The 57,671-nt window shown below is 44.1% G+C and carries 56 protein-coding genes and 1 pseudogene (2 of these 57 cut by a window edge); 32 read left to right on the top strand and 25 right to left on the bottom strand.

Translation table 11 applies throughout. From position 1 onward, the window contains the following. Both TV75_RS16230 and TV75_RS16225 read right to left on the bottom strand, forming a co-directional pair. Positions 1 to 351: the start of a DUF1648 domain-containing protein gene (locus TV75_RS16230; protein WP_044339838.1), read on the bottom strand. 753 nt of this gene lie to the left of the window's left edge; the window shows 351 of its 1,104 coding nt (coding positions 1-351); the start codon lies at positions 349 to 351; the stop codon falls past the left edge of the window. Positions 352 to 355: 4 nt separating this feature from the next. Beyond that, entirely contained in the window at positions 356 to 739 is a 384-nt protein-coding gene (locus tag TV75_RS16225; protein ID WP_044339837.1) for a GntR family transcriptional regulator, read from the bottom strand. A gap of 251 nt (positions 740 to 990) precedes the next feature. On the opposite strand from TV75_RS16225, the gene TV75_RS16220 reads away from it, so the two are divergent. Next, positions 991 to 1,491, top strand: a complete 501-nt coding sequence (locus TV75_RS16220; protein ID WP_437176717.1) for a GNAT family N-acetyltransferase — start codon at positions 991 to 993, stop codon at positions 1,489 to 1,491. 97 nt (positions 1,492 to 1,588) lie between these two features. Here the strand turns inward: TV75_RS16220 and TV75_RS16215 are convergent, their stop codons facing one another. Then, positions 1,589 to 1,945, bottom strand: coding sequence for a DUF488 domain-containing protein (locus TV75_RS16215; RefSeq protein ID WP_044339836.1), 357 nt, complete (start codon positions 1,943 to 1,945; stop codon positions 1,589 to 1,591). A 202-nt stretch (positions 1,946 to 2,147) separates the two neighbouring features. On the opposite strand from TV75_RS16215, the gene TV75_RS16210 reads away from it, so the two are divergent. The 3 genes from TV75_RS16210 to TV75_RS16195 all read left to right on the top strand — a co-directional run bounded on the left by TV75_RS16210 (position 2,148) and on the right by TV75_RS16195 (position 8,188). After that, entirely contained in the window at positions 2,148 to 2,840 is a 693-nt protein-coding gene (locus TV75_RS16210; RefSeq protein ID WP_044339835.1) for an ABC transporter ATP-binding protein, read from the top strand. After that, the gene (locus TV75_RS16205; protein WP_052504588.1) at positions 2,837 to 7,384 is read left to right on the top strand and encodes an FtsX-like permease family protein; all 4,548 of its coding nucleotides are present in this window, start codon (positions 2,837 to 2,839) and stop codon (positions 7,382 to 7,384) included. Before TV75_RS16210 ends, TV75_RS16205 begins: the two co-directional genes overlap by 4 nt. 186 nt (positions 7,385 to 7,570) lie before the next feature. After that, positions 7,571 to 8,188, top strand: a complete 618-nt coding sequence (locus TV75_RS16195; protein ID WP_044339834.1) for a LysE family translocator — start codon at positions 7,571 to 7,573, stop codon at positions 8,186 to 8,188. A gap of 84 nt (positions 8,189 to 8,272) precedes the next feature. Here TV75_RS16195 and TV75_RS16190 read toward each other — a convergent pair whose 3' ends face one another. Further along, positions 8,273 to 8,605, bottom strand: coding sequence for a winged helix-turn-helix transcriptional regulator (locus TV75_RS16190; RefSeq protein WP_044339833.1), 333 nt, complete (start codon positions 8,603 to 8,605; stop codon positions 8,273 to 8,275). Between the two features lie 132 nt (positions 8,606 to 8,737). Between TV75_RS16190 and TV75_RS16185 the strand changes: the two genes are divergently transcribed. Both TV75_RS16185 and TV75_RS16180 read left to right on the top strand, forming a co-directional pair. Next, positions 8,738 to 9,232, top strand: a complete 495-nt coding sequence (locus tag TV75_RS16185) for a lactoylglutathione lyase family protein (protein WP_044339832.1) — start codon at positions 8,738 to 8,740, stop codon at positions 9,230 to 9,232. Positions 9,233 to 9,384: 152 nt separating this feature from the next. After that, positions 9,385 to 9,849: a GNAT family N-acetyltransferase gene (locus TV75_RS16180; protein ID WP_044339831.1), complete on the top strand. Its 465-nt coding sequence runs from the start codon at positions 9,385 to 9,387 to the stop codon at positions 9,847 to 9,849. A gap of 160 nt (positions 9,850 to 10,009) precedes the next feature. Here TV75_RS16180 and brnQ read toward each other — a convergent pair whose 3' ends face one another. Then, positions 10,010 to 11,311: a branched-chain amino acid transport system II carrier protein gene (gene brnQ, locus TV75_RS16175; protein WP_044339830.1), complete on the bottom strand. Its 1,302-nt coding sequence runs from the start codon at positions 11,309 to 11,311 to the stop codon at positions 10,010 to 10,012. A 303-nt stretch (positions 11,312 to 11,614) separates the two neighbouring features. On the opposite strand from brnQ, the gene TV75_RS16170 reads away from it, so the two are divergent. After that, a complete protein-coding gene (locus TV75_RS16170) occupies positions 11,615 to 11,899 on the top strand; it encodes a hypothetical protein (protein WP_044339829.1) in 285 nt (94 codons plus the stop codon). 171 nt (positions 11,900 to 12,070) lie between these two features. Next, positions 12,071 to 12,868, top strand: a complete 798-nt coding sequence (locus TV75_RS16165) for a Gmad2 immunoglobulin-like domain-containing protein (RefSeq protein WP_044339828.1) — start codon at positions 12,071 to 12,073, stop codon at positions 12,866 to 12,868. A 54-nt stretch (positions 12,869 to 12,922) separates the two neighbouring features. Here TV75_RS16165 and TV75_RS16160 read toward each other — a convergent pair whose 3' ends face one another. The 4 genes from TV75_RS16160 to TV75_RS16145 form a co-directional block, all read right to left on the bottom strand. Next, positions 12,923 to 14,341, bottom strand: coding sequence for an NAD-dependent succinate-semialdehyde dehydrogenase (locus TV75_RS16160; protein WP_044339827.1), 1,419 nt, complete (start codon positions 14,339 to 14,341; stop codon positions 12,923 to 12,925). 21 nt (positions 14,342 to 14,362) lie between these two features. Beyond that, positions 14,363 to 15,751, bottom strand: coding sequence for a hypothetical protein (locus tag TV75_RS16155; RefSeq protein ID WP_044339826.1), 1,389 nt, complete (start codon positions 15,749 to 15,751; stop codon positions 14,363 to 14,365). Between the two features lie 51 nt (positions 15,752 to 15,802). Beyond that, on the bottom strand, positions 15,803 to 16,951 hold the full coding sequence (locus TV75_RS16150; protein ID WP_044339825.1) for an iron-containing alcohol dehydrogenase: 1,149 nt from the start codon (positions 16,949 to 16,951) through the stop codon (positions 15,803 to 15,805). Between the two features lie 162 nt (positions 16,952 to 17,113). After that, positions 17,114 to 18,715, bottom strand: a complete 1,602-nt coding sequence (locus TV75_RS16145) for a sigma 54-interacting transcriptional regulator (RefSeq protein ID WP_044339824.1) — start codon at positions 18,713 to 18,715, stop codon at positions 17,114 to 17,116. Between the two features lie 163 nt (positions 18,716 to 18,878). On the opposite strand from TV75_RS16145, the gene TV75_RS16140 reads away from it, so the two are divergent. Then, positions 18,879 to 19,814, top strand: a complete 936-nt coding sequence (locus TV75_RS16140) for an NADP-dependent oxidoreductase (RefSeq protein ID WP_044339823.1) — start codon at positions 18,879 to 18,881, stop codon at positions 19,812 to 19,814. A 50-nt stretch (positions 19,815 to 19,864) separates the two neighbouring features. Here TV75_RS16140 and TV75_RS16135 read toward each other — a convergent pair whose 3' ends face one another. The 3 genes and pseudogenes from TV75_RS16135 to TV75_RS16125 form a co-directional block, all read right to left on the bottom strand. Continuing rightward, a complete protein-coding gene (locus TV75_RS16135) occupies positions 19,865 to 20,842 on the bottom strand; it encodes a DUF4003 family protein (RefSeq protein ID WP_044339822.1) in 978 nt (325 codons plus the stop codon). A gap of 153 nt (positions 20,843 to 20,995) precedes the next feature. Then, complete coding sequence (locus tag TV75_RS16130) at positions 20,996 to 21,352, bottom strand: ArsR/SmtB family transcription factor (protein ID WP_044339821.1); 357 nt, start codon at positions 21,350 to 21,352, stop codon at positions 20,996 to 20,998. After that, positions 21,353 to 21,779, bottom strand: a pseudogene (locus tag TV75_RS16125) (SRPBCC family protein). 380 nt (positions 21,780 to 22,159) lie between these two features. Here TV75_RS16125 and TV75_RS16120 point away from each other — a divergent pair. From TV75_RS16120 to TV75_RS16085, 8 genes are all read left to right on the top strand, one after another. Further along, positions 22,160 to 23,017, top strand: a complete 858-nt coding sequence (locus TV75_RS16120) for an AraC family transcriptional regulator (protein ID WP_044339820.1) — start codon at positions 22,160 to 22,162, stop codon at positions 23,015 to 23,017. 363 nt (positions 23,018 to 23,380) lie between these two features. Beyond that, positions 23,381 to 24,100, top strand: coding sequence for a FadR/GntR family transcriptional regulator (locus TV75_RS16115; RefSeq protein WP_044339819.1), 720 nt, complete (start codon positions 23,381 to 23,383; stop codon positions 24,098 to 24,100). Positions 24,101 to 24,323: 223 nt separating this feature from the next. Then, positions 24,324 to 26,108, top strand: a complete 1,785-nt coding sequence (locus TV75_RS16110) for an L-lactate permease (protein ID WP_044339818.1) — start codon at positions 24,324 to 24,326, stop codon at positions 26,106 to 26,108. 373 nt (positions 26,109 to 26,481) lie between these two features. Continuing rightward, entirely contained in the window at positions 26,482 to 27,198 is a 717-nt protein-coding gene (locus TV75_RS16105; RefSeq protein WP_044339817.1) for a (Fe-S)-binding protein, read from the top strand. A gap of 16 nt (positions 27,199 to 27,214) precedes the next feature. Further along, entirely contained in the window at positions 27,215 to 28,654 is a 1,440-nt protein-coding gene (locus TV75_RS16100) for a LutB/LldF family L-lactate oxidation iron-sulfur protein (RefSeq protein ID WP_044339816.1), read from the top strand. Beyond that, a complete protein-coding gene (locus TV75_RS16095; protein ID WP_044339815.1) occupies positions 28,641 to 29,345 on the top strand; it encodes a LutC/YkgG family protein in 705 nt (234 codons plus the stop codon). Before TV75_RS16100 ends, TV75_RS16095 begins: the two co-directional genes overlap by 14 nt. Positions 29,346 to 29,546: 201 nt before the next feature. Continuing rightward, the gene (locus TV75_RS16090; RefSeq protein WP_044339814.1) at positions 29,547 to 30,323 is read left to right on the top strand and encodes an SRPBCC domain-containing protein; all 777 of its coding nucleotides are present in this window, start codon (positions 29,547 to 29,549) and stop codon (positions 30,321 to 30,323) included. A gap of 33 nt (positions 30,324 to 30,356) precedes the next feature. Then, positions 30,357 to 30,791, top strand: a complete 435-nt coding sequence (locus tag TV75_RS16085; RefSeq protein WP_044339813.1) for an SRPBCC family protein — start codon at positions 30,357 to 30,359, stop codon at positions 30,789 to 30,791. Between the two features lie 147 nt (positions 30,792 to 30,938). Here TV75_RS16085 and TV75_RS16080 read toward each other — a convergent pair whose 3' ends face one another. Further along, positions 30,939 to 32,474 (bottom strand): multicopper oxidase family protein, encoded by a 1,536-nt coding sequence (locus TV75_RS16080; protein WP_044339812.1) that lies wholly within the window; start codon positions 32,472 to 32,474, stop codon positions 30,939 to 30,941. Positions 32,475 to 32,715: 241 nt separating this feature from the next. On the opposite strand from TV75_RS16080, the gene TV75_RS16075 reads away from it, so the two are divergent. From TV75_RS16075 to TV75_RS16065, 4 genes are all read left to right on the top strand, one after another. Next, positions 32,716 to 33,582, top strand: coding sequence for a DMT family transporter (locus TV75_RS16075; protein ID WP_044339811.1), 867 nt, complete (start codon positions 32,716 to 32,718; stop codon positions 33,580 to 33,582). A 399-nt stretch (positions 33,583 to 33,981) separates the two neighbouring features. Continuing rightward, positions 33,982 to 35,073, top strand: a complete 1,092-nt coding sequence (locus tag TV75_RS16070; RefSeq protein WP_044339810.1) for a serine hydrolase — start codon at positions 33,982 to 33,984, stop codon at positions 35,071 to 35,073. A gap of 39 nt (positions 35,074 to 35,112) precedes the next feature. After that, positions 35,113 to 35,277 carry a hypothetical protein gene (locus tag TV75_RS21905; protein ID WP_156142481.1) on the top strand — a complete coding sequence of 55 codons (165 nt, stop codon included), beginning with the start codon at positions 35,113 to 35,115 and terminating at the stop codon, positions 35,275 to 35,277. After that, a complete protein-coding gene (locus tag TV75_RS16065; protein ID WP_156142479.1) occupies positions 35,271 to 35,813 on the top strand; it encodes a hypothetical protein in 543 nt (180 codons plus the stop codon). Before TV75_RS21905 ends, TV75_RS16065 begins: the two co-directional genes overlap by 7 nt. Before the next feature lie 39 nt (positions 35,814 to 35,852). Here TV75_RS16065 and TV75_RS16060 read toward each other — a convergent pair whose 3' ends face one another. From TV75_RS16060 to TV75_RS16045, 4 genes are read right to left on the bottom strand one after another with little or no spacing between them, the layout of a single operon-like run. Then, positions 35,853 to 36,506 carry an ABC transporter ATP-binding protein gene (locus tag TV75_RS16060; protein WP_044339809.1) on the bottom strand — a complete coding sequence of 218 codons (654 nt, stop codon included), beginning with the start codon at positions 36,504 to 36,506 and terminating at the stop codon, positions 35,853 to 35,855. A 1-nt stretch (position 36,507) separates the two neighbouring features. Beyond that, positions 36,508 to 37,566: an ABC transporter permease gene (locus TV75_RS16055; protein ID WP_052504586.1), complete on the bottom strand. Its 1,059-nt coding sequence runs from the start codon at positions 37,564 to 37,566 to the stop codon at positions 36,508 to 36,510. 51 nt (positions 37,567 to 37,617) lie between these two features. Next, a complete protein-coding gene (locus TV75_RS16050; protein ID WP_044339808.1) occupies positions 37,618 to 38,988 on the bottom strand; it encodes a sensor histidine kinase in 1,371 nt (456 codons plus the stop codon). 1 nt (position 38,989) lies between these two features. Further along, positions 38,990 to 39,658: a response regulator transcription factor gene (locus tag TV75_RS16045; protein ID WP_044339807.1), complete on the bottom strand. Its 669-nt coding sequence runs from the start codon at positions 39,656 to 39,658 to the stop codon at positions 38,990 to 38,992. Between the two features lie 183 nt (positions 39,659 to 39,841). Between TV75_RS16045 and TV75_RS16040 the strand changes: the two genes are divergently transcribed. The 6 genes from TV75_RS16040 (at position 39,842) to TV75_RS16015 (ending at position 45,080) form a co-directional block, all read left to right on the top strand. Further along, on the top strand, positions 39,842 to 40,525 hold the full coding sequence (locus TV75_RS16040) for a sigma factor-like helix-turn-helix DNA-binding protein (RefSeq protein ID WP_052504585.1): 684 nt from the start codon (positions 39,842 to 39,844) through the stop codon (positions 40,523 to 40,525). 3 nt (positions 40,526 to 40,528) lie between these two features. Further along, on the top strand, positions 40,529 to 41,128 hold the full coding sequence (gene clpP, locus TV75_RS16035; protein ID WP_301280436.1) for an ATP-dependent Clp endopeptidase proteolytic subunit ClpP: 600 nt from the start codon (positions 40,529 to 40,531) through the stop codon (positions 41,126 to 41,128). Between the two features lie 216 nt (positions 41,129 to 41,344). Next, on the top strand, positions 41,345 to 41,863 hold the full coding sequence (locus TV75_RS16030) for a hypothetical protein (protein WP_052504584.1): 519 nt from the start codon (positions 41,345 to 41,347) through the stop codon (positions 41,861 to 41,863). Positions 41,864 to 41,941: 78 nt separating this feature from the next. Then, complete coding sequence (locus tag TV75_RS16025; RefSeq protein WP_044339805.1) at positions 41,942 to 43,000, top strand: C45 family autoproteolytic acyltransferase/hydolase; 1,059 nt, start codon at positions 41,942 to 41,944, stop codon at positions 42,998 to 43,000. A gap of 222 nt (positions 43,001 to 43,222) precedes the next feature. Continuing rightward, positions 43,223 to 43,792 (top strand): helix-turn-helix domain-containing protein, encoded by a 570-nt coding sequence (locus TV75_RS16020; protein ID WP_437176716.1) that lies wholly within the window; start codon positions 43,223 to 43,225, stop codon positions 43,790 to 43,792. Between the two features lie 40 nt (positions 43,793 to 43,832). Next, positions 43,833 to 45,080, top strand: a complete 1,248-nt coding sequence (locus TV75_RS16015; protein WP_044339803.1) for an ATP-binding protein — start codon at positions 43,833 to 43,835, stop codon at positions 45,078 to 45,080. A gap of 47 nt (positions 45,081 to 45,127) precedes the next feature. On the opposite strand, the gene TV75_RS16010 is transcribed toward TV75_RS16015, so the two are convergent. Both TV75_RS16010 and TV75_RS16005 read right to left on the bottom strand, forming a co-directional pair. Continuing rightward, positions 45,128 to 45,802, bottom strand: coding sequence for an NAD(P)H-dependent oxidoreductase (locus tag TV75_RS16010; RefSeq protein ID WP_044339802.1), 675 nt, complete (start codon positions 45,800 to 45,802; stop codon positions 45,128 to 45,130). Positions 45,803 to 46,030: 228 nt separating this feature from the next. Next, positions 46,031 to 46,990 carry a sodium:calcium antiporter gene (locus TV75_RS16005; protein WP_044339801.1) on the bottom strand — a complete coding sequence of 320 codons (960 nt, stop codon included), beginning with the start codon at positions 46,988 to 46,990 and terminating at the stop codon, positions 46,031 to 46,033. 301 nt (positions 46,991 to 47,291) lie between these two features. On the opposite strand from TV75_RS16005, the gene TV75_RS16000 reads away from it, so the two are divergent. Together TV75_RS16000 and TV75_RS15995 are read left to right on the top strand one after the other, a co-directional pair. Then, on the top strand, positions 47,292 to 47,900 hold the full coding sequence (locus tag TV75_RS16000; RefSeq protein ID WP_044339800.1) for a methyltransferase: 609 nt from the start codon (positions 47,292 to 47,294) through the stop codon (positions 47,898 to 47,900). Positions 47,901 to 48,019: 119 nt separating this feature from the next. Further along, entirely contained in the window at positions 48,020 to 48,937 is a 918-nt protein-coding gene (locus TV75_RS15995) for a ketopantoate reductase family protein (protein WP_044339799.1), read from the top strand. A 175-nt stretch (positions 48,938 to 49,112) separates the two neighbouring features. Here the strand turns inward: TV75_RS15995 and TV75_RS15990 are convergent, their stop codons facing one another. Then, positions 49,113 to 49,691, bottom strand: a complete 579-nt coding sequence (locus TV75_RS15990) for a biotin transporter BioY (protein ID WP_044339798.1) — start codon at positions 49,689 to 49,691, stop codon at positions 49,113 to 49,115. 89 nt (positions 49,692 to 49,780) lie between these two features. Here TV75_RS15990 and bioD point away from each other — a divergent pair, with 89 nt between their 5' ends. From bioD to TV75_RS21900, 3 genes are all read left to right on the top strand, one after another. After that, complete coding sequence (gene bioD / locus TV75_RS15985) at positions 49,781 to 50,503, top strand: dethiobiotin synthase (RefSeq protein WP_052504583.1); 723 nt, start codon at positions 49,781 to 49,783, stop codon at positions 50,501 to 50,503. A 16-nt stretch (positions 50,504 to 50,519) separates the two neighbouring features. Next, positions 50,520 to 51,839, top strand: coding sequence for an adenosylmethionine--8-amino-7-oxononanoate transaminase (gene bioA, locus TV75_RS15980; RefSeq protein ID WP_044339863.1), 1,320 nt, complete (start codon positions 50,520 to 50,522; stop codon positions 51,837 to 51,839). Between the two features lie 294 nt (positions 51,840 to 52,133). Continuing rightward, entirely contained in the window at positions 52,134 to 52,292 is a 159-nt protein-coding gene (locus TV75_RS21900; protein ID WP_156142475.1) for a hypothetical protein, read from the top strand. A gap of 88 nt (positions 52,293 to 52,380) precedes the next feature. Here the strand turns inward: TV75_RS21900 and TV75_RS15975 are convergent, their stop codons facing one another. The 5 genes from TV75_RS15975 to TV75_RS15955 all read right to left on the bottom strand — a co-directional run. After that, the gene (locus TV75_RS15975) at positions 52,381 to 53,700 is read right to left on the bottom strand and encodes a (Fe-S)-binding protein (RefSeq protein ID WP_044339796.1); all 1,320 of its coding nucleotides are present in this window, start codon (positions 53,698 to 53,700) and stop codon (positions 52,381 to 52,383) included. Beyond that, positions 53,697 to 55,109: a glycolate oxidase subunit GlcD gene (gene glcD / locus TV75_RS15970; RefSeq protein WP_044339795.1), complete on the bottom strand. Its 1,413-nt coding sequence runs from the start codon at positions 55,107 to 55,109 to the stop codon at positions 53,697 to 53,699. Before glcD ends, TV75_RS15975 begins: the two co-directional genes overlap by 4 nt. 99 nt (positions 55,110 to 55,208) lie before the next feature. Beyond that, positions 55,209 to 56,108, bottom strand: a complete 900-nt coding sequence (gene murQ, locus TV75_RS15965) for an N-acetylmuramic acid 6-phosphate etherase (protein WP_044339794.1) — start codon at positions 56,106 to 56,108, stop codon at positions 55,209 to 55,211. 19 nt (positions 56,109 to 56,127) lie between these two features. Then, positions 56,128 to 57,294, bottom strand: a complete 1,167-nt coding sequence (gene anmK / locus TV75_RS15960; RefSeq protein WP_044339793.1) for an anhydro-N-acetylmuramic acid kinase AnmK — start codon at positions 57,292 to 57,294, stop codon at positions 56,128 to 56,130. Further along, positions 57,287 to 57,671, bottom strand: partial view of a BadF/BadG/BcrA/BcrD ATPase family protein gene (locus TV75_RS15955; protein ID WP_044339792.1) — the 3' end only. Its footprint extends 530 nt past the window's final position; the window shows 385 of its 915 coding nt (coding positions 531-915); the start codon falls outside the window, past its right edge; it ends in the stop codon at positions 57,287 to 57,289. The genes anmK and TV75_RS15955 overlap by 8 nt, the downstream gene beginning before the upstream one ends.

Raw genomic sequence — 57,671 nt, 5'->3', positions numbered from 1 at the left:
TTTGAACCACTGTTCCCGCTGTTTAAGCCCTGTTACTTTTACATGAAAATAAAAATACAGTGATAAGGATATGAAAAGGATCAAGAATGGAAGAATTAGCCCTGCAAAGATGAGGTGATGATCTGTAGGTGTATTGCTCGTTGCCCATGCAAAATATAGAGATACTATCAGAATTGAAATGAGAAATGTTGATACAGCATAGATTTTTTTGTATCGGAGTAATTGCCCGTTTCGTATTTCGTCAACAGGGATCGTTACACCGAAGACCACCGTCCGTTTAACGATAAAAGGAATGGCCATTTGCATCACCATTAGAAACCCGACCGTGACAATTAAAAGTGTCATTTCCATAAACTTATTCCCCCTTAACGTTTGAAATAATCGATTTTACTAACGTTTGAATATCACCTTCTGTCATTCCCAACACAATGGATTCCACCAAAATCGGTCGCAGTTCACCTGAAATCTGATCAATTCTTGAAGAAGCAATCCCATCCACAGAAGGTGGACAAATAACAGCCCCTGACTTAGGAACAATCCGAATCACACCCTTGCTCTCCAATTCATGATAGCTTTTATTCACCGTATGCATATTCACACCGAGGTCAGCGGCAAGGGCACGGACGGATGGAAGCACGTCGCCAGGCAATAACTCGCCACGAACAATCCCCTCCATAATGCCATTTCTCACTTGAGCATAGATCGGTACGTCTGATTGAGGTTCAATTTGGATAAACAAGGTTTCACCTCCTATTTGTTATATGTTTAGTATAACAGAATTGTTCTATATATAATATAACAAAAGTACATATTTTCCAAAATAAGTTAGATTTAAGATGGGATTCTCGTTATAATTTGATTATATTATCTGAAGGCTATGCTGCTGAGAAAAGTTTGTCACATAACCTGACAATCCGGTTGCAGCAGTTGGATTTTTTAATGAAATATAGAAGTGTAACTATGTACATTCGTGAGGTGATAATGTTGGTTATGAATCAAGCAATTGAAGAACTGACAATGATTGAAAGTCATTTAGGTGAACTTTCCGAGCTTTTAATAAGTGTAGTGGATGATGGGGCGTCGATTGGTTTCTTATCACCGCTTGACCGATCAACAGCGATGGACTACTGGCAAAATGCACTCGATCAAACCATCATTCTATTAGTATCAAAAATGGAAAATCAAATTGTAGGAACGGTACAAATCCATCTATGTGCGAAGCAGAACGGGAAAAATAGAGCGGAAATCGCTAAGATGATGGTACACCCTCAATTCCGTCAAAAGGGGATTGCCCGCAGGCTCATGCAAAAGGCGGAAGAAAGAGCGAAAGAGGAGGGACGGACCTTGCTTGTACTTGATACGGTAGAGGGAGCATCCTCAAATCACTTATATACTTCCCTCGGATTTCTTCAGGGTGGACGGATTCCTGACTACGCAGCGTCACCTTTCGGGGAATTAGAAGCAACGATCATTTACTATAAACAGATTTAGGATGCAGTGAGGGACGGACCTCTAAACGTTCAAATAGCCATTTAAATGGTGTTTTAAACGTGTAGAGGTCCGTCCCTCAAAGATTGTCCCTCACAGATTAAAAATCCTCTAACATCTCTTTTAAAACAACGGCATGATTATGACGCTCATCTTTTGCACCGTAGAGAAGGACTAAGCGTTCATTTGTCGCCATTTCTTTTAGTTCTTGCAACTTACTTTGTTTTTTATCGTCTTGCTTGATTTCATCTTTGTAGGCTTGTTTAAACTCCTCGAACTTTTCGGGATCATGATTGAACCATTTTCTCAGAGACGGACTTGGCGTAATCTCCTTCATCCAAGCGTCCAGATCGGCATCCTCTTTTGATATTCCACGGGGCCAGACACGGTCGATCAAGATTCGGTGACCTCCTAATCGGGGAGGTTCATCATAGATTCTTTTCAAAATGATAGACATCGTAAACCCTCCTTCTATTCTCAGGATAAATGGGGATGGGGGAAGAAGCAACGATTAGAAATCTAGGAATACTCATCCATATTTATAGCCCCTTCATCCAAACAAAAAAGGTCCGTCCCTTATATGTCTTCAAATATTTGTCATGCATTTGTACTATTTCTGTTATAATTGTTAAAAAATTCAAAAACATGGGGGCTTTTGGATGGTTATTGGGGTCAAGGTTGATGGGGTATCTAAGATATATATAGGTGAAGGTGTGGAGACGAACGCTTTATTGAATGTAACGGCAGAGTTTCAACAAGGGGAATTTGTCTCAGTGGTAGGGTCATCAGGTTCTGGAAAGTCAACGCTATTGAGTGTGATCGGGACGTTGGACCGTCCGACAGGAGGAAATATCTTATTTGAGTCAAAGGATGTCACTGAATTCAGTCAGAGGGAGATGGCGGATTTCAGGTTTGAGAACATCGGTTTCATCTTTCAACAATTCCATTTGATCCCTACGATGACAGCAATGGAAAATGTGATGGCACCTCTTTTCTCAAGGAAAGTTCCGTATGATAAAAAACAGCGGGCGAGAGAATTACTGGAATCCGTAGGGCTTGGTGATAAGCTGCATTCCCTTCCTTCACAACTGTCTGGAGGACAGCAGCAGAGGGTCGCGATTGCGCGGGCATTGGTACACGAACCTAAGTGGCTGTTGGCCGATGAACCGACAGGCAACCTGGATACGGAAACAGGGGATATTATCTTTCAAATCATTAAGTCACTCAATAAGGAAAAAGGCTGTGGTGTCATCTTTGTCACACATGACGCTGAACTTGCTCTGAAAGCCGACCGAATCATTGAGATGAAGGATGGCAGGGTTATATCTGATCGGATGGTGGGAGCCCTGTGATCCGCTTTATATGGAATACGTGGTGGCGTAACAAGCAGCGGTTCATTCTGTTGATCATAGGAGTCCTTCTTTTAAGTGTCGGACTGAGTTATCTCGTCGGGATGACCCAGACGAATAATGGAACAATTGTGAATGAGTTGCAGAAAAGATGGAAATCTTCCTATCACATGGTTGTGAGGCCGCCTGACTCAAGAAGTGTCACGGAAGATATGAATCTATTGGAACCGAACTATTTGAGTGGGCTCGACGGAGGCATCACTCTTGAACAATACGAAGTGATCAAGGGAATGGACGATGTAAATATTGCAGCGCCCATCTCTATGTTGGGGTATGTATTCAACGACGTTCAAATGGGAGAGGTAAACATAACAGAGCCGGGTATTTACCGGTTGAAGCAAATAGAAACGGTTCAGACCGGGGCGAAAGCGGAGGTCAACGACGGGAACTATTATTTTACAGTCGGGGGCGGACAGTATTCGATGGACCCGGCATATGGGGTTGGTGAGTCACTAGGTGAATTATCCTACGGTACACAGGTCCTCGTTGCAGGGATCGATCCCGAACAGGAAGCGAAGCTTGTCGGACTCGACAATGCTATGGTTGCTGGAAAAGGGAGCCGGTATTTTTCAGAGAATGATGAAGTCATGGACATACCTATTGGAGATAGCTTGACTGATACGTCTATACCGGTCATTTTAAGCAACCGTGAATTCGTTGATGGGAAAATCCGCTATACAGTGGAAAAACTCGATATGCCATTTGATCCCGACAATCAGGATGCAACGATGGAAAAAGTAAAGAAAAATGGCGGGGAGAAATATTTAGAGGAGCAAACAGGGAGTGTCGTGGAAGAAAGGAGTTTCACGACAGGGGAAGCGCACAAAAAAATCGTCAATGCCGTCATGAACCCAAGTTTCGAATCAGGTTTGGGAGGTATGAGCTGGATGGTCCTAAAGCCGTCTCCGGTGGAATACAAGCCGGTGACGAGCCCATTTAGGGAAAGATGGGCATTCAGTTACGAAGTGGAACCATACAGCTTACCGGAGGATTCTCTTCTAACAGTCGATCAGGCGTACAGGCCGGTCGAGACGTTCGGAGAGGATAGCTCAAGCTGGCCGCGGCTTCGACTGGACTACATCGGGATCTTTGATGCCCAGAAGCTGAACATTTCGAAAGATCCCTTGACGGAACTGCCCGTCGAAACGTACTTTCCTTCGAAAGCCAGCTGGGTATTAGATGAGAAGGGGGATCCCGTCAATCCACCCGTCACGATGAGGCCTGTTAACAATCCTTATGGTTTCCTGACGAAGCCTCCTTTGATGTTGACGACACTGGATGCGGCAGCTCATGTTCTCGGGGATAAACCCATCTCAGCCGTACGTGTCAACGTGAAGGGGGTCGACACCTTCAATGAAGAAAGTGAAGCCGCCCTTCAAAAAGTGGCAAAAGAAATCGAAGAGGAAACAGGTTTGATCGTGGATGTCACGTTAGGGTCCTCCCCGCAGCCTGCTTTGACACATATCCCGGGCATTCAGGGGGAAAAGGGTTTTGGCTGGATCGAACAGCCATGGATTAAGATCGGTTCCTCCATCACGATTTTCAAAGAAGCAAAGCTTGGGGTATCAGGAGTGGTGGGGAGCGTCATCCTCGTGGCGATCGTGTATGTGTTTTCATCGAATCTCATCATGATGTATGCACGGAAAAAAGAGTTTGCCGTTTTGCTTTCATTGGGCTGGCGTCCGAATCAGCTTTCAAGGCTCCTTCTCCTTGAAGCACTATTGCTGGGTATGGTCGTATCTCTTATCAGCTGGCTCATACTGGCATGGTTTTCAGTGGCAAGCGAACTGGAAACCTCCTATATTCGAGTCGCCGTCATCGGATTGATCGGACTGACCATTTATACCGCGGGTGCACTTATTCCCGCCTATCTTGTAAAAAAAATCAGACCATACGAAGCAATGCGATCAGGGGAAATCTCCCTTCATCACAAACGGGTGGCAAGGTCTGAATCAGTGGTTGGAATGGCCATCAATTCAATGGTGTCCAGGTGGAAACGGACCTTTTTATCCGTCGTTTCCATGGGCCTGCCGACGGGCCTTCTTGTCTTTTACTTATTCATCACTTTTCGATTGAAAGGAGTCATGTATACCACCTGGTTAGGGGAGTACGTGGCCATGGAAGTAAGTACGATGCATTATGTGGCAATGGGGATCGCTCTCTCGATTGCCATCCTGACTACGGCTGAAATCATCTGGCAGAATGTTGCTGAAAGACAGCCCGAAATATCGGTGTTTAAAGCCCTTGGCTGGAAAAATGGTACCGTCCGGATGCTTGTCATTTTGGAAGGGATATTTTCAGGGGCACTAGCCGGTGTCGTCGGCCTGCTTTTTGCCTTTACACTAGTCTGGAAGGTTTATGGAAACTTTCCTTTCACCCTTTGGTGGATCTATGGGGCCGCCCTTTCAATTCCGGTCGTCACCGGGATCATAGCAGCCGTCCTGCCTGCGGGAAAGGCTGCCAATACTCCTCCGTGTCAGGGACTGAATGGAGGATACAGCAATGATAAGAAAGTGGAAAAACAATTTAAATACATTCTTTCAGCGGCAGCTGTCGTCATCCTCCTCGGTGTCATGACCCTAGTGGGGAAGGGAATTCCCGAGGTGCAGAAAGTTGAAACCGCCAACGTGGCATCCCCCGTGAAAGAACAAGGAACGGAAGGGAAGACAACGTCGGTATTTGCCCCGGAAAAGAAAGAGGAGACTGAGCCACAGAAGGATGCCCCCCTCGCATTTTTAAAAGCAAAAGAACTTGCCGGGAAGCAGGCAGAGCTTGGTGAAAAACTGGATCTTGATCAACAAACGATCCTTATTGAGTCACCTAGTAAAACGCCACGGGAATTAAAGGCAAAAAAGAAGCATCAGCTCATCACGATACCCGTCACCTGGGACATTAAGTATAGTGATCCCAATTCAAACAGCCTCTCATTCAAACCAGGTGCCTATTTCCTATTGGATGAAAAGGAAAAGAAGTATTATCCAATGAAAACGGACATTGTGGATGCACTCAATTACCGTGGGGGAAGATTGAAGTTTCCAGGAAGAGTGACGGCTTTGTTAACGTTCGAAGTGCCCGATAAGTATGAGCGCTTTCTGATAAGCGGAAGGATCCCTGATCATTTCAAGGATGTAGTGGCCGATCTTACGAGTGAAGACTTGAGAAAAAACAGAGAGCCTTATACATTGAAGGAAACCGGTGTTTCCCCGGGTGCAACAGGGGATTACACGATGAAGCTAAAAATGGATAGGGAGAAAAAATGGACTGTGGAGACTGACATCAGAGTGACCAATCATTCAGAAAAAGCTTTTGAAAATATTGGTTTTTATTTCATCCCGAATGCATTTACGGGAAAAAGCAAACCCGATTTCCTGAAAGATCATGCGGAAACGAGTATTCACTCGATCAACAGTACCGGAAAGGATCTTCAGTACTCCTTGGATGGAAATCAGCTCCTTGTCGATCTTGATGAAAAGCTGAAGCCTGGTGAAACAAAGTCAATCAGCATCGACTACAGCCTGAAACTTCCGGAAGATGGACTAAGGCTATCGCAGAAAGGGGAAGACTTCTTTCTTGCCCAGTGGTATCCGATGCTTGCGACATATCAAGATGGTTGGGAAATTGAACCCTTTGATCCTAAAGGGGAATCATATGATACAACCTATGGGAATTATCATGTTTCATTTGAAACCCCAGGGGAATATTTGGTGGCTAGCTCCGGGGAAGATGGGTTGGAGAAACCGATGAATAAAGGGGAAATCGAAGGTGGCAGCATCCGGGATTTCTATCTCGCATTCCTGAACCCTGATGAATGGGAACAAAAAACGAAGAAAGTAAAAGTCGGGATGTACCGAAACGTGGCGATCCGTGCTTTTATGAAAAAAGAACAAGATTTCATTATGGATGATGTGCTCAAAAAAGCAGCAGATTCTTTCCTTTTTTACCATGATAACATCGGCGAGAATCCGACCGGTGAATTGGATCTCATTGCAAATAATGGAGACATGGAATACTCCAATATTGTAGAAATATCGGGTGACCCTGACGGTTATGAACATCCATTGTTCCATGAAATCGCCCATCAATGGTTCTACCAGGGAGTGGCGAACAATCCTTATCGGGATGCATGGCTCGATGAAAGTTTCGCAGAGTTACTATCCGCCTATTATCTCGCATATGCATATAAGGACGAGGGAAAGGCGTTTGCCTTCTCCAACCAAGTGTTGAACACGGAGAAGCCGGAAAAGTTTTTAAATACACCGCTCGATGAATTTCAACGGAATTATATTTCAACTGTGTACGGAAAAGGGCCGAACCTATTGAATGATTTCTTCGAGAATAATGGAGGAAGAACGGAAGCGTTGAACTTCCTATCGGCTTATTACAAAGAATATCAATACAAACATGTTGACACAGACACCTTTGCACAGTTCTTCGAAGAATACTACGAAGGCAGCCAAAAAGAATTCCTGACAGGATGGCTACAATAGAAAGTGAGAGGGACGGACCTCCAAATGGTTCTCTTGAATTTCATTGAGGGCTTTGTGGGAGGTCCGTCCCTCATTGTGATTGCCCTTTCATCCGGACAAGGACGACAATCGTGATGGACTCTCGTACTGAAAGTTCTTCTCGTTGCTATAATCAGAGATGTTTTCTCAAACTAAGGAGAGGGAACAATGACTGCTGCATTATTGTTTTTCAAGAGCGTGATTATAGGCGTGGGCATTGCTGCACCTGTCGGACCTGTGGGCATCTTATGCATTCAAAGGACACTGGCATATGGGAGGAGGACAGGTTTCTTATCAGGGTTGGGAGCTGCCACGGCAGATGCCTTATACGGGTTGATTGCCGTTCTGGGGCTCACGGTCGTTTCAGGCTTCCTCATGGCTCATCAGTTCTGGATTCAAGTATGGGGAGGGGTGTTCCTACTGCTAATGGGGTGGAAGACATTCACCTCCCAACCGGCTGCATTGAACGAAGGGGGACCGGACACTCCTTCTTCGGTGAAGGGATTTTTGTCCGTTTTCTTATTGACGCTCACGAATCCAATGACCATTCTTGCATTTATCGCGATCTTCGGAGTGTTTCGAGTGGCAGGTCCTGAGGATTTCCTGACCTGTTTGACTGTGGTAGGGGGAGTGTTTTCTGGATCGGCACTATGGTGGGGGATACTTGCCTTCGTGGGTGGTTGGATAAGCAGCAGGATCGGACCTGACTCACTAAAAATAATCAATCGAGCAGCAGGCATCGTCCTAACGATCTTCAGCGTACTCTTTTTAATTGACCTGATATAAGCAGATGAGGGACGGACCTCCAACTCGGATTTCTACTTTACATAAGATTCCCGTTTGGAGGTCCGTCCCTCTAATCTTCTCTCTTTAAAACTCCCCATGCTCATTACCCCACTCATGCATCTGCTGGAGGATGGGCATGAGGGTCATGCCGAGTTCGGTCATGGTGTATTCGACTTTAGGTGGGATGGTGTGGTATTGGGTGCGGTTGATGAATCCTTCTTCTTCGAGTTCTTTCAGCTGCTGGCTCAGTACTTTGTGGGCGACGCCAGGAAGGAGACGTCTCAGTTCATTGTAGCGGTGAGTACCCTCCGTTCCGAGGTGCCAGAGGATGACGGTCTTCCATTTTCCTCCGATTTTCCTCAATGTGTACTCGATGGAACACTTTAGTTTTCCGTGTCGATCGATGGGTGTATCCATATCTTAACCACTCCTTTCTTACCTAAAGGTTAGTTTCTCACAAAAAAGTGCATTCTTACATTTATCCGCTCATCTCCGTATAATGAAGTCGTGTTAGATGAAACTAATAAAAACGAAGGAGGAGTCATTACGATGTTACCATATCCAAGATCTTTTTCTCATATTGGACTATCCGTCCCCAACCTGGAAGAGGCAATTAAATTTTACCAAGAGGTGTTCGGCTGGTATGTCATCATGGAACCTTCAGATGTGGAAAATGATGACACGGCAATCGGGCAGATGTGCCGTGATGTATTCGGGAATGATTGGGAGAAATTCAGAATTGCCCACCTGGCAACGGGTGATAAAATCGGGGTGGAGCTGTTCGAGTTCCCTCAGAACGAAAAGCCTGAGAATAACTTCGAGTATTGGAAAACAGGACTATTCCATTTCTGTATACAGGACCCTGATGTAGAAGGCATGGTTGAAAAAATCAAACAGCATGGCGGTAAACAGCGGATGCCGATCCGTGAATATTATCCCGGTGAAAAGCCTTATCGCATGGTATATGTAGAAGATCCATTCGGGAATATTTTTGAGATTTACTCCCATAGCTATGAATTGACTTATTCCGATGGGGCTTATTGATTTACCATAAAAGTAAGAAGGCACGCTCAAGTTCAGAGCGTGTCTTCTTTGCATGAATCACAATTCAATCTCGAATAAAAATAAAGGTTTTCTCTCTTATATGAAGAATCAAATAAGGTTGCTTCTATATCAGTACAGAGAGGAAATACTCAATGGAGATTATGGAATTGAAAAAGGATACAAGCTTATTTGATGAAGCGGTCAAAGCTTTCTGGGGACAGTGGGGGAGTGAAGACAATTACGCATTCTACCAGGATTGCATGTTTCATTCATGTCGGACCGGGGAGGACTTACCGCGATTCTATATCGCGTTGCAGGATGGGAAAATAATAGGGACGTATGCTCTTCTACGTAATGACCTGAATAGCCGTCAAGACTTGTACCCATGGCTTGCCTGCCTATATGTCGATCCAGATCAAAGGGGAAAAGAACTAGGTTCACGTTTACTCCAGCATGCGTTACAAAAAGCCCGTGATAAAGGATATAAAAATATCTATCTGACAACAGATTTGGAAGGTTATTATGAAAAATACGGGTGGACCCACACAACAGAAGCATATGGACTCAGCGGAGGATCCCTGAAAGTCTACCAAAAATCAACACATAAAACTTCCTAGAACAAGGCTCCCCATCATGTGGAAAAGGTCAAGAATAAAAAGCAGCAAGACGATGTGTAATAGAAAACACATCGCCTTGCTGCTTTTTTTAGAGGGACGGACCTCTGGAAAAAGGTAAGCCACTCTATGTAAGGGTTTAAAAATTTTAGAGGTCCGTCCCTCACAACATGATTTTCTTCTGCATCCGGTCGAGGAAGTACCCGATGGCGACAGCCACCAGGGTAGGGGAGGTCCAGCCCAGGCCATTTTCACTCAGGGGAAGGAAGCCCAGGATTGCGTGAATACCTTCCATTTGAATATTTAGTGTCATTAGCATTTCGTAAAAGGCAAATAGTGTTGCGGCCCCGACCCCATACACATACATTCTCTTACTTTCTCCAAAGAAATGCTGGAAGAGAGAGAGGACCACAAGCACAATTGCTACAGGATAAATAAAAACCAGTAACGGTGTAGCCACTTTCAAAATCAAATTCAGTCCAAGATTCGTAACGATCATACCAATCAGGATGAAAATCAATACATAAGTCTTATATGAATATTTCGGGAAAATTTCGTTGAAAAAACGTCCGCATGCATTAATGAGACCAATACAGGTCGTTAAGCAAGCGATCATTACAATCAAGCCAAACAATACGTTGCCGCTGTATCCAAATAATTGCTGTGACGCCAGAACCAATATTTCTGCTCCATTTTGAAGTGGCTCGTCATGTGGAACCACCCGTCCGATCCATCCGAGTGAAAGGTACACCATCACCAAACCGATGGCCGCAATCACCCCGGCACTGATTGTCCCACGGATCACCTCCGCTTTGTCGGATGCGCCTTTATCTTTCAACCCATTGATAATCACAATCCCAAATGCAAGGGCCGCTACAGCATCCATAGTGAAGTATCCTTCCAGAAACCCTTTAAGAAACGGATCGGACTGGAACTTTTCACCCGCTTGAGCTTCCGTATACTCAAAGGTAATAAAGGCCCGCACACATAGTATCGCTAAAACAACGAGCAAAACAGGCGTTAAAAACTGACCGACAAGATCGATTACTTTCTTGGGATTGATGCTGAGTAAATAGGTCAATCCAAAAAAGACGAGGGAGAATAAGAATAAAGGTAATCGTCCTTCTACACTGATCATTTGCATAAAGCCCAATTCATACGCAACATTCGATGCCCTTGGAATACCATAAAGTGCTCCAATCGACATATAAATCACGATGGCAAACACAAGTCCGAAAACGGGGTGGACACGTTGACCGATCGATAATAATCCGTCAGTAGAAAGTGATACTGAAATGATCGTTAAAAAAGGTAAAAACACCGCCGTTAAAATAAACCCGGCAATAGCTGCAACAAAGTAACTGCCTGATTCCATCCCTAGATAAGGTGGAAATATTAAATTCCCAGCACCGAAAAACAGTGAGAAAAGCATAAATCCTGAAACCAGCACATCTTTTTTTCTCAACGAAACCCCTCCTAATGCCTAGCCAACCCATGATAGCTTCTATCGATTATTCTGATTATTTCACATAAAAAAACCCGCCCCTGACCAGGGACGAGTCAAATTTTCTCGTCATGGAATTTCATTAATAAACACAATCTAGCACAGGAAGTAAGCGCAGTCAATGAATTTTCCTAATATAATATCAATTTCTATTTTTCTAGACTTGTAAGACTATTTAAATATATAAAATTTGTATTAGTTGGAACTTTTATCAAGTTCACCCGTATGTAAAGTATAGATTTAATAGAAAAGGGGATTTGTAAAATGGATATAAGTTTTTTCTGGATAGCAGTGGGGCTTTCGGCCATGGGATATCTTATAGGAGACGGGTTAAAGAACTTTGGTAACCCCAAGGCAAGCTTCTCAGAGTATCCCACGTTGATAAAAGAAAAAGATTTGCATCTTCATGTAGGTCTTACGAAAGAGGAAGTAGCCGAATTGCTACAAAAATTTCCGGACGCTCCAAAGGTTGAGTTGAAGGGATCCACTTATTATCCTTATCAGAGATTTATGGATTGGATGTCATCTGGTGAGATTTATAAAAAGTAATGTTAGTCAGCAATGCCAACGGTACGCTGTAACGTCAATAGATACGTTGGTGCTTACTGCCATAAACTCGTAAAAATTCTTCAGAAACTAGTAAATAATAGAATGCTTAGTATAAGAGCCGTTCACTTATGCACCTCTCTACCATATTTTGTATGGAAAGGAGGTGTTAAGATGCCGATTATTACAACAAGAGGGATTATCTATTCTATTAAACAAGGAGACACGCTTTATTCGATTGCAAACCAATTTGGCAGTACCATTGCCGCAATTGAAAGAGCAAATTATTTGTTTCCCCCAGTTACAGATCGGGGGCTGATTTTTCCTGGTGATGTGTTGGTCATTCCGACTTCAACCAATAATCCGATTATGAGATATATCGTCGCGAGTGGAGATACGCTTACAGGAATTGCAAATGCTTATAATAGTTTCGTGGATCTTATCGCGGGAGTGAACAATATCGATGACCCTGATCGTATTTATGTCGGTCAGCCGCTAATGGTCCCTGCCTTCGCTTATAGAATTGTGAGCGGGGATACTTTATTTGCTATTTCCAGAAGATTTGGTGTATCCGTTTCAGCTATAGAAGAGGCCAATGCAGGGAGACCAGGTTTCCAACGGGATGTCATCTGGCCCGATTACCACTTGATTATCCCTATTCCTACCTCAAGAAATATCTTTGTGACAAAACCTCTTCCAAGTACAACGATAAGCAGTGGCCAAAGAGTGGAAGGATATGCGAGGGTCTTTGAAGCGGTCGTGAATTACCAGCTAAGAGACAATAATGGTGTGATCGTAACGAATGAGCGATTCGCCATGACAAATGAAGGAGCCCCTGCTTACGGATTCTTCAGTACTGGCATTCCTTTTGACCGTGCCCCGACTGCGAGCTCCGGTGAACTCTGGGTATACAGCCGAAGTGCAAAAGATGGGAGCATTCAGGATCTAGTGAGGTTAAAAGTGAATTTCTAGTGATCCAAGTAAGTCCAAATAAAAGAAGGTCGTGGGCCCACGACCTTCTTTCTTCTATAACCCGAGGGAAATATACTTCACTTCCAGATACTCCTCGATCCCATGATGTCCACCTTCACGGCCAAGGCCACTTTGCTTGAAACCGCCGAATGGAGCTTGCGGGGTGGATGGCATGCCGTCGTTCAATCCGACGATTCCATACTCCAGTTGCTCACTGATCCGGATACCCTTCGTGATATTCTCTGTGAATACATAGGCAGCAAGGCCGTAGATGGAATCATTGGCCCGCCCGATTGCTTCTTCTTCCGTTTTGAATGTCGTGATAGGAGCGACTGGACCGAATGTTTCGTCTTTCATACAGAGCATGTCATCATTGACGTTCGTAAGGACAGTGGGTTCAAAATATAACCCGCTTATTCCTTTTCCGCCAAAGGCAACAGAAGCGCCTTTGTCTACAGCATCTTCCACGTGTTTCCGGACTTTCTCGATGGCACTTTCATCAATCAATGGGCCGATATCGACACCTTCTTCAAGGCCATTTCCGACTTTTAAATCCTTCACTTTTTCAACGAGCTTTTCCGTGAACGAATCCACGATGGATTCATGAACATAGACACGGTTGGAGCAGACACATGTTTGACCGGCATTCCGGAATTTCGAGGCAATGACGCCATCGACGGCTTTGTCTAAATCAGAATCAGCCATTACGATGACAGGAGCGTGACCTCCCAGCTCCAGGGATATTTTCTTGACGGTGTCGGCTGAGCCCTTCATGAGGACCTTCCCTACTTCCGTTGATCCGGTGAATGTCAGCTTTCGTACACGTGTATCTTCCATCCACGCTTCCCCGATGGATTTCGAATCCCCGGTCACCACATTGATGACCCCCTTGGGGATGCCGGCTTCTTCAGCCAGTTGCGCCATCTTTAATGCGGTCAAAGGGGTTTGGTTTGCCGGTTTGATTACGACGGTACAACCGGTGGCAAGTGCCGGTGCAACCTTACGGGTGATCATGGCCGCAGGGAAATTCCATGGTGTGATGACGGCTACTACGCCGACAGGCTGTTTATGGACGAATAGTCGTTTATTCCGCTGAGTCGCAGGGATTTGTTCTCCGTAGACGCGCTTTCCTTCTTCAGCGTACCAGGAGATGAAGCCGTTGGCGTATTGGATTTCACCAAGTGCTTCTTTTAACGGTTTCCCTTGCTCCATGGTCATGGTACGGGCAAGGTCCTCTTTGTTTTCGTCGATCAGGTCGTACCATTTACGGATGAGTTCACTCCGCTCATATGCCGAGTATTGTGACCATTCCTTGAAGGCATCGTGTGCTGCATCGACCGCTTTTGATGCCTCATTTCTTCCTCCATTGGGGATAGTGGCAATCACTTCCGATGTGGCAGGATTGGTTACGTCCTTCTTTTCTAGGTCCGGTCCGGTTTGTTCTCCATTAATGATCATATTGTGATGTTGCATGGTCATCCTCCTAATAATCTATTATGAGATTTTTCTTGCATCTTTACTTTCCAGATCTTTTGTGAAAATTCCATCATTCTCACCGGTGAAGAATTTTTTGCCGTAAATCAACAGACATAATAATATTCCGACTGCAAAGGCCCATGTAGCACCTTTGGTGGCAAGTACCGCCCCTATAACTCCGGCAATGCCAAGGTCACGGTGACCTCGGGATTCCAATATCCCTACGCGAACGCTTACATAACCTTGGATCAGTAAAGTTAAGGCGAGGGCGATACCTAGAATTGGTTGTACTAAACTTACAATAGGGAGAAGTAAGAGTCCAGTATTTGTACCCCATCTGAAGGACCCGGAACCCCCAAATATTGAATGCATAGCTTTTTTACCTTCTTTAAACCGTTCAATTACGACAACCTGCATGGCTGCCCATAGTGGACCTGCCATTGTGACATCAGGACCAAGTATACTCATAATGGTGTTGCGTCCACCGAAGACCATATGGGCACGATTCGGATTGTAATCGATCTTTTCATCACGGCGCACATCGTCCGCTTCATCGATTAGCGCCTTACTTTGTAAAACGTCTCCGAATAAGACGATATAAGCGGCTAATACAGTAGGCAAGGCTGTTAGAAATAACATTGCCGGAGGGAAACCGAGCCCAAAGATGGTGTATTCACTCCAAAGTGTACCGAAGTCAGGATTAATGAGCCCCCATTCAATCGTTGGCCACGGTGCTTCTCCAAAGAGAGGTGCGATGATGACAGCGAGAATAATAATCGGAAAGATTCCCAGTTTTCCAATAAGTCCCCATAGTGCACTTTTGGCTTTCAGTTGATTGAAATGTTGAGAGAATATAATATAAAAGGCAATCCCTACTGCGATGGAAATGGTCCATGGAAAGCTTTCGAAACGCCCGCCAACCTGGAAGACAGAAATGATTGCTGCAAATCCTGCTCCTAAGATTACCCCCGATTTAATCGCAGGGGGAACGAATGTAACGACTTTTTTCGCTAATCCTGTCACCCCTAGCAGGATGGAAAGTAAGCCGAGTGTAAGCTGGAACGCGACCAGTGCGTGCACACGTTCCGCTCCTTCTGGAAATGCTGATACATAAGCCATGATTAAAGGAATCGCTGGAGTGATCCATCCGGGAACGACGGGGTCGCCGAGTAAGTGATGAGTTAAATAAAGAATTCCATTCAACAGTACAACGGCTAATGCAACTTCAAAAGGCATGCCTAGAAGTTCAATCATTAATGGAATCGCAGCTAAATCAACAGCACACATTAGCAAACCTTGAACATAATCCGGCCATTCAAATTTGTAATGAATAAACGGGAGTCTTAATTTAAAAGGTCCCATTGGAATATATGGTGATTCCTCACCATCTTTTCGATTTCTCCACATCCTATTTACCCCTTTTCTTAATTTGATAACAATGAACTGAAATCCTTTTTATTAATAGGCAGATTGATAGATTTGTTCAATTTCACTTTTGTTTAACTGACGTGGGTTATTGTTTAATAGTCTTTCGATCTTGCTTGCATCTTCAGCCATATCAGAAAGTGCCGTTTCCGGAATGTCAAAGGAGCGTAATCCAGTCGGAATATTGACTGTGGTGCATAATCGCTTCATGGAAAGCACGGCTTTATCTGCTGCTTCTGCTTCCGATAAGGAGCGTACGTCTTCGCCCAGTGCTGTCGCAATGTCCCGAAAGCGCTCCATACAGGCAATTTTATTCCATTCCATGACATATGGAAGCAGGAGAGCATTACTGACCCCATGAGGGATATGATAGCGGCCGCCTAAAGGATAGGCGAGTGCGTGAACGGCACCGACACCGGCATTACCAAAAGCCATACCGGCCATTAAGCTTGCAGTCGCCATTTTTTCACGGGCTTCCAAATGGTTAGGGTTGGCGTACGCTTTTGGCAGATTCTCTGAAATCATTCGTATCGCATAAATGGCCAAAGCATCTGTTATGGGTGAAGCGTGAACCGAGATATATGCTTCAATGGCATGAACCAATGCATCCACTCCGCTTGCTGCAGTGACTGAAGGCGGCATAGTCAGCGTCATTTCCGGTGCCACAATCGCCACATCAGGAAGCAAGTAGTCACTCACGATTCCTTTTTTGAGCTGAGCTTCTGTGTCAGAAAGGATCGATATATTTGTTACTTCTGAACCTGTTCCGGCAGTGGTCGGTAGAGTAATGATAGGTGCGCCTTTATGTGGAACAAGGTCTGTACCGATCAGTTCTGACAGGCTGCCATCAAAACCTGCGTAAACAGAAACACTTTTTGCGATATCGATTGCACTTCCACCGCCGATAGCAATCAAGCCATCATGATTGCCTTCTATGAAAACTTTCGTGCAATCTTCCACAATAGAGAGCTCAGGGTCAGGTTTAACGCCTGTGAATATTCCGTAAGTAAGCCCTTTCAAAAATGGGAGGATTTGATCAACCACCCCGACCTTTTGTAGGACTTCATCTGTGACGATTAGTGGGTTTTGAATTTGGAGGCGCTTGATTTCATCCGGTAAAACTTCTGTGGATCCTTTTCCAGTCACCAATTTGTTAGCAATTTTAAAAGTTGAGATTGTCATGAAAAGTATCTCCTTTCGATTCTTCTATAAACAGTAATGCAAGTTTTATGCCAACTTTCTGAAAAGTATGAATAGAGAGGGAGCGGTTTGTGAGGCTGTCGGAAAATAGTCAAATCCGATTATAAATATAATCAAAAAAGAGAGCTTTGATTCGAAAAGTAATCAAAGCTCCCATTTCTTCATTTTTTGTACGATCGTGGATTGACTGACTTCGAGGACTTCTGCTGCTTTTCTCGTTGTTTTATATTTTCTTATTGCATTGGTGATCAATTGTTTCTCTACTCGATCCACGGCCTCTTTTAAAGGTAGAATTTCACCATCATAAAATGCGTCTGGTTTCTTAATGGATTCACTTAATTCAGGTGGAAGATCTTCACGTTCGATTGTTTCTAATGGAGTGATAACGACTAAGCGCTCAATCAAATTTTTTAATTCTCGAATATTACCAGGCCAATCGTATTCATGTAAACAATCCAGTGCCTCAATGCTCATCACTTTGCTTGATCCATATTCATCATTGAAGCTTTGTAAAAAGTGTTGAGAAAGGGGAATGATTTCTTCGCGACGCTGACGCAGGGAAGGGATTTGAACTGGAACGACGTTTAAACGGTAATATAAGTCTTCGCGAAATTCCCCTATTTCCACTAAGTTCTTAATGTTTTTATGAGAAGCAGCGATGATGCGAACATTAATTTGTTTGAGTTTTGAAGAACCAATGGGAATGAATGCTTGATCTTCAATGACCTTTAATAGTTTTACTTGAAGCTCCAAAGGAAGATCACCGATTTCATCAAGGAATAACGTGCCATTATCCGCGACTTCCAGCAATCCTTTTTTCCCTTTAGATAAAGCACCGGTGAAAGCACCTGATTCATAGCCGAATAATTCTGCCTCTATTAAACTTGGAGGGAAGGCTCCGCAGTTAAGCTCAAGAAAACTGCTGGTCGAACGATTCGAATGCTCGTGTATGTATTTTGCAATCATCGTTTTCCCAACACCGGTTTCCCCCTGCAAGAGGACTTTTACATCGGTTTTGGCTACTCGGTTAATGGTGGTGAAAACCTTCTTCATCCTTTCACTGGAATAGATGGATGACTTCTCTGCTTCATTAGAAAACGTAGCATTCGAACTTTGGCGAAGGTTCTTTAGTTCTTGCAGCTCATCAATTTGCAGTTTTAATTTTAACAGTTCGGTGATATCACGAACACTGTTTACAACGTATAAGATTTCATCGTCATCATTGAAAATCGGAGTACCGGACACGATGATTTTTCTTCCATTGTGAATGGACTGCATCAATGTAATCGGTCTTTTCTCTTTCAAGACCTGCATGGAGGCAGACTTGGATATATATCCAGCCTTAATGAGCTCTTCCATATGATAACCGATAAGTTGCTCGGATTTGAGGTCCGCTATTCTTTCATAGGATTTGTTTACCTTGACCGTAATACCATATCCATCTGTAATGAAGACCCCATCATAAAGGGAATTGATTATATCATTGAAAACAGGACTTTCAAGTAGCTCACTATATTGATTTCTCTTCAACCTTATCTTTGGAGGAGAATGCTGGAACATTATTTTCTTTAGAATTTCCCCAATCGATTCCCCGAGATGACCGTCTTGAAAAATCGTATTTATATCATCAAGCGTAAGAATTCCGACAATCTCACCCTCATGATTCACAACCTCCAGAGCATCCACCCCAGATTCTGAAAATAATTCAATCGCACGATCCACCTCATCTGAAACAAGCAGCTTCATACACAATCCTCTCCCAATCAACATATTACTTGGTTAACTCTATTCTACACTAAAGTGATGAGGGACGGACCTTCACTTCCCATGAGCCTGACTAGAAAGGGTGTTTAAATCGTATCTCTCTGAGGGAACATAAACCATATGAAGATTTCAAGGAGGCGTCCATATGAAAGCCATCATCATTAACCAATACGGAGACAAAGAGGTATTACAGGAGAAGGACATCGATCAGCCAGTGATCGGAGACAATCAAATCTTACTGGAAAATCATGCGACATCCATCAACCCGATCGATTGGAAGGTGCGGGCAGGATATTTAAAGGATATGCTCGACTTTGAGTTTCCCATCATCCTGGGATGGGATGCAGCAGGGGTGATTGCCGAAAAAGGTAAAAATGTTGAAGGGTTTGAAGTGGGTGACAGAGTATTTGCGAGACCAGCGACAACAAGGGAAGGCACATATGCAGAGTATGTGGCAGTGGACGATGAGCTACTCGCCAAAATGCCGGACAGCATGAGCTTTGAAGAAGCAGCTGCCATTCCCCTTGCCGGTTTGACGGCTTGGCAGTGCCTGGTGGATTTCGGTGGAATCAGAGAAGGGGACAAGGTGCTCATCCATGCGGGATCCGGTGGAGTCGGGAATTTCGCGATTCAGATTGCGAAAGGCTTCGGAGCCCACGTTGCGACGACGGCAAGTGGGAAAAATGAAGAGTTCGTGAAGTCATTGGGAGCCGATCAGTTCATCAATTATAAAGAAGAAGATTTCAGTGAAGTGCTGAAGGATTTCGACCTGGTGCTGGATTCCATGGGTGGGGAAGTCCAATCAAACAGTTATAAGGTACTCAAGAAAAACGGGAAACTCGTTTCCATTGCGCAGCCCCCATCCGAAGAGGAAGCGGCAAAGTATGGTGTGAAAGCTGAATTCCTGTGGCTTGATCCCAAGGGAGAACAGCTTGCAAAGCTTGCCGAACTCTACGAATCGGGGCAGTTAAAACCCGTGATCGGTGAGACCTTCCAGCTTAGTGAACAAGGACTGAAAGACGCCCACGCATTAAGCGAAACGCATCATGCAAAAGGGAAGATTGTGATCAAAGTGAAATAAAAAGGGGAGGGACGGACCTTGATTCCAAAGGTCCGTCCCTCCGTTTATCATCATGAATCCCCGCCAGCAGTTGTCACCGATACAGCCGAAACGGTGGCGATCATCGTTGCCTGCTGTGCCTGGATGAGGGTTTCGATGGCCGTTGACAAACTCACTTGCATCAGAGAGTTGTTCTCGATCTTATCGCTAATCAAAAAGTTCACTGCCATCATCAGGTTTATGTCTTTATGCCATTTGAAGAGCTTTTCAGAGTTAAGCTCTTCCCAAACTTTCTTCACTTGGTTCACCAAGGAAGAGTCCGCACCCACAAATGAAAGGAGGGAGATTTGTGGATAGAATATGGCTTTCGTCTTTATGCCTTCTTGTTTGAATGTGTCAAACAAGCGGGTGCAGAGATGAACCAGTTCCTCTTGAGACCACTCAGGGTGAAGGGAGAGGATGTGACTCATGCTTTGAAGGTCATTTCCTTTTCTGAAACCTGATTGATTCAACTGGTTATAGAATCCTTCAATTGTATCAATCAACGCTTCGTGATTTTCATCCCTCTGAGAGAGCAACAAGGCAAAGGGATAATCACTATGCCCGGTTAAAAAGAAATGCTTCTCCCTCATTTTTTTATAAACTTTCATCCCATGTTGGGCAAGGTCCTTTCTGCTACCTCCATCAGAAATCATCGTCATGGCTGCGAGATAGGTGAACGTTCCCCTTGAAAATCCTGCTTCGATTAATGATTCATATGAAGAAAGGAATTCATGGAATTTAGGCTGATAATCCTCAAAACGTGTATCAAGCATAGCCGCAAAGGAAAAGCGGATTTCATGCTTCAGCGTTGAAAATGCACCGACTTCCTCTTTAATATAATCACTGACCTCTACAAAACGGTCGATATCAAAAGTGCGTTGATTCGTCGCATACAATGAAGCAACCATCATCAAGGAACGGGAATCCGATACCTTCCAGCGTAAACGCTTCTTTAACTGAGAATAGATATCCTTATATTGTTCCACTTTACTCATCACGTCTTCCATCCAGTTCACACTCCCTTATTTTGATTGTTAGTAGGATATACGATTGAATGGTAAAAAAAGTTTCGTAGGGAAAATGACCATTCTGCAGTTTGACGTGATCCAGCTATCAGCAATGAAGGAGGGACGGACCTTGTAAAGGTCCGTCCCTCATCATCAATCCTTTTCCTCATCCACTATTTTCAATGGAGTAGCATCGTCCCTATCTTCCACTATATGTTTCAGCTTGGACAGTTTATTGGTCCAGAACTGTTCGTAATAAGAGAGCCAGTCTTTTAACTCAGCTAGAGGCTCAGGTTGCAGACGATAGATTTTTTCCCTGCCCACCTTTTCACCCTTTACCAATTCAGCTTCGGAAAGAATGGTGAGATGCTTCGCAATGGCGGTCCGGCTCATGGGGAATTGAGAGGTCAGTGCTGAGATGGGCATCTCTTTTTCGGAAAGTAGACGCAGCACCTCTCGGCGAGTCGGGTCTGCGATCGCCTGGAATACATCATGTTTAACAGCAGCCACTTATCCTTCCACAACCTTCCGGAGTCTTTGGTCCACAATGCCTACCCAGCCGTTCTCCATTCTTTCACGAATGACAGAGCTTTTTTCATGAGCTTTGGAAACAACCGCATCATCATGCTTCCAGCCACCATGGATAAGCGTAAATTCTGTTTGATCTCCTACCTCTTTTAAGAGAAAGGTAACGAACCAGCCATCCGTATCCCAAGAGAAGGACAGTTTATGGGGAGGGTCCACTTCCAGTACCTTGCAAGGAGAAGGTCCAAAAGGAGATTGAATATGAAATTCGTGACCGACTTCCGGTTCGAAATCATTTGGCATGAACCAAGAGGAAATTCCCTCTGAAGGTGGAAACCGTGTCCCATACCTTTTGGATGGGAGCGTTGAATCGAACGGTTTGTTTAATATCTTCTAATTGATTTGTTTTCATGAATGTCGCCTGCTTTCTTTGATTAAAATAACACCAATAGGTTGCATTTATAATATAACACCTTTTGGTTTCGTGTCAATATTGTAGTGGAATGAAAGAAGGAGATAGGTGGAAGATTGTAGAAGTAGAGTCTTGGCGTATTGAAATCGTCTTTGATTGGTAGTATTGGTGTAATAAGTGGATTTTATTTGATTTTCATCCGTTGATTTTAATGGTGGATTTAACATTGCGAATAAACGACTAGATTTAACTGTTGAAAATTGCAGGAAATTTAACAGGCAAATCATATTAGTACAAAGTACCGGTCACACAAAAGCACAGAATGACAGGAGGACTTACCATCCAAATGGTACATTGAGATAGCAGGGAGGAGAAAAGCAATGGAAATGCTTCATAGGATGAATGATTGCATCCAGTATATCGAGGACAATCTTGATGGGGAGATCGAGATGGATGAACTGGCCAGGTTGTCACTCAGTTCAAAATTTCACTTTCAGAGGCTGTTTTCACTTGTGACGGGTTTTACCGTAGCCGATTACATCAGGAAGAGGAGACTTACATTAGCGGCTCAGGAACTGACTAATACGAATGCCAAAGTCATTGATGTTGCACTCAAGTACGGGTATGAGACCCCGGAATCCTTCTCGAAAGCCTTTCGGAAGGCGCACGGAGTATCCCCATCTCAAGTCAGGGAATCAGGCACTCCCTTAAAAGCATTTCCACGCATCTCATTCCAAATCCAACTCAAAGGGGAAGTCGAAATGGATTATAAGATCATTGAAAAAGAAGCATTTCAAGTGATTGGAAAAGGAAAACGAGTTTCAACGTGTAACGGTGAAAATTTGAAAGACATTCCTGCCTTTTGGGATGAGGTGAATACGTCTGATTTAGATAGGAAGATTTGTGAAGCAGCTGGAAACAACGAGATGCTCGGGATTTGTATGGAGTTTGACCATCCAAATGAAGAATTCACGTATTTTATCGGGGCTGGGAAGAAGACTGATAATGATCATACACTAGAGGTTAAAGAGATCCCCGCTGCCACGTGGGCTGTCTTTGAATCAGTCGGGGCGATGCCACATGCGATCCAAAGCGTGTGGAAGCGAATCTTCTCTGAATGGTTCCCTTCAACAGGGTATGAACATGCAGGTGGACCCGAGTTTGAATTATACCCGCCGGGAAATCCGAATGACGAAAATTATCGTTGTGAGGTGTGGGTTCCGATTAAGAAGAAGTAATGATAGATGGCCTCCAGTTCATGAATGGGGGCTTTTTTGTCATTCATCTGGACTTTTGATAGGGATACTTCATCAATTCAGTTATGAAAAGTCCATTTTGATAGTGAAGGTCATATGATTTAAATCGCGGGGGAAGGTAAAAGGGTTTTATTATCGACTTTTCAATTATATTATCGAGTTCGATTCTATTCAATTTGCCCATTACTGAAAAATTTCCTCATCCCTCAACATTTAGTTCCTACTATTATTAACTCAGTAAAGTAAACCAGCTTACTCTCAACCAATAACTGCCTTCCTTCAATATTGTCCCCCCACGCATAATACTATAGAATCATATATACATACATATTGGGGTGAAAACGATTGAATTATAAACGAATTAAACCGCGAAAAATATACGAAGAAGTGGCTGAGGTTTTGATTGATATGATTAAATCGGGTCAGTTGAAGTCAGGGGACAAGCTGGATTCCGTTCAGCAGCTGGCTGAGAATTTTCAGGTGGGCCGGTCGGCTGTGCGTGAAGCTTTAAGTGCGTTACGGGCGATGGGATTAGTTGAAATGCATCAGGGAGAAGGTACCTATGTAAGGGAATTCGATTCCAGCATGCTTTCGCTGCCCATATATATAGCAGCCTTAATGAAGAAGGATGACGTGAAACAATTGCTGGAAGTGCGGAGGATATTAGAGGTAGGTGCCGTTGAAGCGGCAGCGTCCAGAAGAACCGACGAGCAATTAAAAGAAATTAAAACGGCCTTAGATCAGATGCATTCAGCCAGTGATGAAGAACTGGGGGAAGAAGCGGATTTCCGTTTCCACATGGCGATTGCCAAAGCTTCACAAAACGAGCTGCTGACGGGCCTCATGAACAATGTGTCGGAAATGATGGTCACGACCATGAGGGAAACGCGCCGTCTCTGGCTGTATTCAAAAAAATCCACCTTGGATCGCTTATACCAGGAACACCAAAACATCTACGAAGCCATCGAAGCAAAAGACGGCCAAAAAGCACAGCAACTCATGCTCCACCATCTACATAGCGTCGAAGAAGTCCTCATGAAATACTTCGAGGACATCCAAGACTAAGAGGGACGGACCTCCCAAAAAGACCAAACCTTGATTCAACAGGGATTGCGCTTTGATGGAGGTCCGTCCCTCTTGATTTTTTATAAAATTACAAAAATAAGGTTGTGGTATGTAAGCGTTTTAATTATACTGTTAATTATATAATGGTCATCTGATGACCTGTTAACATGATTAGTTGGGGAGTTTGTGGGAAAATTTATTCACTTTTAAAGGGGGAAGTATGATGAGTGTTGGTATGCTAGCTTTATTGGCGGCCATGCCTATTTTTTCGGTTTTCTTGTTTTTGGTTGTATTAAGATGGCCGGCAAAGAGAGCGATGCCTGTTTCGTTGATTGTGACCGTGCTGATGGCCATGTTTGTGTGGGAGGTGCCGGGGAATCAGGTTGCAGCTGCGAGTGTAAAAGGGGTTGTAACCGCACTTGAAGTGGCCGTCATCGTATTCGGAGCGATTCTGTTATTAAATACATTAAAGGAAAGTGGAGCTGTTTTCACAATCCGCAAAGGATTCACGAGTATTTCACCTGACAGGAGGGTGCAGACGATCATCGTTTGCTGGTTGTTCGGAGCTTTCCTGGAAGGAGCTGCAGGATGGGGAGCGCCAGCGACGATCGTTGGTCCTCTCCTGGTTGCAATCGGTTTTCCGGCCATGGGAGCCGTCATGGTCGCCTTAATCTTGCAATCGACTCCCGTGTCCTTCGGGGCGGTTGGAACTCCCATATTGATCGGAGTGAATACGGGGTTAAAGGATTCACCATTAGTGCAGCAATACGTGGCTGAACAAGGGACGACCATGGATGCCTACATAAATGGAATCGGCGGTCAGGTCGCCATCATTCATGGGATCATCGGGATCTTCATTCCGCTCTTTATGGTCACGATGCTTACGTACTTCTTCGGAAAAAATAAGTCCATCAGGGAAGGATTGGCTGTTTGGAAGTTTGCTCTTTTTGCAGGATTGGCGTTCACGGTTCCTTATGCGCTTGTAGCGAACCTTCTTGGACCGGAGTTTCCTTCCTTGATCGGTGGCTTAGTCGGCTTGGCCATCGTGGTGCCGGCGGCTAAAAAAGGTTTATTCGTACCAAAACGGACATGGGACTTTGACAAAGCCTCAAACTGGGATCCGACATGGAATGGGTCGCTTAATATTGATGAAACAGAAAAACCAAAGAAAAACATTTCATTCCTTGCAGCTTGGATGCCTTATATTTTAGTGGCGGTACTATTAGTCCTTACGAGATTAAAAACACTGCCATTCACAGACTGGATCCAAGCCTGGGTCCTATCTGCAGACAATGTATTTGGTACGGCAATTTCGGTTGCCTCAAAACCATTGAACATACCGGGAACGATCTTTATCTTCGTTTCACTGATCAGCATATTCATTTATAAAATGAATCTGAAAGATTACGGACGCGCCGTAAAAGATTCCTTTAAGACGATCGTCAGCGCCATGGCGGCTTTAATCTTCGCCGTACCAATGGTTCAAGTATTCATCAACTCAGGTGTCAACGCTGCAGAGTATGCCAGTATGCCACTGGTGTTAGCCGAAGGGATTTCAAATGTGTTCGGAAGCTATTGGCCACTGGCCGCTCCTACGATCGGTGCCATAGGTGCCTTTGCTGCCGGAAGTAACACCGTGAGCAATATGATGTTTTCCCTTTTTCAATTTGGAGTAGCGGATAATATCCTGGCGACCCCTGCCGTGATTGTGGCTCTGCAGGCAGTGGGAGGGGCTGCAGGAAATATGATTTGCGTCCATAATGTCGTAGCGGCTTCGTCTGCTGCAGGATTGATCGGAAAAGAAGGAAACTTAATAAGAAAAACGTTAATTCCGATGGGCTTTTATGTAGTATTTGCCGGAGGGATTGGCTACGTCCTGATTAACGGGATCGGCTTTAACATAGGTACATTGATCCTCGGTGTTATCGTGGTATTACTTGTCAGCTTTATCGTAAAAGGACAAAAACAAAATAAGAAGGAATTGAATCAAATCGGGAGAACAGCATAAGAAAGGACATGTAGCAAGCTCCCATTATTGGTGAGCTTGCTTTGTTTTCAGCTACAGAAAATGGGAGGATGTTCAGCTGCTGAAAAAACGGGGAAAATAATCAGCTGAAATTTACCCGGAATTCATCTGTTAAATAGGTCGATAAAGTAAGCAGTCAAAATTCAATGGGATTTCAACTGTTGAATGAAATACCAACTTTTTTAAAAGAGGAATTACAAAAGCATGCATCGACTTTTTATACCATCAGGTAATCCACACTAAGTCATCTGATGACCTGTTGACTTAATGCGATCTACGTTTTACACTAGTACTATTAGCAAACTAGCAGAGAATTCCAGCGAATGAATTCTCCGGAAAGTATAGGTGATAGTCTATGAAAGTATCATTATTTGTGACTTGTTTAATAGACATTTTTCAGACAGATGTGGGAATGGATACGGTTGAATTACTTGAAAGGCTTGGCTGTGAGGTTGATTTTCCAGAGAGGCAGACGTGCTGCGGTCAGCCTGCTTATAACAGTGGATATGTAGCGAAGGCAAAGGAATCAATGAAGCATATGATTTCCGTTTTTGAGAATTCCGACTATGTGATTACTCCATCCGGATCGTGTGGAACCATGTTCAAGGAGTATCCTCATCTTTTTAAAGGGGATCAGGAATGGGAGAAGCGTGCTCAAGAATTAGCGGATAAAACATATGAGCTTACTCAATTTATCGTGGATGTGCTGGGAGTCGAGGATGTAGGTGCGAAGCTGACCGGGAAGGCCACCTATCACACATCATGCCATATGACGCGACTGCTGGGGGTGAAGGAAGCTCCTATGAAACTCCTGAGTCATGTGGAAGGATTGGAAATGAAATCGCTGCCACATAATCATGATTGCTGTGGGTTTGGAGGGACATTCTCGGTGAAGATGACCCCGATCTCAGAGCAAATGGTCGATGAAAAGGTGCAGCATGTAGAAGAAACAGAAGCTGATATTTTAATAGGTGCCGATTGCGGATGCCTGATGAATATCGGTGGACGAATTGATAGAGAAGGCAAGCCGATAAAGGTCATGCATATTGCTTCTGTATTGAATAGTCGATAAGAAAGGGGGAAGGCAAATGGCGATGAAAATAGGAAATCAATCCTTTAACGATCGCGTTTCAAGCGGGCTTGCCGACACGTTTATGAGGGGAGCCGTTTCCTCTGCCCAAGGGCGTTTCCGGAACGGCCGGTTAAACGCGGCGGAAGAATTGGGGAATTGGGAAGATTGGCGTAAGCTTGGAGAAGAAATTCGTTCCCATACCATTGAAAACCTGGATTATTACCTTGAGCAATTGAGTGAAAATGTAGCGGGACGCGGCGGCCATGTATTTTTTGCGGAAACTGCAGAAGAAGCCAATGAATACATTACCAATGTTGTGAAAAAGAAGGACGGTAAGAAAGTCGTTAAATCGAAGTCCATGGTGACTGAAGAAATCAATATGAATGAAGCCTTGGAAAAAGCGGGTTGCGAGGTTGTAGAGAGTGATCTGGGAGAATGGATTCTTCAAGTCGATGATCACGATCCACCTTCACATATTGTGACTCCTGCCCTTCATAAAAATAAGGAACAAATCCGGGAAGTATTTCGAAATAAACTCGGGTATGACAAGACGGAAAAGCCGGAGGAACTCGCTTTATTCGCACGGGAAAAGTTAAGGGAAGAATTCCTTCAGGCTGATATTGGAATCACAGGATGTAACTTTGCCATTGCCGAATCAGGAACCATTTCACTCGTGACTAATGAAGGGAATGCCCGTATGGTGACGACGGTGCCGAAAACACAGATCACCGTAATGGGGATGGAGCGGATTGTACCTACTTGGGAAGAGATGGAGGTCCTCGTCAGCCTGCTGACCCGTGCCGCAGTCGGACAAAAGCTGACCAGCTATATCACTGCTTTGACTGGTCCTAAACAAGAAGGGGAGGTGGATGGACCTGAGGAGTTTCACCTTGTCATCGTCGACAATGGCCGTTCGAAAATCTTGGGAACCGCCTTTCAGTCAATTCTGCATTGCATCCGTTGTGCAGCTTGTATCAATGTGTGTCCTGTATACCGCCATGTCGGCGGCCACTCGTACGGGTCGATTTATCCCGGTCCTGTGGGAGCCGTGTTGTCTCCGCTCCTTGGTGGATATGAAGACTACAAAGAGCTGCCGTATGCGTCTACATTATGCGGAGCCTGTACCGAAGCATGCCCGGTGAAAATCCCACTTCACGAACATTTACTCCGTCATCGTCAGGAAATCGTTGAGAAGGAAGGAAAGGCTCCTATCTTTGAGAATCTATCCATGAAGGCCTTCAGTCTCGGAACGGCTTCACCAGCCATGTACAATATCGGTTCCAGACTCGCACCAACGACACTTGCTGCGTTTACAAAAGACGGGAAGATTTCAAACGGCCCGGGGCCATTGAAAAACTGGACTGAATCACGTGAGTTTCCTGCACCGAAGAAAGATCGATTCAGGGATTGGTATAAAAAGAGAAAGAAGGAGGGAAAAGCGGATGAGCATCGGTAGCATCAAGAATCGCGATTCGTTTTTGAATAACCTGGCTGGTCATCTGGGAAGAGAGCGCAAGTCTCATGTAGACAAGCCACAATGGAGTCACAACCCCCAATGGGAAGTGTACAAAGATTACTCTCAGGATCAACTTGTTGACGTATTAAAGAAACAGTGCCGGTTAATTCATACCGACGTACATGAAACCGTTGCGTCTGAGTTATCCACGCTGATCCCCCATCTTATAAGGGGGTACGGCGGGAAAACAGTTGTGACCTGGGATGACCCGCGATTTGCAGAGTTCGGTCTATCTGATTTAGGAGACGACGAGATGGATGTCCGCGTGTGGGATCGAAATGGCGGAGAAGCGAATCTGGCTTATTCAGCGACTGCTGATATCGGTATTACCTTTAGTGATGCCACACTTGCAGAGTCTGGGACAGTTGTCTTATATAGTGACGATGGTAAGGGACGCGCAGTGAGCTTGCTTCCTGCTGTCTACATTGCTATCATCCCTAAAAGTACGATCGTCCCAAGGATGACCCAGGTGGCAAGGGACATTCACAAAAGAATCGCAAGCGGTGAATGTGTCGCATCCTGTGTGAATTTTATATCAGGTCCAAGCAACAGCGCGGATATTGAAATGAATTTGATTGTGGGTGTGCATGGTCCTGTTAAAGCTACGTATATTATTGTGGATGACAAATGAAAAACTCTGGACCTGATCGCTGGTTTTGGCACCAGTGATCAGGTTTTTTGTTGTAAAACTGGGAGTGTTAAAACTTCTCCATCACCGACTCAATCACCTTCAACACGTGATTGACTCCTCACACCTAACGTGTTACCATTAGGTCACATAATACATGTGACTATTCATTCACATATCAATCACATTGAAAGGATCGTAAATATGAAAGACGAACTTTCCACATTATTTAAGGCACTGGGGCACCCGATACGAAGGGAGATCCTGGACCTGTTGAAGCAGTCGGCAAGAACAACCGGTGAACTGAATGAGCATTTTCCCGAGGTGACAAGATATGCGATCATGAAACATTTGACGATTTTGGAGGAAGGGAATTTGGTGGTGGTGAAGCGGGAAGGGAAGTACCGAAGAAATTACCTTAACGCGGTTCCACTTCAGGAGATGCACAATCGGTGGGTAGGGAAGTATATGGAATCTACCGCCAATTCGCTTTTAAAGTTACGGGCATTAGCAGAAAACAAAGGAGGAGAAGAAGGAATGGAACAAAGTAAAGTATTTCGTATTGAACAAGAATTGATGATAGATGCACCAAGGGATCAGGTATTTAAAGCGTTAACCGAGCAAGCGGGGGATTGGTGGGAGTTTAAACTGGCACCTGAGGGAGTTAGTTCACATTTTACATTTGATCCTGTACCAGGCGGGCAATTCATTGAGAAGTGGCGTGAAAACGAAGGGGCACTTTGGGGAACGGTGTATTACGTTAACGCCCCTGAGGAAATACGTCTCCATGGCCACCTTGGTATGCAGGGTGCCGTAAATAGTGCATACACTTACCGTTTGATTGAAAAAGGTGATTCCACGCTCCTTCAGTTATCCCATACAGCATCAGGAGTCATTGAAGATGATTGGCAGGAAAAGCATTCAGAAGGGTGGAACTACCTGCTGGGTACCCTGTTGAAAAAATATGTAGAAGAGAAATAAAAAAACGAAGTACGTTCTTAAAAGGAGATAAAGATGGTAGATGTACTGACAGAAATAACGATTCGCTGCCCGCTTTATAAGGTTTCAGAGTATGCTGCCGATCCGGATAATGCACCAGAATGGTATGTAAATATTGATTCGGCAGCATGGGTGACGGAAAAGCCTTTAACCGTTGACTCTCAAATTGCATTTAAAGCGAGATTCTTAGGGAAGGACCTTTCCTACGTCTATAAAATCACGGAGTTTAGTCCGGGCCGGAAGCTTGTGATGAAAACCGCAGACGGACCGTTTCCGATGGAAACCACCTATACATGGGAGGCACTTGATGAACAAGTGACAAGGATGACTCTCCGAAATCAAGGAAAGCCCTCTGGTTTTTCAAAATGGGTGACGCCTCTTATGTCTACCATGATGAAAAAAGCGAACAAAAAGGATTTAAAAAGAATCAAAGTTATTTTGGAGAGCTAAAAGGAAGAAGACTGTTTTCTTTTGAAATTAGAGAATTCAGTCTTCCTTTTTTTTGTGGAATGATGGGCAAGAAAAATCTGATGTGTGCCCCACGTCTTCCTAAAGAAAGTCTGCTCCTGAAAAGGGGCAGACTTTCTGTATTCATAGTTATTTGATCACCACATACGGCCTCATCATCTCATAATCCTCATGCTCTAAAATATGACAATGCCAGACATATAATCCTGTATAAGGACCGAATGGCACAATGATCCGAGTCATTTCCCATGGGTTTGCACAAACTGTATCTTTCCAGCCCTGCTCATTGGCCTCGGGTTTGATACGAGGTCCAATGGGTACGACACTACCTTCCGTTTGATAGATTTCCTTATCGAATCTCTGCCGATCGAGGACTTGAAACCTGACTAAATGCAAGTGGATGGGGTGTGATTCTTCGGTAACGTTGATGAAATTCCATATCTCAATACTCCAAAGATGTGGCATTTCTGTAATTGGATCCGACCATAATTGATTATTTAAAAGGTGAATTTCCCGCTTGTATTGATCGTTACTCATATTTAACAGAAGATTTCTGGTTTGGTAAGCATTTCTCTCTTTCAACCTTGGTACAGCATTTAATGTTGATGGAATCATGCTCGTATCTGTACATAAGAGTCGTTTGCTCACCCGGAACTGCATCAGGACTCCCGTCGTATCAGGGTCGGGGAGGTCACCCGTTGGAAAAGGTGCCGGCGCATCGTTTTGGATGGTAATGACTTGCCCCCTCATGGAAGAGAAGTCCAGGATGACATCCGCCCGTTCAGCTGGAGCGAGTAAAATCTTCCGGACGTTTACAGGTGCAGGGAGAAGACCTTGATCGGAACCGATTTGGATAAACGGATTATCGTTTGAGAGTGAGAGTTGATACGTCCGGGAATTAGAAGCATTGATCATTCGAAATCGATAGCGGCGTGGTTGAACTTCTAAGTATGGCCATACCATCCCGTTAATCAAGATCGTGTCTCCAAAGAAATTAGAGCGGATGGAGGGATTGACACCAGTAGTGGGAGGATCAGGCTGCGAAGGATAATAGAGTGATCCATCTTTATTGAAGGAACGATCCATGATCACTAAGGGAATATCGTATGGCACCTGGGGGAGGGACAAAGAGCCCTCCTTTTCGTCATGGATGATATAAGCACCTGCGAGTCCGGCATATATATTCAGGCGGGTGATCCCTACTGCATGGTCATGGTACCAAAGAGTAGTGGCGGGCTGCTGGTTCGGGTAAGTGTAGGCTTTCACGGCAAAGAAAGGACCAACCTCTTTAAAGTCCTTTGTAAACCAGGCATCTGGATAACCGTCGCTCGTATCAGGGGTAGCTCCACCATGAAGATGAACCACGGTACGGACCTCGGGGTTCTCCTTTTCCGCCCCGTGAACGGTTGAATCGACGGGGAGGAAATGTTCCTCTGGAAGTTCATTCTTCCATAATACCTGCAAGGTTTGATTGCGTTTCACTCTAAAAGTGGGACCGGGGAATCGTCCATTATAGCCCCATACTTTAGTCGGTGGTAAATCACTGTGCAGTTTCTGCATGACTTCTTTCATGGAAACTTCAAAAAATAACGTATTCTTTCCACAAGAAGAGGGCTGAATCGTTTCCATAACAGGGAGTGGATCGACGAATTTTTTAAGCATCATATTCCTCCTTTATATGGAATCACTTATTGATATGTATTTCGGTCGTTGCTTAAATATCCTTTTTCCCTATAAAATATGTTTCAAGTGAAGGTTAATAGTGTCAAAATTCATATCAAAAATAGGTTCTATTACATAAGTTTAAATTCTCCATAAATCATCATAAATTTGTTACACTATCTAAGTTGCCAAAATTAATTCACTCAATTGATCCTACTATTGGCAAATGAAATTGGAGGAAGTCATGTCAAATCGAAATAAAGGAATACTCCTATTACTTCTATCAGCGTTTGGTTTTTCACTGATGGCGGCCTTTGTGAAGCTGTCAGGAGATGTGCCGACGATACAAAAAACATTTTTCAGGAACATTGTTTCTGCATTCATCGCATTCGGTTTTGTCCGGTATCATAAAGAACGTTTATTCGGGAAGAAAGAAAATCAGAAGCTGCTTCTGCTGCGCTCAAGCTTGGGGGCTGTCGGGATCGTCTTGTTCTTCTATGCGATTGATCATCTGGTGTTATCCGATGCCGATATGTTGAACAAGCTCAGTCCATTTCTGACCATCATCTTCTCGGCCATCTTCCTGAAGGAACGAACGAAGGTGTTTCAAGTGGTGGCGATCATCATTGCATTCATTGGAACACTGTTCATCATTAAACCGGCGTTCTCCTTTGATGTGATTCCATATTTGGCAGGAGTGTTTTCCGCTATATTCGCAGCCGGTGCCTATACGGTCCTACGCGTATTAGGGAGCAGGGAGAAGTTTTATACGGTCGTTTTTTACTTCTCATTCTTTACGACGGTCGTCCTGCTACCATTTGTCATCGGATTTTATGAACCGATGAGCGCTCAGCAGTGGATTTACCTGTTATCCGCCGGCGTTTTCGCGACAGTTGGTCAGTTCGGAATCACGATGGCCTACAAGTTCGCACCTGCAAGGGAAATATCTATTTTCTTCTATTCGACGGTCGTGTATTCTGCCATGATCAGCATCTTCTTATTCGGACAGATTCCTGACGCATTAAGCATCATCGGATACGTCATCATCTTTGCTGCTTCGTTTTATATGTTTTTGAAAAATAATCAAGCAGCCAAAAGGCAGGAAGTATAATCGACAATTGAGGCTGGGACAAAAGTGTTTTAGTCTAAGTAAAACCCGAACAAATCCGCTTCTTAGTAGGCAGATTGGTTCGGGTTTATTATTTATTTTTGGTCCATTTGATTTTAGCAGTCTCCAGCGGTTGATTGGAGTGCAAGACGAAGACTCCTGCGGGAAAAGTAGCTTATGTGAGACCCCGCAGGCTTGCCGAGGAGGCTCACGGGCTACCCGCGGAAAGCGTAGTCTTGCACGGAAATCATTAGCGGTATTAATAACCTACACTTCTATTGTTCGTCTTTATTTCGTGATTTTTTAGTTTTGTCCCAACTCATTTTTTATGGAGATAAAATGAAACATTTTCCATTTTCCGTTCGTAGATAAACTATCAAGGTTATGACAGGAGTGAATGGAATGAAGATTGCTTTCATTATAGTCGGTGTTTGTTTTGTCATTGGAATCGGTGTATTCGTTGCAGCAAGACACTATTTAACTAAAGAAGATCCAGAATATCTATTAAACTACTTAAAGAACCACAGTAATAGCAGCTTAACCGTATCAAGGAACGGGCAAACCCTATCCGCTATGAGGGAAAATGAAATGATCCCGTTAGCAAGTACGGTGAAAATCATGATTGCGATCGAGTACGCGAAACAGTGTGAGGAAGGAAATTTAGTTCCATCAAAAAAGATATCATTAGAAGAACTAGATCAGTATTATATTCCTGGTACCGACGGTGGAGCGCATGAAGCCTGGATTGAATACTCCAAAGGGGAAGGGGTGCTTCGAGACGGGTCATCAACTCTGGAAAACGTCGTGAAAGGCATGATTTTATTCAGCTCCAATGCTAATACCGAATATATGATGAACCTTCTGGGGATTGACAACATCAATGAATTGCGGGAAGAGATGAAAATGAAACAGCATGATCCTCTGTTCCCCATCAGTTCATCCATGCTGATCCCTACTTATATAAAAAATAAGTATCCTGCTTATTCAGAGAAACAGATAGAAAGCAAACTGAGAGACATGTCTAAAGAGGAATACATCGAGCTTTCCCATCTTATTTTCACTTCATTAAGAAAAGGCGAAAAGCACATATATATTGAAAGTATACACACCAACAAGTCCCTGCAGAAAATATGGTCAGACAGACTGACGAAAAGTACGACGGCTGAATATGCAGAAATCATGAGAAAAATGAATTCAAAGACGTATTTTTCAAAAGGAATACAGGAAAGATTGGATGCGGTGATGGAAGGAATGATGGAGAATCCCAAGAACCAGGAATGGTTAATGCATGGAGGGCAAAAAGGCGGATCTACATTATTCGTTGCCACCAATGCTGCGTACGCAACCGATAAAGGTGGAAACTCGACGGAGATCGTCTTTTTTGCCAATGATCTCGAGGAAGTGGAGCGTCAGAAGATCTCGAACAATTTAAACGGATTTAATTTAAGAATATTGAGAGATGAGGATTTCCGAAGAAAGCTGGCAGAGTTATAATGTAAGTATATGGAATTTATTGCGGGGAGGGGAGTTTTCATGGTACTGCGCGAAACGAAATTGGCCAAATGGGCAATCGCCTTGTTAGGTGTCGTTCTCCTTAGTAATCTTTTATTATATCAACCGGTGGTTCAACGATTTCTATCAATAGAATTGGAGAGGGGAGTAGTCATAGGATCACTGCTGGATTTTCAGAAGTGTTGATGGTTTACTATGCCTTATTCAGCTGGCGCCGCAAGCCGGTTGTCCATGATGGTGCTGTAACGATGCATCACAAGACGAGTGCCGTTGCCATGAATATCATGCTTATCCACGCCGTCGTGATCGAGACGATCGGGATCCACTGGTGGCTTCATTCCAAGCTCCCGATTCTGTCTTTCATTCTTTTGATTCTGAACGTTTATACTGTTCTATTGTTTATAGCTGAAATTCAGATTACCAGACTCCATCCACTGGAAGTGAAAAATGGTCATCTTTATGTAACGCAGGGATTGATGCAACGAATAGGATTGCCTCTTAATCAAATCGAAAAAATCGAATGGGGTAGGGAACCGGGCAAAGAGGCACTTGTTTTCATGCATAAAGATTTTGAAGAAATTTGTCCACAGGTGGTCCTGTTTCTGAAGAAACCAGTAGAAGCGACAATGTTTATGGGAAGAAAGCAGCTGGTATCGGAGGTTGCCCTGCGAGTGGATGACCCGGAGAAGTTAAAGGAATTGTTGGATAAAAGGACTTCATGAAAAAAAGTGCCTGACTCTTTATAGCCAGGCACTTACTTCTCACGTCATCCGGTACACCCAATCACAATATCTGATCATCGTTTCATCATGGGTCACCATGATGGTGGCGATATTTCTATCCTTCGTTTCCTTGGCGAGAAGCTCCACCACGGACTTGCCGCGGGCTTGATCCAGGCTTGCAGTAGGTTCATCTGCAAGGATCAACCTCGGTTCATTCATGAGGGCACGGGCGATGGCAACCCGCTGCTGTTCGCCACCTGACAGCTGTTCAGGGTAATGGGACAAGCGTTCTGCCATTCCGAGATGGGACAATAATTCCCCTGCTCGTTTCCGAAGACTTTCTCCTTGTTTATTCAGCTTTCCCACAAACACTAATTGCTCTTCCACGGTTAAAAAAGGAACCAGGTTTGATTGTTGGAAAATAAAACCGATTTCTTTGAGGCGAAGGGATGTTTGTTCTTTCTCGTTTAGATTGTGGACGTTTCGCCCGTTCATTTTCACTTCACCACTGGATGGGCTGGTCAAGGCTCCTATGATGGAGAGAAGCGTACTTTTTCCCGATCCGGAAGGGCCCAATATGGCACCGAACTCACCTGGATTCACCTTCATGGATACATGGTCCAATACCGTCAGCTTCTCATTTCCCTGTTCATATGTTTTGCTCACATCATGTAACTCTAAAATGGCCGTCATCTTATTTCACACTCCCGATTGCTTGTAATGGATCCACAGTCACAATGCTTCTAAAGGATAAAAGTGAACCGATCCACGCCATCAGTAGGATTAATGCACTGTTGGATAGAATCATGGTGATGGATAATTCAAAAGGTACGCCTGCCGGAATCACGAATGTAAGTCCATAGGTAACGACATTCCCTGCAACGATGCCGGCGATGGTAAGGGTTGAGATTTGCGCGAATAATGAACGGAGTAGAACGCTCACTTTCGTCCCTATCGCCTTTAAAACACCGTATTGGTGGAGCTTTTGCAGGGTCATCACATAGAAGAAGGTGGCTAAGACAATCGCTGATATGATGAGCAGAAAGATCACCATCATATTTAGAGAACCTTGTTCTGCAGAATAGCCAGGCACATTGGATAGTATCTCTTCTTTAGACACCGACTCCATTTTTGAAGGTGTGTCGATCGTTTTTTCATTGGTAAATAAAACGGCTTGGTAAACGGACGAATCTCCAAAAAGATCCTCCCATGTTTCCAGAGATGTAAAAATGGCCGGGGTGTGTCCGTAACTGAATCGTTTTTCAGTAAATCCCTTGATCGTCCACTCTTTGTCGTCATAGGTGAAAGAATCCCCAATCTCAAACCCTTCTTTCTTCAGGCCAGGATCGGCAAGGACCTCATAGGGCGCAAGCTTTGCGTGTTCTGCCGTCGTTGGCATGAAAGCACTCTCGGGATCAGCGCCAAATAGGCTTACATTCACTGTCTTGTCTCCCTGATTGATCTCTACCATTTTCAGTCCAAGAGGGGATCCCCCTTTTATCGAAGAAATATCTTGTTCGGTTAACTGTGACCGTTCAAGCTGATGTGTGTCGCCCGTTTTCACGACATAGGTATCAGCAGGCATATTCTTTATAGCCGAAGCATTATCAACCGATAATCCATTGGCAAGTCCTGAGATCGATAGGACCAGGCTTGTGATTAAAGTGATGATGCCAATCATTAATAAAAACTTCATCTTCGCATAACGCAATTCTTTCCATGCCAGAAACAAAAAAATCACCTTCCCTTTCATAACTTCTCCCTTATGATAAAAGAGAAGTATGAACGGAAGATGAACAACGGATTAAGGAAGAATCACTGTAAAGGTGGTTCCTTTATTGGCCCTGCTTTCGACATGGATTTCACCTTGGTGCAGGGTGATGATCTTTTTGACTATAGAAAGACCAAGGCCGCTGCTATCCTTTTCTTTGCTCCGTGAGGCATCCACTTTGTAAAAACGTTCAAATATCTTTTCCTGGTGTTCAGGAGAAATTCCGATTCCGCTGTCTTCAATAATAAATCTGAACCCCTGTTGATGTTTGTGAAGGAACAGGTTAATTTCGCCCCCTGGGGGAGTGTATTTGATGCTATTTGCCAAGAGGTTCTCAAATGCTTGATAGAGCAGCTCTTCGTGGCCGTTATAAGTAACACCATCGGCTTCCAGGGACACAGCGAGGTCTTTTCTTTCCCACAGCCATCGTGTTTGTTTCATGAGATTTTGGAGCAATTGAGTCATGTTGATGGGTTCATGTTGAATCAATCCATTGTCCTTATCGAGAGAAGCGAGGGTCAACAGCTGCTTACTCAGCTTCGACAGCCGATTGCTTTCTGATTCAATCACTTTTAAGTAATGTTCCCGATCCTCTTCTGACAAGGAAGGGGAGAGAAGCAGATTGGCATAGCCCTTCATGGAGGACAGGGGCGTCTGGATTTCATGGGAAACATTTGAAACGAACTCCTGTCGCATATTCTCCACCTGCATCAGCTGCCGGCTCATGGAAGTAAAGGAGCGGGCAAGGGTACCGATTTCGTCCTTTCGGTTTTGATTCAATTGAATCGAATACTCACCACCGGCAATTTTCTTCGTGGCATTCGTCAATTCACGGATCGGTTTCACAAGGTAGCGGGTACTGAAGAAAACGATCAGCATGCTGAGAAGTATTGTGAATACAAGCAGGACGGATAAAAGAATATGAATTTCATTAAACTGTTGTTTCACATTGGGTCTCATGAACAGGGCATGAGGTTTTCCATCGATGTCAATAGGAACACCAATGCTATTGGTTAATTCATTTGAGAAAAATCCAGTCACAAATGTGGTAGAGGGATAATTCGCAATTCCATGGTAAGTGGATCCATTCACGACCGTTTCTACAATTTCGGGAGAAATACTTTGATCACGAAAGTCTTCTCCGTAAAATGTTCCAGGAGCATTGCCATCTGTTACATAAAATTGATAGCTGAGCTTCGCCGTTTTCTGAAAGAACGCAGGGGCGTCCAGTGATGCTGCATGATATAAATCAACGATATCTTTCGCGATTTCAGTGTTTTTTTCATCATTTGAAGGCTTTAATATATGCTGATAGTAAAGATTGGAACCGATGAAGGCGATGATACTGCTCGTCATCATGATAAGAAGGGTGACGACAACAATCCGGACATACAGGGAGCGCATTTTAGGTCACCTCCAATTTATAGCCGATTCCACGTACAGTGGTGATCAAGAAATCATGGGAGTGCCGGAACCGTTCACGCAGCCTTTTAATATGGACATCAATCGTTCGGTCATCCCCTTCAAAATCCATTCCCCATACTTGTTGAATGATCTCTTCCCGTGAAAAGGTTCTGTTAGGGAAGCTTGCTAAATAATATAATAATTCAAATTCCTTAAGAGGAAGGATGATTATTTTTGATCCGTCCTTCACTTCGTACGATCGTTTGTCAAGGATCATGTCATTGAGACGGATTTTCTGGGGAGCGGCACGATGAAATCTCCTCAGGATCGCCTGTACACGAAAGAGAAGCTCTTCTTTTTCAAAGGGCTTTACCATATAATCATCGGTGCCGGCTTCATAACCTTTTGCTTTATCCGTAAGACTGTCCTTGGCGGTCAAAATAATAATCGGGATATCGTAGTTCTCCCTGATTTCCTTCGCTAATTGAAACCCATCCTTATTCGGCATCATCAAATCGACAATCGCGAGATCGATCGATTGTGCTTCAAGAATGACAGAGGCTGCATCCCCGTCATGTGCTTCAGTAACGGCGTAGCCATTCTGCTCCAAATGAACACGTATAAGTTTACGTAAATGGGGATCGTCATCCACGACAAGTATTGAAATCATAACTAATCCTCTTTTCCGTTACCTGTTTTATGAATCAACTTTAGCATAACTCACGCTGCATAAACCAATTTATTACCCATTCAAGTACTGTTGGATATAATAAAGATAAAAATACCTTTCACCCATATCTTTTTGACCAATTCATCCGTTATAAGCATGAGAGGATTTAAAGGAGTGAGGACGATGCAAATGAGGTCTGGCTTAAAAATGAATGAACGAAAGCCTAACGATCAAGACATGGAAGAGCTTGTTCAAAAGCTCTATCGATACTGCTATTTTCTGACGAAGAGCAAATGGGACGGTGAGGACCTGGCTCAAGAGTCCATCTGTAAGGCACTGAATCATTACCCTGCTCAGCAGTGGAGGTCATCTTTACTTAATAAAATCGCTTATCATCTATGGGTGGATAAAGTCCGTAAACAGAGTAAGGAATCGATTGGCGAAATTCCAGAAGTGAAGGCTGAAGAAACGAAAGAGGGGATCAGTCTTGAAATCATTGAAAAGCTTTCAAGGAAGATGACCCCAAAACAGTTAGTCACCTTTGTTCTAAAAGAAGCGTTTCAATACAAGATTTCTGAAGTGGCAGATGTTCTGGGGATGACGGAAACCGCTGTGAAAGCCTTGCTGAATCGATCGAGGGCAAGGCTTAAGAAATTCTCCGGTAATGAAGACGGAGGCGGGATTCAACCTTACTGGGATGAAGCCCTTCAGGAAGAGTTGAACGCGATTTTATACCGCAGTCTGATGGCACAGGATCCCAGTCTCCTTTTAGCATACATTCCAATCCTGCTTGCACATGATCCTGCCCAAGGTCGATTTGTAAGAACGTCTGGCTCTCCTTCAAGCGTCCTCTCACTAGCTGCATAACGAATGAAGGAGGAAGTAAGGATGAATACCATACCTTATGTCATTGAACAGTCAAGCAAAGGGGAACGATCCTACGATATTTACTCACGATTGTTAAAAGACCGGATCATCATGGTGAGTGATGAAGTGAATGACCAGATGGCAAACAGCATAGTCGCCCAATTGTTATTCCTTGCTGCAGACGATCCGGAGAAAGATATTTCCTTATATATCAACAGCCCGGGTGGCTCCACTTCAGCAGGATTCGCCATCTTTGATACGATGAACTATATAAGTCCCGACGTTCGAACGATCTGTACGGGAATGGCGGCTTCCTTTGGAGCGATGCTCTTGCTCGCGGGGACAAAAGGGAAGCGCTTTGCCTTACCAAACAGCGAAATCATGATCCACCAGCCATTAGGCGGCGCCCGTGGGCAGGCAACAGATTTGGAGATTTCAGCTAAGAGGATCCTGAAGCTAAGACAGCACATCAACGAAATCATTGCTGAAAAAACAGGCCAGCCCGTTGAAAAAGTTGCCCTTGATACGGATCGTGATTATTTCATGAGTGCCTATGAAGCGAAGAAATATGGGATTATCGATGAAATTATTGAGAAGAAATGATGGAAAAGAAGGGACGGTCGTTTGGGCCGTTCCTTTATTATGTCATTCAGCTGCTGATAATTGAGGGGAATTCAGCAGCTGAACGAAGGGGGGAAGGGTGTACCAGGCACAGAACGTTGAATTTGTACCGGGTACATTTCTCACGATGCACCATAATTCTAGAAGGATATGGTAAAATAAACCATAGAATCTTCGTGTATGAGGGAGGAATGGCCGGTGACTTTGATTATCGTTTTAGGGCTTGTTGGGGTTTTAATCTTCATGAGAAAGCCGAGTGAGAAAAGCTATTCGTTTAAGTGGATTCATAAACTAAATAAGTATGAGTGGTTTCAAAATCCTTGGGCAGTCGGATGTTTTTTATTTGGGATGAATCTTGTTTTATTCGGTACAACAGGATTGATATTGTATGGTCTTACCTTAATGATGATTCCATACCTTCACCTTGTTATCATGTTGGCTGCTGTTGTGATGAGTATTCTGGTGTGGAGTTCAGTTGGAAGTGCGAAAGAATGGGAGAAGGGTGGGCGACTGAAGGCAGGTATGGTGGGAAGCAGTTTCTATTTATGCCTATTTTTGTTCATCGTGTATCAATGGGTCACGTATGTACCTCAGTATCCAGGTGAGGACGGTGTTATGACCTCAGTGGGGTTCTTTCTAGGGCTGTTGGTATCGGGGATGGCGTTTGTCATATGCTTTGTGATAATGGTTTTTCTTCCCGTAGATAGGCGTGTATAGCAGGATTCCGATTTCTTTCTTTTTCTCATCCATTCTATTATCCTTATAGAATACATTCTGACAAAAAGAGGTTTTAGCATGAAAACAATACATAGCGATGTGATTCAGTTCCGTGGATCTCATTACGATTTTGGTTATATGCAGGGGTTAAGGATAAAGGATTCTATCACGGTGAGAAATCGCGAGAACCAATGGAAGGTAAGAAAGCCCCGTTTCTCAATAAACATAGAGGAAGCGAAGCGCGCGATACTGAGATTTGCTCCTGGTGTATGGAACGAGCTCACCGGATTACAGGAAGCGCTCGCGTGGCCGCTGGAGAGAGTGCTTCAGGAGTTTGGAGGATACCGTGTTGAATATACGAAGTCGGGCTGCTCGATTATGACGGGTGAAAATTATTTGATCCGGAATTATGATTATCACCCGAAAACGTATGAGGGAAGGTATACATTTTACCAGCCGACGGACGGGGGATATAGTATCATCGGACCGAGTCAGCGGGTGACGGGACGAATGGACGGCATGAATGAAAAAGGATTGGCGATTGGATATAACTTCATGCATCGGAAAAACCCGGGGGATGGTTTCATTTGCTGTATGATCGGGCGATTGATTCTGGAGTCATCTAGGGATGTATCTGAAGCTGTTGACATGCTAAAAGAAATTCCTCACCGGCACTCGTTTAGTTATGTCGTGTATGACAGAAGCGGTGAAACGTTTATCGTTGAGACTTCCCCTCGTGGCGTGGAGATTCGGCAGTCGAATGCGTGTACGAATCATTTTGAAGTGATGAAGCATGAAAATAGAAATCATCTGGTGGATTCGAAACGTCGATTGAGTATCATTCAAGATAAGCAGGCTACGGATGCCCATGAAGCTTTCCGCTTAATGAATGACACGGATAAAGGCGTATTCTCTGATTTATACGGAAGCTGGGCAGGCACCATCCATACATCGGCTTATTTTCCTAACGAAATGAAAGCATGGTTTGCCCTGGGGGGAGATCGGGAACCGGTTGTGTTTGATTTTGGCAAGTGGCTTGAAGGGGAGGATGTTTCTCTTAATCAGATTAAGGGAGAAGTTGATACAGATATTCCGTTTGTTCATATGGATGAGGGAGCGGATTGGTTTAGTAAATAATAGGAGAACCTGGGGAGTATCCCTAAGGTTCTTTTTTTTGACAGAAAGAATGCTGAAGATATTCTACCAGTTTACTAGAAAATATTTTCTGATTTTTCCTTAATTATGGGCCTTTTAGTCGGTTTTACGTTTTTTTGCAATAGTGACAAAATAGTCACATAGTTTTTGAAATTAGAATCAGTATAATAGAACTAGAAAGGTTGCTTTATAGGAGGGATGCGAGTGAGTCAGCAGAAAAGAAATTGGCTTGAAAGATTAAGAAAAATCAAAGGATATAGCCAAGAAGAGATTGCACAACTAGTTCACATCGACAGATCCTATTATTCAAAGATAGAAAATGGTGTGAGAGTACCAAGTAGGAAGCTGGCAGAAGACTTGGCCAATCTACTGAACTTTCATGTTTCCATCTTCGAATTGGAGGTAAGTCCATTTTATTTTGCCCTGCAAGATTCCCCCATGATTGTTGCCCATTTTGATCGAGAGCTCAGATATACTTGGATTTTTAATCCCCACCCGGATTTCGATCCTGTTTTCGTGATTGGCAGAAGCGATGTAGAGCTAGAAGATAATGATGGAACCAGAGAGCTAATGAGAATAAAACAAGAGGTCATCAAACAACGTAAATCGATTAGAAAGAAAATCTCCTTTCCCCTATCAGATAGTACTTATGAGTATGACGTTACCTGTCATCCATTATTTAATGAGAAAGGTGAATTGATTGGGGGAAGCTCTGCCTCCACTCAATTATTAAAGGAAGAGGTAACGAATTGTAGTCAAAAAATTCACTCCTGACCAATAATTTTGATAGAAATGAGATAGGGGGTGTTTTCATATGATTGATTCTCCTTTAACGAACTTATTATTAAACTTTTTATTTATTATTGTAGGGCTACTAGCCTTTGCATTGTATTTTGATTTCAAAAAGAAGGCCCCTTCAAAAGGTATCGTCATATTTCTTTCAACCTTTACGATACTGTTATGTGTTTTGTTTAGTTATAAGCTTACGGCCGGTGTTTATGTGGATTTAAGAAGGATTCCTTTTTTCTTGGCCAGTTTATATTTTGGTCCACTGGTTTCCTTCGTATTAATGATGGTCATCATTTTATTACGATATTTGTTTATCGGTAGTGAACTTATTCACCTTGTCATTCTGAATTATTTTATTACATTTTTAATTTTGGCAGCGTTTTCTAAGGGGTTTCTACGTGCTAAGAAAAAAGTGAAAATGTTTTTCACTGTAGTGATCTGTTTTAGCATGACTGTATTCAATCTGGTGTTTGGATATGTCTATGAAGCTGAAATCTCGAGGAACGAATACATATATCTTGTGCTCATTCCTTTAGTCGCAACCATTATTTCAGTTATGATTGCTGAAATGATCCGAAAGCTAATCATAATGAGAAGAACATTGTCTCAACATGAAAAGCTTCAGGTTGTAAGTCAATTAGCGGCAAGTATCTCCCATGAGGTGCGAAATCCTTTAACTTCTTCCAAAGGATTCCTGCAGCTGGTGCGTGAGGAAAAAGATGAAGAACTTCAAAAGCAGTTTATTGATTTATCCTTGAACGGAATAGATCAAGCTACTCACGTCATAGAAGACTATCTCACCTTTACCAACTCAACACCTGATAAAATAGAGCGGATCAATGTAAAACATTCGATTGTGGAACTGATAGAGATGATAGAACCATTGGCTCAACATGTTTCATTTAGTCATCAACTCATTGATGATATATATGTAGAAGGCCAGGCCCATAGTTTTCGGAAATGTATCGGGAATATTATGAATAACGCTATAGAATCCATGCCACAAGGCGGGAAGCTTTCTGTAGAGATGATTGTGAGTGAAAACCTTATTATTGCCGTAACTGATTCAGGATTAGGGATGACCAAGGAGCAGATTCAACGATTTGGAGAACCATTTTTTACGACGAAAGACGAGGGAACTGGTTTAGGGGTAATGGCGGCAAACATTATTGTTCATTCTATGAAGGGTAATATTCAAGTGAAAAGTGAATTGAATAGAGGCACGACGGTTTATATAGAATTGGAAGAATCTTTTAAAATAGAAGCTGGGTAAATGAAAAAAGGAATCTGGGCAGTTAAACCAGATTCCTTTTCTTTTCATTAAACGAACTTCACGATATCCTCATAAGATCGACGCGTTTTCGGTGCAGGATCCTTCACTCTGTAACCGAATGCCACCATGACCGAGATACTGAAACGGCCATCTTCCAACAATCCTTCTTCATCTAAAAGCTCATTCATTTTTCCAATGTCAAAGCCTTCGATTGGACACGAGTCCACACCGATTTGAGCGGCTGCTGTCATCATATTACCAAGGGCTAGATAGGTTTGCTTTCCGGCCCAGTCGTATAAGGGACGATCGCCTTCCAATAAATCGAAATCAACCTTTTGGAACTGCTCGATTTTTTCCAAGTATTTTGCCATATGATCTTCTGGCAGGTTTTTCACGTTTTTAAAATGATCCTGTAAGTATTGTGAATCGTATTTCGTATCTTTTTTCGTTCTGGCGAGGATCACGACGAAATGACTGGATTCAGGCAGTTTTCCGTATGCACCCCAAGCGGTATTCTTGATCTTTTCTCTCAGTTCGGGATTTTGAATGACGACGAATCTCCAAGGCTCGAAACCAAATGAGCTTGGGGACAGACGCCCCGTTTCCATAATGAATCGAAAATCGTCATCGGATACTTTCTTGTTTGGATCGAATTCCTTTGTTGCGTGTCTGAAATGGTAAGCATCTAAAATGTCTTGCTTTAGTTGTTCTTTATCAGCCATTGAACATTCACTCCTTATCCATTGATTCAATCATGTTTAATTTATCATAAGTGAAGAGGGGATTCATGTGATGTGCCTGACCAACATTTTTTTTGAATGTAATTTGGGGGGAATTGAACAAAAGACCTAGCTCGAGGGGAATGTACCGATGGGCAGTATACGGATGCGGCGAACGATTTTAAAGCCTGTAAAAGAGTGAAGGCGTGCCGAGGCACGCCTTTTGGATGTCTAGAATAATACATACGATACGACAATATACAGAACGGTTATAATGAAGGATGGAGCCATGTATCTCCACTTACTCAGGACATTGGCTGTCCGCAGAAGCAAGTATACGATGACGAGTGTCATCAATAATCCCAGTCCAGCGATAAAGATATGTGACGTGTCGACTGCTTCAAGTATGGCACCTTTTCGGTAAAGGACATCGGTGAGGACAAGCAGTTGGATGTTAAACAGGTTGCTTCCGAGAATAGAGCCGATTGCCATATTGTAATTTGCCAGTTTAAAAGCAGCAAGGACCGTAACGAGTTCAGGCAGGGAAGTGGAGGCAGCGATGAGAAAGCTTCCGACAAAGCTTGCGTTCATGCCCGTTGCCTTTGCCAATTGGTCACCTGCAATTGATAACACACTTCCTGATGCAAATACGACCAGTGCAGCAATGATAAAACCGACGACGGCTGTTTTGAGGGAATAATCCTTTGAAGGTACGGATTCTCCTTCAGTGTCATCGCTGGAAACGAATTTCATCGCCATGAAGTATAGGATAATGATGATGAACATCTCAATCCCGACGCCGAACAATTCAATGGAACCCGGCATGAAAAGGGCGAAAATGATGATCGTGAGAAACAGGAATCCAAATAGGGCGGAAGGAATATTTGCCTTCCTGTTCACCTTTTGGAACAATCTTCTTTTACGATAAATAAGATCGACCACAGCCAGGATAAATAGATTGAACACATTACTACCGAGCATGTTCCCCACGGCAATATCAGGGTTATCGATATAAACCGCCGTTAAACTCGTTGTTAATTCAGGGAGTGACGTTGCCCCTGCAATGAGGAATGTTCCTACGACAGCCCCGCTTAATGAAGACTTCTTGCTGATGACATCTCCGAACTGATTCAGGTAAATAGCGGCCGCAACCACGATGGCTGCAGCGAGTAAAAAAACAATGTAAACCATATAATTTCCTCCAAGCCAGTGCACAGAAAAAAGACCCCGGCACAAATATTTTGTACCAAGGTCTTGCGTGCTGAAGAATGAGCTAAAGCCTGATGAACCAGGTATTTTCATACCGGGATGACGATTCACCAGCCGATTACCGGTCGCTACTCCCCTTGTTACTATTAATGTATTAGGATTTTGAAGGTTTGTCAATGAAAGTGCTTATGTTATTTTGAAGAGGGAAATAACTTGAGTAGAAAGAGGTTCCCAATGAAACCGGTTTTTAATACGATTTGAATATAGAAATGAAGGAGTATGTATGAAGGAAGAGAACTATGATGAATTATTAGGTGTTGAAACGAGTGAGTTACAGATGGGGTTTCACCGGTCTTTTCATTATCATCGGTATGAGCCGACTCCGTATCAGGCACTGGATGAATTATTCAAACATTATGGATTGAACGAAAGCGATCGCGTGGTGGATTTCGGCTGTGGAAAAGGGCGTTTGAATTTCTTTATCCACCACCTATTTCAATCCACCGTTGTTGGCATTGAAATGAATGAAGAGTTTTATGAAGAAGCCGTGGCGAACCGGGAAAGCTATTTGAAAAAGGCGAAAATCAAACGTAATGATCTCTATTTCTATCACTGTTTGGCAGAAGAATATACAATCCACCCACAGGATAACCGATTTTATTTTTTCAATCCGTTCTCTGTACAGATATTCATGAAGATCATCAATAACATCCTCTTTTCAGTGGAACAATCACCACGTGATATCGAGATCGTGTTGTACTATAGCTCCGATGATTATGTTCATTATTTAGAAGATCACCCCCTATTTGTTTTACGGAAAGAGGTGAATTTGTCAGGGGAATATGAAAAGAATGAGTATGAGCGATTTTTGGTGTACGGGTTAATGTATTGAATGAGGTGTCTCCTGCTTTTTGGGGGCACTTTTTTTAAAAAAGCTACTATTTTTGATTTATCCGCTTTCATATCGGAGAATGGTATATGATATGTGAAGAGTAAAAGGAGGCGGATGGAATGAGAATACTAGTCGTTGGTGCAGGTGCCGTTGGGGGCTACTTCGGAGGTAGATTGATAGAGAAAGGCGAGGATGTTACGTTTCTTGTCCGTGAGCGTAGAGAGCAGCAGCTCAAAGAGCATGGATTGAAAATGGACAGTGTACATGGTGATTTTCACTGCAAGCCCAGAACGTTGAGAGCAGAAGAAAAGGCAGAGCCTTTTGATGCTATCATCCTCTCAACCAAGGCCTATCATCTCAAGGGAGCAATCGAGAGTATCCACTCCTTCGTGGGTGAGCATACGATGATCCTGCCACTTTTAAACGGTATGTCCCACATGGACGATCTTATTGAATCATTCGGTGAAGAAAGAGTGATTGGCGGTTTATGCTTTGTCGAATCGACGCTTGACGAATCAGGGAAAGTCATTCAATCAAGTCCCATTCATGATCTCGTCTTTGGAGAAAGAAGTGGTGAGCGAACGGATAGAATTGTGAAGCTAGAAGAGGCCTTTTCAGGAACGAAGGCTAACTTTCGATTATCCCACACCATTGAACAGGATATGTGGCATAAGTATTTATTTATCACCACACTTTCAGGGGTAACATCCTTATTCCGGGCACCGATTGGACCGATTCGGGAAATAGGGAAGGGTGCAGCTATGATCAAAGGAGTCCTTTATGAAGCGGCTATGATCATGAGAGGCTTAAAAGCGCCACTTGCTGAGAAAATAGAAGATGCTCAATACGATAAAATCAATCAAATGGGCTATCGTATGAAATCATCCTTACAGCGGGATATGGAAAAAAACCTCTCCGTGGAAGCGGATCATTTATACGGATACTTATTGAAGGCTGCTGAAGCAAAGGGGATTGAAGCCCGTGAGTTGCGTTTGATTTATGGGAATCTGAAGATTTATGAGATCGCAAATAAATAATGATGTGAGACATCTGATACCTGATATAAGGTGTCGGGTGTTTTTTTGTGGAATGGAGTTGGTTTAATGGGGGATTCAGTTGTTTAATGAACGCTTAAAATCAGCTGCTGAATATTGTGCGGAAATCAGCAGCTGAATCCAATCCCTCAGCTGCCGATCTATACAAATGCTCCCCTTATTTATGAAAAGAAGGACTCATATTCCTCGACGGTACTACCTTATACAATCGCTGAAGGACCACCATGGAAACAGCCGTCACTGCTACATCCAACGGCAGATACGCAACCATCCATCCCCATGCAACCGTGTAACTGAATCCGTCCGGTGCTGCCGCCCAAAATGTCAGGGCCAGGTACATGAAATTCGTTCCGATTATGTAATTTAACAATAAGGCAAGGATTCCTGCAGTGAGATATCCTCCAAGCGTTCGCTTTTTTTCGAGAACCATCCCCACGGCGAAAGCAACCGCGATAAAGGATAGGACAAATCCAAAGGTGGGACTGAGTAAGCTTGATGGTCCTCCTTTAAATTGTGCAAAGACCGGTGCCCCGACTAATCCCAAAGCTAAATATACCGTCATCGCCTTCGCTCCCACTCGGCTCCCAAGCATTCCTCCGGCAATGATGGCAAACATCAACTGAAGGGTGACCGGGACTCCTCCGATCATTAAAAAGGGAGACACATTCGCTCCCACTGCCATTAAAGCGGCAAAAAGACCACATAAGACCATCTCTCTTGTTTTTCCCATTTCCATTTTCTCCTCCTTAAAACTGTGGTATGATTGTTATTATCTTAAATGTTAACCTATTTGTAAATAAGGTTAACATTAAAAGGAGGGAAATGATGAAAGGGTTTTTCATTACCGGCACAGATACGGATATCGGAAAAACGATAACGACTGGACTGCTAACAAAGTACTTCTTGGAAAAGGGCATTGATGCATTCCCCTATAAGCCCGTGCAAAGTGGAGCTGTCTTGAAAAAAGATAGACTGGTAGCACCCGATACTGAATTTTATGAAGAGGTCACTAATCGTTCTTTTGGTAAAGATGCGAATACATATTTATTAAAAACGCCAAGCTCTCCTCATCTGGCAGCTGAAATAGACGGGGTGACAGTTGAGCTGAAGCCGATTTTAGAGCAAGTGGAGAAGTTACGAAGCACTTACGAACTTTTACTGGTTGAAGGAGCTGGGGGGCTGATCGTCCCGTTAAACAAAGAAGAAACCATTCTTGATTTAATCGAACGAGTGTCACTGCCTGTCATACTTGTCGCGCGGGCTGGACTTGGCACAATTAATCATACGGTCCTGTCAGTGATGGCATTGAAACAACGAAGTATTGATATCGCAGGCATCATCCTGAATCAGACATCCAGAGATGAAATGCCGGAGATCGAACTGGACAACAAACGAATCATCGAAACGTTAACCGGTGTAAAGGTAATCGGTGTACTGCCAAACATATCGCAGGATTTTGCAACTGTCGATGTAGGTAAGTTATTTGAAAATTGGAAACTAGAAGAGTCAGAGGAGGATATACAGAGTGAATCAACAGCAGCTTATTGAAAAAAGCAGTCAGTATATGTGGCTTCCTTTTACACAGATGAAGGATTATGATGAGAACCCGTTGGTGATAGAAAGTGGGGAAGGCGTTTATCTTAGGGACATCTACGGCAACCAATATCTTGATGGCTATTCTTCCCTTTGGCTAAATGTACATGGCCATCGCAATGAGGAAATCAATCAAGCAATCAAGGATCAGCTTGATAGAATCGCTCACTCGACATTGCTCGGTGCCACCAATGTTCCATCTATTTTGTTAGCCGAGAAGCTGGTCCAACTTTCCCCGGAGAGACTAACCAGAGTCTTTTATTCAGACAGCGGTGCAACCTCTGTTGAAATTGCCATAAAAATGGCTTATCAATATTGGCAAAATAAAGGGAAACCGGAAAAACAGAAATTTATCACTCTGCAAAATGCGTACCATGGAGATACGGTGGGTGCGATCAGTGTAGGGAAAGTGGACATTTTTCACAGAGTCTATAAATCTCTTATGTTTGAATCACTTGTTGCCCCGTTCCCGGACGTGGTCCATCACCCGGATTTAGAGGATGAGGAAGAGATTCGAGATGGTGCACTTGAAGAGCTGGAAGGGATTTTGAAAGAGCATCATCATGAAATCGCCGGAATGACCGTGGAGTCGCTGATACAGGGTGCTGGTGGCATGAATATTATGCCGGAGGGCTACTTTAAAGGAGTTGAAAAGCTCTGTCGAAAATATGAGGTGCTCCTGATTGTCGATGAAGTGGCAACAGGCTTCGGCCGCACAGGAAAAATGTTCGCTGTCGAGCATGAACAAGTCCAGCCGGACATCATGACAGTGGCAAAAGGAATCACCGGTGGGTACCTTCCGATTGCCGCTACCCTAACCACCGAAGAAATCTATGAAGCTTTTTATGATGATTACACATCATTGAAAACCTTCTTCCACGGCCATTCCTACACAGGAAACCAGCTGGGATGTGCAGCGGCATTGGCGAATCTGGAAATCTATGAAAGAGAAAACCTGATAGGGAAAGTTCAAGAGAAAACGAAAATCATTGAATCCTTGTTAGCTCCTTTAAAGGATCATCCCCATGTAAGCAGCATCAGGCAGCTTGGTATGATCTGCGGCATCGAGTTGGTACAGGATAAAACCAGTCAAAAGCCGTTCCTGTGGGAAAACAGAGTAGGCTACCGGACCACCATCAAGATGCGTGAACTGGGTATGCTGACCCGGCCTATCGGAGACACCATCGTCTTCATGCCGCCACTCGCCACAACCCAAGAAGAACTAGAGAAAATGGTAGGAATCATGGAAGAAGCAATAGAAATCACAACGAAGGAAGCAGTAGGGGTTTAGGGGGGTTAGGGACGGACCTCTAACACCCCGTGATCCTAATCAAATCGTTAAAGAGCGTTAAAGAGGGACGGACCTTGGAGGGGATTCGTCTCTTTGTTCATCTGGCGGTAGTTTAACAGGTGGAATTTGGCGATTTGTAAGGATGCAAATAAGCGATCGTGTGCATGTGAGATCCTTAATTTGTACTTGGTACGCCCGGAAAACAACTACCTCTCAACAATAAAAAGGAAACCATTCCCACGCCTGACCGTATATACCATTATCCATCATTTAGTACCAAAAGGAGGTTCGGAAATGAATAAAACAATGTTGATAAGCGCACCAATAGTCCTCATTTCAGCCATCTTCACCTGGCTTACATCAAACGCCACAAACGCTCTTACTCTACTAGCAGCCTATGGAATCATCCTATCCTTCCTCGTCTACTTTTCTTTCTTCAAAACCAAAAAATGAAAAAAGAAGGGACGGACCTCCAAACACTCCGCCCGAAAACAAAACGTTGATTTAACGGGATTTGAGTAAATGAAGAGGTCCGTCCCTCTCACTGAATGGCTTCCAATAAAAAGTCCACGATGTGGATGGCACGCATGTTGTTGGATAGGCCTTCTCGTTCGATGCCGAGTTTCATTTGGAGGAGGCAGCCCGGGTTTGATGTGATGATGGTGGTTGCCTGGGTTTGTTCGACGTTGTCCATTTTGTGATCGAGGATCTTCATGGACATTTCTGATTCGACGATGTTGTAGATCCCGGCTGATCCACAACAGTGATCGGCTTGTTTCATCTCGACGTAATCAGCACCTTCAACTGATTGCAGGAGAAGTCTTGGTTCCACAAAAGTACGCTGCACGTTTCGCAAGTGACACGAATCCTGATACGTGATCCGTTGGGGGGAAACATCCAATTTCTTTTTATGAAACTCTAATTCTACAAGAATGGATGAGATGTCCTTGATTTTATTTTTAAACTGAACCGCACGATCTTTCCAATCAGGATCATCTTTCAGTAAGTGATCATAGTCGACGAGAAAGGCTCCGCATCCCCCGGCATTGGTGATGATATAATCAACTCCTGATTCTTCGAAAGCCGCGATGTTCCTCTTTGCCAAATCCTTCGCTGCAGTCTTTTCACCGCTATGACCATGCAAGGCTCCGCAACAAGTCTGTGTCTTTGGGATCACGATGTCACAGCCTGCCAGCTGCAATAGTTTCGTAGTGGCATTGTTTGTTTCCAGAAACATCGTATCCATCAAGCATCCTGAGAAGAAAGCGACTTTTTTACGAACGTCACCAATCGAGGAAAGCGACGTTGGGCGTTCCTTCATGTCTTTCAGTTTTGGAACTTGAGGTAGGACCCGTTCCATAGTCGCCATGCTTTCCGGGAATAGCTTCATTACACCCGTCGTGTGGACTGCCTTCTGCAATCCAGAACGCTGATAGATTCCGAGAAGGTTCGTAACCATTCTCATTCTGTCCGGGTGCGGGAATAATCCTTCAAAAACGGTTTTTCTCAGAACCCGTACAGGAAGGGAGTGTTTTTTATTTTGATTGATGATATCGCGCGCCTCTTCTAAAAGGTGACCGTAGTTCACGCCGGATGGACAAACAGGTTCACACGCCCTGCAGCCCAAGCAAAGATCCAATGTTCGTTCCACTTCTTCATCGGGTTCGATGACGCCATCCACCACTGCCTTCATTAATGCGATTCGGCCGCGCGGGGAGTGAGATTCTTTAAAACCTGACTCAATATAAGTAGGACATGAAGGGAGACAGAAACCGCATCTCATACAATTCAATAGTTCATCTTCATCCATGCGATCTTTGAATTCCTGCTGTATCTTTTGTTTTTCTAAAAGGGTTGTCATCTTGAAATCACCACACGTTTTCTTGATTCTTTAGCGAATACTTTATTCGGATTCATAATGTTATTTGGGTCGAATGATTGCTTGATCATTTTCATGGCTGCAATGCCTTCAGGTCCAAGTTTCCATTCGAGATAAGGGGCTTTCATCATGCCGACTCCGTGTTCTCCGGTAATGGTTCCACCCAATTCGATAGCATGAGCGAATATCTCTTCAAAGGCAGCTTCGACCCGTTCCATTTCATCATGATCCCGGGCGTCGGTCGCAACCGTCGGGTGAAGATTTCCGTCCCCGGCATGGCCGAAGGTACAAATCTTCAACTTATAACGCTCGGAAATATCATTGATCGCTTTTACCATCTTGGCAATTTCAGAGCGGGGAACCGTCGCGTCCTCTAAAATCGTCGTCGGTTTAAGACGGGCGAGTGCCGATAGGGCAGAACGGCGGGCGGTACGAAGGGCATCTGCTTCTATTTCTGTTTTGGCTAATTGAACGGATACAGCGTTGTTCTGTGAACACACTTCCTCCATTCGTTTCATATCCCGGGCAACCACTTCAGGAGGACCATCCTGTTCAATCAGGAGAACCGCTTTTACATCGGTTGGCAAGCCGATTTTGGCAAAATCCTCGACAACCTCAAGTGTTGGCTGATCTAAAAATTCCAGGGTAGTCGGAATGATGCGATTGGCGATGATACTTGAAACACTTTGGGCAGCCGCTTCGATATCCTGATAAAGGGCCAGCATCGTCTGCTTCGTTTCAGGCATGGGAACAAGCTTTAATGTCGCTTCCGTGATGACGCAAAGTGTTCCTTCAGATCCCACAAAAAGGCGGGTCAAATCATAGCCAGCTACATCTTTCGCAAGTTTCCCACCGGTACGGATGATGTCCCCATTAGGAAGGACGGCTTCCAATGCCAGCACATAATCGCGGGTTACGCCATATTTCAGTCCTCTCAAACCACCGGAGTTCTCATTAATGTTCCCACCGATCGTTGAGATTTTCATAGAGCTTGGGTCAGGAGGATAGAAAAGACCCTTGGCTTCCACTGTATGAATGAGATCCAGGGTCACAACACCAGGCTGGACGGTAACGGTTAGATTCTCTTCATCCACCTCCAGAATCTTGTTCATATGGGTGAATATGAGAACAAGTCCGCCTTCTGTAGGGCAGGTACCTGCGCAGAGATTCGTTCCCGATCCTCTTGGAACGATCGGAATCCGATGCTCATTGCAGATTTTCACGATTTCTGATACCTCCTCCGACGAACGTGGGACGATGACCGCGTCAGGCATGGATTGGTAATTAGGAGTTGCGTCATAGGAATAGACAAGTTTTTCTGCGGGAGTATCCCGGTAATTTTCTTCGCCGACGATTTCGATGAACCGCTTTTTAATGTCTGGAGTGATCATACTAATTTCCACCTTTTTTAACATGTTTTTCAAATCTGGTATAAAAAGAGTAAAGAGACGATACCTGACGATAGGTCAAGGTCCGTCCCTCAATTAAGGTTATTTCATTCCGGCTTTCATGGCTGAGCGCAGGTGGCCTTTGTGAAGGGTGAGAAGGTCGTAGACTTCTTTTTCTTCGAGGCCAGTCAGAAGCGATAGGATGGCAGGTTTGACACTGCCGTATGTTTCAAGGGCTTCGGTTGCTTCTCGTTCGGAGACGTCCGCTGCTTCCATGATGATGTTGCGCGCTCTGACTTTCAGTTTTTCGTTTGATGGCATCACGTCGACCATGAGATTGCTGTATACTTTGCCCAGTTTGATCATGGATGCGGTTGTGATCATATTCAAAATCAGTTTTTGGGCTGTTCCGGCTTTCATTCGCGTCGAGCCCGTGACGACTTCCGGACCGACTTCTGCGACGATCGAGTGATCGGCCACATCACACATCGGGGATTGAGGTGAGCAAACGACCGAGGCCGTTACGGCTCCTCTTGAATTTGCTTCCTTTAAGGCTCCGATCGTATAGGGCGTCCGTCCGCTTGCGGCAATGCCAACCACGACATCATTTGGACCGACTTCACGGATCACGATTTCGTTGCGCCCGCCTTCTTCATCATCCTCGGCGCCTTCTAAGGGAAACTGGATGGCTCTTTCACCACCCGCGATGATTCCGATCACCTGGCCGGGATCTGTGCTGAAGGTAGGCGGGCATTCTGATGCGTCAAGGATGCCGAGACGTCCGCTTGTGCCTGCACCTACATAAAGAAGACGTCCGCCTTTTTCCAACCCTGCAACGATGGAATCGACTACACGTGAAACAACTGGGATGGTTCTTTCCACGGCGTAGGCAACAGTCTGATCTTCACCATTGATTTTCTCCAAAATATTCTCCGTGCTTAATGTATCTATGTTTAAAGTTCGAGGATTTCTCGTTTCAGTCAGGATCTTATGAAGGTCCATGTTCTACAGTACCTGCCTTTCAATTTGTGAATACGGGACGAGGAGTGATGGACCCCAGTATGACGGGTTTACCTGCTCCTGTTGCTCCTGGGACGTTGCCAGGATTTCCGTGAAGCGTTTCGTTCGCCAGGAGGGCAAAGGCGATTGCTTCCTTGGCATCGGATGAATAACCGATATCTTCCTGGATGTGAATGTCCAACTGGGGAAGAAGCTCCCGCATCATACGAAGAAGTGTCCCATTGTAGCTTCCGCCGCCGCCAATGATCACTTCGTTGATGGGATGCTTTGGAAGAACAAATTTTTTATACGCATCAGAAATCGACAGAGCTGTAAAGTAGGTCGCCGTTGCAATGAGGTCTTCTTTCGAAAGATCCCCAAACTCGTCAAGGATCCGATTTACGAATACTTCTCCAAACAGCTCGCGGCCCGTTGATTTAGGAGGCTCTTTAAGGAAGAAATCCTTCTCCCATTCCATCCATTTTTGTGCGATTTCTTTGTGGACCGTTCCTTTCGCAGCAATCTCTCCATTCTCATCAAAAGAGAGGCCCAACAGTCGCTCGCATAAACCATCTATGACCATATTTCCAGGACCAGTATCAAATGCGAAGACTTCCTCAAGAGAGCAACCTTTAGGAAGTACGGTCACATTTCCGATTCCGCCGATATTCTGAAGAAGTCGTCCCCGGTCTTCTTTTCGGTAGAGAAGGAATTCAGTATAAGGTACAAGAGGGGCCCCTTCACCTCCGGCAGCCATATCCATGGAGCGGAAATTGGAGACTACCCTAGTGTTGGTACGGTACGCTATCACGCTCGGCTCACCGATCTGCAAAGTGGAAGGAACCGACTCTTCCGTATGAAAAGGCTGGTGATAGACCGTTTGCCCGTGAGATCCGATAAAGTCTAACTCCTCTACTGAAGTGCCAGCCTCTCTACACACCTTCAACACAGCATCGGCATAAACGTCTCCAAGTTCAAAATGCAAGCTGGAAAGGAGGGGAGTGGACGATTCTGTGACACTCATAACGTCGAAGATTTTCTTTTTTACGTGGGAAGGGAAGGGACTCGTCGAATAATGAACGAACTCCACTTTTGTATCCGTGCCACTCCCTTCAATTGAAACAAGGGCAGCATCCACCCCATCCACAGACGTACCGGACATTAATCCGACGGCTAAACGCTTACTCATATGACAACCTTCCTTCCCTGATGGCTTTTGTCACATCGACTGCCCCTGTGGCAGGGGAGGTAGAGTCGATGATATAGGAAGCGTCTGGAAAACGCTCTGAAACCCCTTCTTTAAAAGTGGATTGCACCACCACATTATGTTCAAGGACACTTCCTTTTAAGGCAATAACCGGTTTCGCAGTGATCTGCAGTTTCTCCATTAAGGTAGTTGTCTGTCGGGCCAGCTGCTCCCCGGCATTTTTAAATAAAAGAAGGGCCGATTCATTACCAGCTTCAGCCTGCTTGTGAACCACTTTCGCAAGCTTTGCAATTTCACCTTTGACAGAAGAATAGATGAACCCTTTTAATCCTTTCCCATCACTCGCTCCGATTTCGTTT

It is taken from the genome of Rossellomorea aquimaris, from assembly GCF_000935355.1.
GTDB lineage: Bacteria > Bacillota > Bacilli > Bacillales > Bacillaceae_B > Rossellomorea > Rossellomorea aquimaris_B.
This window is presented reverse-complemented; position numbering and strand designations above follow the sequence as displayed.

Coding starts and splice junctions, on each gene's coding strand:
- TV75_RS16220 (WP_437176717.1), top strand. CDS start 991: ATGAATCAAGCAATTGAAGAACTGACAATGATTGAAAGTCATTTAGGT.
- TV75_RS16215 (WP_044339836.1), bottom strand. CDS start 1,945: ATGTCTATCATTTTGAAAAGAATCTATGATGAACCTCCCCGATTAGGA.
- TV75_RS16210 (WP_044339835.1), top strand. CDS start 2,148: ATGGTTATTGGGGTCAAGGTTGATGGGGTATCTAAGATATATATAGGT.
- TV75_RS16195 (WP_044339834.1), top strand. CDS start 7,571: ATGACTGCTGCATTATTGTTTTTCAAGAGCGTGATTATAGGCGTGGGC.
- TV75_RS16190 (WP_044339833.1), bottom strand. CDS start 8,605: ATGGATACACCCATCGATCGACACGGAAAACTAAAGTGTTCCATCGAG.
- TV75_RS16185 (WP_044339832.1), top strand. CDS start 8,738: ATGTTACCATATCCAAGATCTTTTTCTCATATTGGACTATCCGTCCCC.
- TV75_RS16180 (WP_044339831.1), top strand. CDS start 9,385: ATGGAGATTATGGAATTGAAAAAGGATACAAGCTTATTTGATGAAGCG.
- TV75_RS16170 (WP_044339829.1), top strand. CDS start 11,615: ATGGATATAAGTTTTTTCTGGATAGCAGTGGGGCTTTCGGCCATGGGA.
- TV75_RS16165 (WP_044339828.1), top strand. CDS start 12,071: ATGCCGATTATTACAACAAGAGGGATTATCTATTCTATTAAACAAGGA.
- TV75_RS16160 (WP_044339827.1), bottom strand. CDS start 14,341: ATGCAACATCACAATATGATCATTAATGGAGAACAAACCGGACCGGAC.
- TV75_RS16155 (WP_044339826.1), bottom strand. CDS start 15,751: ATGTGGAGAAATCGAAAAGATGGTGAGGAATCACCATATATTCCAATG.
- TV75_RS16150 (WP_044339825.1), bottom strand. CDS start 16,951: ATGACAATCTCAACTTTTAAAATTGCTAACAAATTGGTGACTGGAAAA.
- TV75_RS16145 (WP_044339824.1), bottom strand. CDS start 18,715: ATGAAGCTGCTTGTTTCAGATGAGGTGGATCGTGCGATTGAATTATTT.
- TV75_RS16140 (WP_044339823.1), top strand. CDS start 18,879: ATGAAAGCCATCATCATTAACCAATACGGAGACAAAGAGGTATTACAG.
- TV75_RS16135 (WP_044339822.1), bottom strand. CDS start 20,842: ATGGAAGACGTGATGAGTAAAGTGGAACAATATAAGGATATCTATTCT.
- TV75_RS16120 (WP_044339820.1), top strand. CDS start 22,160: ATGGAAATGCTTCATAGGATGAATGATTGCATCCAGTATATCGAGGAC.
- TV75_RS16110 (WP_044339818.1), top strand. CDS start 24,324: ATGAGTGTTGGTATGCTAGCTTTATTGGCGGCCATGCCTATTTTTTCG.
- TV75_RS16105 (WP_044339817.1), top strand. CDS start 26,482: ATGAAAGTATCATTATTTGTGACTTGTTTAATAGACATTTTTCAGACA.
- TV75_RS16100 (WP_044339816.1), top strand. CDS start 27,215: ATGGCGATGAAAATAGGAAATCAATCCTTTAACGATCGCGTTTCAAGC.
- TV75_RS16095 (WP_044339815.1), top strand. CDS start 28,641: ATGAGCATCGGTAGCATCAAGAATCGCGATTCGTTTTTGAATAACCTG.
- TV75_RS16090 (WP_044339814.1), top strand. CDS start 29,547: ATGAAAGACGAACTTTCCACATTATTTAAGGCACTGGGGCACCCGATA.
- TV75_RS16085 (WP_044339813.1), top strand. CDS start 30,357: ATGGTAGATGTACTGACAGAAATAACGATTCGCTGCCCGCTTTATAAG.
- TV75_RS16080 (WP_044339812.1), bottom strand. CDS start 32,474: ATGATGCTTAAAAAATTCGTCGATCCACTCCCTGTTATGGAAACGATT.
- TV75_RS16075 (WP_044339811.1), top strand. CDS start 32,716: ATGTCAAATCGAAATAAAGGAATACTCCTATTACTTCTATCAGCGTTT.
- TV75_RS16070 (WP_044339810.1), top strand. CDS start 33,982: ATGAAGATTGCTTTCATTATAGTCGGTGTTTGTTTTGTCATTGGAATC.
- TV75_RS21905 (WP_156142481.1), top strand. CDS start 35,113: ATGGTACTGCGCGAAACGAAATTGGCCAAATGGGCAATCGCCTTGTTA.
- TV75_RS16060 (WP_044339809.1), bottom strand. CDS start 36,506: ATGACGGCCATTTTAGAGTTACATGATGTGAGCAAAACATATGAACAG.
- TV75_RS16055 (WP_052504586.1), bottom strand. CDS start 37,566: ATGAAAGGGAAGGTGATTTTTTTGTTTCTGGCATGGAAAGAATTGCGT.
- TV75_RS16050 (WP_044339808.1), bottom strand. CDS start 38,988: ATGCGCTCCCTGTATGTCCGGATTGTTGTCGTCACCCTTCTTATCATG.
- TV75_RS16045 (WP_044339807.1), bottom strand. CDS start 39,658: ATGATTTCAATACTTGTCGTGGATGACGATCCCCATTTACGTAAACTT.
- TV75_RS16040 (WP_052504585.1), top strand. CDS start 39,842: ATGCAAATGAGGTCTGGCTTAAAAATGAATGAACGAAAGCCTAACGAT.
- clpP (WP_301280436.1), top strand. CDS start 40,529: ATGAAGGAGGAAGTAAGGATGAATACCATACCTTATGTCATTGAACAG.
- TV75_RS16025 (WP_044339805.1), top strand. CDS start 41,942: ATGAAAACAATACATAGCGATGTGATTCAGTTCCGTGGATCTCATTAC.
- TV75_RS16015 (WP_044339803.1), top strand. CDS start 43,833: ATGATTGATTCTCCTTTAACGAACTTATTATTAAACTTTTTATTTATT.
- TV75_RS16010 (WP_044339802.1), bottom strand. CDS start 45,802: ATGGCTGATAAAGAACAACTAAAGCAAGACATTTTAGATGCTTACCAT.
- TV75_RS16005 (WP_044339801.1), bottom strand. CDS start 46,990: ATGGTTTACATTGTTTTTTTACTCGCTGCAGCCATCGTGGTTGCGGCC.
- TV75_RS16000 (WP_044339800.1), top strand. CDS start 47,292: ATGAAGGAAGAGAACTATGATGAATTATTAGGTGTTGAAACGAGTGAG.
- TV75_RS15995 (WP_044339799.1), top strand. CDS start 48,020: ATGAGAATACTAGTCGTTGGTGCAGGTGCCGTTGGGGGCTACTTCGGA.
- TV75_RS15990 (WP_044339798.1), bottom strand. CDS start 49,691: ATGGAAATGGGAAAAACAAGAGAGATGGTCTTATGTGGTCTTTTTGCC.
- bioD (WP_052504583.1), top strand. CDS start 49,781: ATGAAAGGGTTTTTCATTACCGGCACAGATACGGATATCGGAAAAACG.
- bioA (WP_044339863.1), top strand. CDS start 50,520: ATGTGGCTTCCTTTTACACAGATGAAGGATTATGATGAGAACCCGTTG.
- TV75_RS21900 (WP_156142475.1), top strand. CDS start 52,134: ATGAATAAAACAATGTTGATAAGCGCACCAATAGTCCTCATTTCAGCC.
- TV75_RS15975 (WP_044339796.1), bottom strand. CDS start 53,700: ATGACAACCCTTTTAGAAAAACAAAAGATACAGCAGGAATTCAAAGAT.
- glcD (WP_044339795.1), bottom strand. CDS start 55,109: ATGATCACTCCAGACATTAAAAAGCGGTTCATCGAAATCGTCGGCGAA.
- murQ (WP_044339794.1), bottom strand. CDS start 56,108: ATGGACCTTCATAAGATCCTGACTGAAACGAGAAATCCTCGAACTTTA.
- anmK (WP_044339793.1), bottom strand. CDS start 57,294: ATGAGTAAGCGTTTAGCCGTCGGATTAATGTCCGGTACGTCTGTGGAT.